The following is a 56,202-nucleotide window of genomic DNA, read 5'->3' on the forward strand; positions in this document are numbered from 1 at the left end:
CCCGGCGGGCCGGTAACCCGGTAGCCGGCGGCGGCACGGTGACCCCGCCCGGCGTCGTCGCTCCCGCCGGCGGGCCTGCCCTCCTCCGGGGCTGGTCAGGCGCGGGCCGGGCATCGGCTGGTCAGCCCGGTCGGGGCATTCGGTTGCGTCAGCCAGGCACGAGGCATGCGGTTGCGGCAGCCCGGCTGCGGCATGTGGCTGTCGGCAGCGTCGGGCGGCCCGGCACGCTGCCGCGTCAGACAACCGGCCCGGCCCCGAGGAAACCGGTGATCCGTTCCCGCAGGGAGTGCGCGTCCAGCCCGTGCGCGGTCACGTGTTCCTCGATCGTCCCGTAGCGCCGCAGCTCGCGCCGCCCCACGCCGAGCCCCAGCACCCGGTGCGGCAGGTCGGCGAGGGCGTCGTTCGCCGCGGCCGTCGAGGTGCCGGCCAGATACGGCTCGACCAGCACCACGTCCGGCCGGGCCACGTCGGCCGCCCAGCGCAGCGCCCTCGCGTCGAAGGGCCGCACGGTCGTCGCGTACAGCACGGTCAGGTCGAGACCCTCGGTCGCCTCCAGTACGGCGTCCAGCATCGGCCCCACGGCGACGACCACGCCCGCGCGCCCCACCCGCACGGTCAGGAACCGCTGCCCGTCCACCGGTCGCCCCTGGGCGTTCGCCTGCACCGACAGCCGCACGTACACCTTGTCGTCGCCCGCCGCGACGGCGTGCCGCAGCAGGGTCTCGGCCTCGTCGGGATGGCCGGGCACCTGCACGGTCCAGCCGTCCAGCGTGTCCAGCAGGGCCACGTCCCCCGGCGCCATATGGGTGAAGCCGCCCGCCGGCCAGTCGAAGGAGGCGGCCGCGCTGACCAGCACGGCACCGAGCCCCTGGTGCCCCAGATCCAGCTTGACCTGCTCGAAGGGCCGCTCGACCAGGAAGCTGGCGAAGGTGTGCACCACCGGCCGCAGCCCGGTCAGCGCGAGACCGGCGCCCGCGCCCACCAGCAGCTGCTCGCGGATGCCGACGTTGACCACCCGGTCAGGGTGGCGGCGCATCGCCTCGGCGAAGTCGGCCTTGCCGATCTCGGCGAGCACGACCGCGACCCGCGGGTCCTCGTCGAGCAGCCGGGTCATGACGGGCGCGAACCGCTCACGCATGGTTTCCATCGGATCTTCCTTCCTCGCGGGCTCAGGCGTTCTTCGGTTCGACACGGGCGACCACGACGTGCGGGCGGCCCGGGTGGGGTGTGGTGAAGGCGGCGTACAGCGCGTCGTGGTCGCGGCCGTCCACCGTCACCGCGGACCAGCCCGCCGCCTCGAACCGGGCGGCGATCCCGCCGGGCCGGGCATGGCTGGCGGAGGCGTTGTCGATCACCACGGTGTGCAGCCGGTCCAGCCCGGCCGGCCCGGCGAACGCGATCGCCTCGTGGTTGCTGCCCTCGTCCAGCTCGGCGTCCCCGATGAGCACCCACACCGCCGGATCGGGCAGCCCCTGCGCGCGCAGCCCCAGCGCGGCGCCCACGGCGATCGGCAGCCCGTGCCCGAGCGAGCCGCTGCCGATCTCGGCACCCGGCACCAGCATCCGGTCCGGGTGGTGCCCGAGCGGCGAGTCGTACGACCCGAAGGCGGGCAGCCACTCCACCGGCACGAACCCCTTCGCGGCCAGCACCGCGTAGTACGCCATCGGCCCGTGCCCCTTGGACAGCAGGAACCGGTCCCGTCCCGGGTCGTCGAGCCGCTCGGGCGTGACCCGCAGCACCCGGTCGTAGAGCACCCACAGCACGTCCAGTGTGGACGTGGCGGCGGGCCCGTGCTTCTCGTCGCCGGTCATCAGCCCCATCAGAGCGGGCAGATCGGCGTAGCCATAGGTACGGACGTCCTTCTCGGTGATCGTCATACCGATGAGCGTGCAACCTCAAGCGGACTTGGGGTCAAGGCCGGCCCCGGCCGCCCGCGGTAAAGGGGCGCGCGACCACCGGTGCGAGTGCGGTATTGTTTCCCTGTCCGTACGGCCGGGGGAAACCCCAGGTCAGAGGGCAACGGGACGTGGCGCAGCTTGGTAGCGCACTTGACTGGGGGTCAAGGGGTCGCAGGTTCAAATCCTGTCGTCCCGACGTGTGAGTCGCAGACGAGGGGCCGTTTCAGAGGGATCTGGAACGGCCCCTCGAACGTTTGACGTGTCGTCAGCAGCGGTTGGCCGTCGCCACGTGCGCGCGCCGGGAGGGACGTGAGGCGATGGGGCGGAAGGCGAAACCGCCGGCACAGTCGTCCGGAGACGCTCAGAAGATCGTGCTGCCCGTCGAACACGGCGCCCTCCCGCAGGCAGGCCGCCCGCCCGCACTGCCCGTGGAACACGGTGCCCCACCGGCGAAGCACCTCCCGCCCCCGCGCGAGACGCCGGCCGGCCCGGCGAAGAGCAAACCCCGGCCAGCGGCCCCGAAGCCGCAGCGCAAGGTGCCGGCCCACGAGACCACCCTCCCGGGCTCGGCCGCCGAACAGGCCGCCTTCCTGCGCAAGGCCATGGCGCAGGGCGACGACCAGCAGCTGCGGCGGGCGATCTCACGCCTCTTCCTGAGCGGCCCGGCGCGCACCACCAAGGTGCTGATGCAGATCCCGGGTCCCCAGGACCGCCGGCTGCTGATCCGGACCCTGTCCCAGGTGGGTGAAAACCGGCAGCGGGCCTTGGAGGTCTACGACCAGTTACGGCGCCGGGGCCGGCGGCCTTGCGCCGTGGCGGTGCTGTACGCCGCCGCGCATGCGCGCCCGCGGGACGTCCAGGGCTTGGTGGACCACCTGCGCGAGGCGGGGCAGGACGGGGACGCGCAGCTCCTCCTGGCCGCGGCCGCGTGGCTGCCGGGAGCGGGCCCGACCCCCGCCCTCACCGAGAACGTGGCGCATGTGCTGCGGTACACGTCCCACCGGGTGACGGCCGAGCGGCACCTGGCCCGGCAGAAGAAGAAGAGGAAGGCGAAGCGGCAGGCGCAGAAGCAGGCGCAGGCGCAGGTCGCGGCGAAGGCGAAGGCGAAGGCGCAACCGAAGGGACCGGGGAGGGCGCGACCGGCGGCAGGAGCGGCGGCCCCGCCTGCCGCAGCGGCCGCCGACAAGGGGCGGGCCGGCTGGTGGTCCGCCCTCGTGCGGCTCCTCGCGGCGCTGTTCCGCCGGCGCGGGTAGCAGGACCGGCCGCGCTGCTGCACCGCGTGGCCGGTCCGCGTCCGCCGGCCCGCGCCGGTCACTCCCAGCCCTGGTGCACCACACGTACCCCCGAGGGCTCAGCGGCCGCGGCCGGGGCGGCGGGTTCGGGACCGGCCGGAGCAGGCTCCGGCCGGACGGGCGGGGACACCAGCAGGTCGAGGATCTCGCCGAGCACCGCGGTGATGTTGCCGAGCAGGCCCGACTGCAGCCGCTGCCAGCCCTCGGCGTCGTCGTCGCTCAGCGCGTACTTGCCGGTGTGCTTCAGGATCACCTCCCCCACCTGCCGGTTCTGCTTCTCCTTGCGCATCTCGTGCTCCGGGTTGTGCAGGAAGAAGTTCCGCAGTCCGTGCACCTGGTACAGCCGCCCGTCCCACAGCGGGGTCGTCAGCTCGGGCACGGGGAGTGTCTGCGGGTACTTCGGGTCGTCGTTCTTGATACGGACGGAGTCGTGCATGCGCTCGTAGATCACTTGGTCGGCGGCCGCGAGCCAGGCGACGAAGTCCATGTGCGTCACGGCGATCCGCCGCAGCCGCTGCAGCAGGCCCGGCGGCGCCGCCTGGAACAGCCCGTACCCCAGACGCGGGACGGACGCCGTACAGATCTCCGAATACAGCGCGAGCAGCTTCTCCACCCGCGTCTCCCACCCCTGCTGCCGCGCCGGGTCGACGACCGTGCGCCGGGACGCGGCGGCGACCGCGGCGGGGTCGATCTGCAGCGCGGGCAGCCGGGCCGCTGCCGGACCGCCGACCGAGCGTACGACTCCGCTGCCCAGCTCGGCGAAGTACTCCTCCAGCACCTCGACCCCGCCGATGCGGTGCCGGTCGCCGCCGGCCACGTCGACGAGCTGCCCCAGCAGCTCGTGGTTGGGCACCAGATGGTGCGGAGGCTCGGCACGCATCCCCTGCTGCCGGCAGTAGTCGTCCCACCAGCGCGCGAACAGCGTCTGGTCGCTGATGCCGACGGCGTGCAGCCGGATGCCCAGCTCCGTGTGGAGTTCCTCCATGGTCGACACGGGGTCCTCCGTGCCGTGCACCGACTCCCCGCTGCGGTCCTCGCTCATCGGCGCCCAGTGCGCACCGTCGCTGACGAGGACGATCAGCTTGTCGTTGTCGGGGACGCCGTGCCGGTAGAGCAGCTCACCGGCCGTGTGCAGCGCCTTGCCGATGTCGGTGGCCTGGTCGCCGTGCTTGAGCAGCGTGACCGCCCCGCGCAACTGCTCCAGACTGCGGTCGCCGGGGGCGTTGGTCACCTCGGCCATGCCGTCCCCGGCGGGGAACAGGACGCGCGTGGTGAGGTCGAAGCGGACCAGGGCGAACCGGGTGACCAGGCCGTCCACCTGGGCGCGGGCGTCGATCATGGTGCGCAGGGCCCGCTTGAGCGCGTCCATCCGGGTCACCCGCAGATCCCGGCGGATCCGCAGCCCCTCGCGCACGTCGGGGATGTCGTTGGCCCCCATCGAGCCGCTGCAGTCCGCCAGCACCACGATGTCGACGGCGCTGCGCACCCCCGGCGCGAAGACGCTGAACCGGGTCTGCTCGGTGATCCGCAGCAGACCGCTCAGGGCCTGTCCCGAACGGTCGGTGACGGACCGCACCCGGAACGGGTGCCCGCCGACGTCGATCCACTCGTCGCCCTGACCCTGCCCGTCGCCGAACCGGAAGACATGGCCGCACAGCAGCGGAGAACTCCGTACCCGCCGGGTGGCCTCGTCCAGGGAGAGCTCGGCCGGTGACTCCAGCTCCACCGCCGCCGGCACCGCCGCCTCGGCGGGCCGCACGCTCCACGGGGCCTGCGCGAGCCCGTACTCCAGGGCCAGCGGCTCCGGAACGACCAGCACATCCTCCGGCAGATCGGGCACCGGCACGAGCCGCACCGCCGGCGACCGGTCGTCGCCCGCGCGCTGCGGCAGCAGGACGCCCGCGCTCTCCGCGGAAAGCCGCCGCGCCGACAGGGCCAGCCGGTTGCCGCCCACGAGCCCCTGCCCGGTCGCCGTGATCAGCCGCGTGTTGTCCGGCGTAAAACCGAGGAGACTCATTCCCGCTCCAATTGGATGTTGATACCGAGCCGCGTGCGCAGTTCCTTCACCACCGCTCCCTGGGTGCCGATGAACCGGCTGCGCAGCTCCGGAGGCACCCGGACGAAGAGGATGTTGCTCTTGCGCCGGTAGTCGGAGAACGTGACGGCGTCCGCCAGCTCGTGCCTGCCCGACTGCTGGAGCAGCGTCCGCAGCCGCGCGAAGTGGCCGCGCCCTTCCTCGTGGCTGTCGCGGAAGCGCTGCACGTCCTCCCGGCGCGCGGCCGCCTGTTCGTCGAGCAGCCGCAGCGCCGTCTCGACGAGGTGACCCCCGCCCTTGCCGCGCCGCCGCAGGTCCTGCTGGAGCCCGACGAAGAGGCCGTCGACGGTCCCCATGTCGAGGACCCGGTTGCAGGTGTTGATGAAGATGTGCCGGACGATGCCGAGGCGGGGCAGGAACGCCGCCCGGCGCCCGCCGGTCCGCGGGCCGCGCCGCGTCTCGGAACGGGCGGCGGTCCCGGCCACGATGAGGGCGACCAGATCCTCGGGAGCGGATCCGCGCAACACCCCCTGGTGCCGGCCGCACAGCGCGAGCCCCCTGCTGCGCGAGCCGTAGATCTGCCACCGCGTGACGTGCTCCGCGCAGACCCGGCGGCCGCAGGCGCGGCTGTCGCCCAGGAGGCGGTGCTCGCAGCGGATGTGCCCGGTGGCCTGGCAGCCCTGCCGTTCGCAGGCGGGGAAGCGGTCGGTGTGACAGTCCGCGCAGTACAGGACGGAGGAGTCACCCGGGTGGGGACGCAGGTGCTGCTCGCACCACGCCCGGCCGGACCGGCAGCGCGGGCCGCCGCACCAGGCCCGGGCCGGGCGGCCGCAGTCGCACACCGGGACGTGCCGGGCGCAGGAGGCCCGCAGACCGCCGTCCAGGAAGACGGCGTGGGCGTCGCACACCCGGCCGGGCCGCTCCTTGGTCCCGCACCCGGCGCACAGGAACGGGGCGTAGACCGTCGCCCCGGCGGCCCGGCAGGTGTCGCACGGGTAGCGGACGCGCGGCGGCTCCAGCACCCCGCGCACGGAGAAGGGGGTGTCCGCGCTGAACGGCACGGGTGCCGTGGCCGGGCTGAGGAACCAGACCCCGACCTCGCCCTCGTCACCGAAGTCGAGGCGGATCCGGGGCCCGGAACGGGGGTCCACGCCCAGCAGTACGGGTTCCAGCCGCTGCCACAGCTCGACATAGCCGTCGGCCGACGCCGGCACCCGGCGGTGGGCCCGCAGATCCAGCATGACGGGGACGGAGCCCGCGGCGTGTGCCGTGGTCATGAGAGGGCCTCCTCGGCGGCTTTCCCGTCGCTGTCCCGGGCGGGCGCGACGAGCAGAACCTCCACCGTGCCGCGGCGATCCTTCGCCTTGCCGGTGTACGTGGTGTCGGTGAGCAGGACGAACCGGACACCGCCGGGCGGCCGTCCCAGTGCGCGCAGCGCCGCGCGCACCCGCCCCCGGTCGGCTTCGGGCACGTCCCAGTGCAGCAGCGCCAGCCCCGACTCGCCGGCGCCGCGCAGCGCGCGGGCGGCGGCGGGCTCCTCCCAGGACGCCAGCGGGGCGTCGCAGCTGACCTGCTGGGCCCGCCGCGGCCGCAGCAGCCGGCGCAGCGCCTTCGCCTCCTCGCGGTCCCGCCGGCCCAGCGGCCGCACCAGGTCGGGCGGATTGGCGGAGCGGCAGTAGGCGCGCAGGGCCGCGACGATCTCCTCGGCGGCTCCGCCGCAGTCCGCCACCCTGTCGAGGAGCTGCTCGGGGGACAGGACGTCGGCGGGTGCGGTACGGCCTCCCGCACGGCTGTCGGGCCGCCCGCCGGGCCGGCTCTCGCTCCGCTTGTCCGGCCGTCCCTGCGGCCTCCGCGCCGTGCCGGCCGGCTTCTGCTTGCGGCCGGCGGCGGGGCGCGTGGGGTCGAGCTGCTCCGCGAGCCATACGAGGGCTGCCGAGGTGCTGCCGGCCGCCCGGGCCCGGTTGGCGGCGCTGATGTGGTCCGTCATGAGCCACTCGGCCGAGCCGAGCCGCTGGGCCAGCGCTTCGTCGGCCAGCAGCCCGGCGTCCTGCGCGTGCCAACGGGCGAGGAGGTCGTTCTCGTTGCGCACGAAGTCCTGCGCCCCGGCGTCCGTGGAGAGCTCCAATCCCAGGAACAGCTGGGCGAGTTCGTCGGGGTGGGCGTCGAGCTGCCGGAAGTACGGCAGGAGTTCGGAGAGCATCGCGGAGACCGCCCGCACCGCAGGGACCGTGCGGGTCGTCTTCGTGCGCGGACCGTTCGGTGAGGAGTTGCCGCCCGCCGGGGGACGCTGCTCGGTGTCGAACTCCGCCAGCAGGCCGTGCGCGACGGCCCGGGAGCGGTTGCGCTCCAGCAGCGGCTGCGGCACCGACCGCACCCGGTGGCCCGTCCGCTCCAGGTCCCGCACCCGCATCGAGAGGGCCTGCGCGAGGAGCGCGTGCGCCATGGCCGAGGAGACCGACAGCTGCGCGTCGAACAGGCGCAGGGTGACGTCGCCCTCCGCCGCCACGCCCGGTTCGCCCAGCGGGTTGACGTCCATGGCCTCCAGCCGGGCCAGCCGTTCGTCCCGCCGCAGCCCGGCCCGTACGCGGTCGACGTGCTGGGGCGAGAAGGAGGCGATGTAGCGGGTGGCGACCTGGTCGGTGGCCCGGGAGAGCCGGGCGGAACCCCGCCGTAAGGCACCGGCCGGGCCGTGCAGCTGCCGACCGGTCAGCGCGATCAGGGACGGCGAGTGCTCGCGCAGCAGGTTGCACAGGAGCTCGCGCTGGACGTCGCTGACCACTTCCAGGGAGTGCAGGTCGGCGCACATCCCGCCGGACGGATCGATGCCCTCGCCGGGTACCCAGCCGCTCGGCAGCAGCAGCCCGCCGGCCTGCCGCGCCGCGCCGGCGACGACGGCGACGGCCTCGCTCAGCGCGGCGGCAACCGCCCGGCGTGTGGGCCCGTCGTGCAGCACGACCGGTCCCGTGTCGATCCACAGCGCCGCCGGGGCACGGGGCACGGCCCGCAGCGTCAGGGGCCGGCCGGCGGGGAGGGTGGGCAGCCGGGGCGGCTTGGCCACCAGCCGTTCGGTGATCGCCGCGCGCACGTCCGGGCGGTACCGGTCCTTGTCGCGGGAGCGGCCGACCACGGTGTAGCCCTTGGCCAAACGCTGCCTGAGAGGTCCCGAGCGGTAGAGCGTCACGAGCACGGGTAATCAGTCCTCCGGCCTTCGAAGTTCGGCGGACACGAGTCCGCGTAATGCGGGGATCGCGAGGAACACCACCACGGTGGCGACGACCGCTGCCAGCGTGCAGACCACGAACGTCCGCGGACCCGGCGAGCCCCACAGGGCACCGGCCGAGTAGGTCACGGCGAACGGCACGCCGATCGTGGACAGCAGTCCGATGGCCAGGCCGCTGCGCCGGGCCCGGGCGGTCTCGACATAGCGGGCGGCGTCGGCGAGGGCCGTGCCGGCCTGGGCGAGGAGCCCGGGGAGGCGGTGCTGCTGCTGAAAGCGCTCCAGCAGCGCGTTGCCGTTGCCGTGCACGGTGATGTGCGACGACCACAGCGCCCGGCGCAGTTCGATCTGCTTGCGCTCCAGGCTGAGCAGGCGCCGGGCCTCCGCCGTCCGGGTGGGCAGCCCGGCCAGGGCGTTGGCGAGGAGGTTGACGCCCAGCACCTGCAGGCGGCCGAGCAGGAAGGCGTCGAGGTAGATGCTGTGCACGAGCACCCCGGCCGCCGGGTGGAAGCCCGCCGCACCGCCGGGGTCCGGTGAGGTGCCGACGAAGGCCGCGCCGTCCCTGAGCACCAGCGCCTGCCAGTCCGCGGAGAGCCGCACCCGCCCGGCGAACAGCTCCTCGTCCTCCGGGTCGGGAGGGAAGCGGTCCACGGGCGTGGCCGAGGCCAGCAGCCACAGCCACTGGTCGCGTGCGCCCCAGGCGGCGTACGCCTCGGGCATCACCTCGGGCGGAGTCCCGTCGTCGAAGGTGACATGCGACAGGACCCAGGCCTTGCGCTCCGACTCCAGCGGGCGCATGCCGGCGGGCAGCAGCCGCGCGTACCGCTCGCGCATCGCCGCCAGGTCGCGCACGCGCGGCAGGTCCTCCAGCGGGGCGCCGGACAACCGCAGGTGGAGGACGAGCACGGCCCGCCGGGGCGCGTCCGAGGCCAGCACGGGAGGGAGCCGCAGCAGCTCCATGGCCTCCACCGCGGGGGCATCGGGTGCGCCGTCCAGGACGGGCAGGGGAGGCGTGACGGAGCGGTGCCAGCGGGAGGGGCGGTCCGCCGAGCCGTACAGGGACTCGCCGACACGGGGTTCGAAGTAGGTCATCCGCCGTTCCCGGTCCGCCACTCCGGCCGCCAGGGGCACGGGCAGCGGTCCTTCGGTCCACTCCGCCGGTAACGGTCCCCGCGTGTCCGTCTCGACGTCGAGGACCACACACGCGGTCCCCCGCTGTACCGACATGCGTCCCCCCACCGGTGCTCGCCAGCCCTTGAGACGCATGTTACTGCCGTTCTTCACCGCTCAACGGCGCTTCGTCAACAGGGGGTTCACCGTGCGCGGCGCGGCCCCGCCGGAAGGCTCCGGCGGGGCCGCGGCACGGGGGAGCCGTCAGTAGGCGCGCGCCACGAGGGCCACGTTGCCCGGCTGGTCGTCGCTCTCGGGGACCGAGCCGTCCTCGGCGACCAGGCAGCGCACGGAGACGCCCTGCTCGGCGAGGGCCGCCTCGCCCTCCGGGCCGAGGGAGGCCCAGGGGATGCGCGCCCAGCCGGTGGCCGCGGCCTCCACGGCCTCCTCCAGGGTGCTCACGTCGACGGTCCGGTTCTCGCGGTGCTGGCGCGACTGGGCCAGCAGCAGCGCCTGGTCGTCCTCCATCACCTTGGGCAGGATCTCCGGCAGCGCCCCGATCGGCGTCGGCTCCTTGCCGCCCTCGATCCGGCGGACCAGCACCGCGGTGCCGTTCTCCAGGTCGCGCGGCCCGACCTCGACGCGCACCGGCACGCCCTTGAGCTCCCAGTCGACCGCGCGGCGCCCGAACGGCGTGTCGGTGCGGTCGTCGACGTGCACGCGCAGGCCCGCCGCCCGCAGCCGGTCACCGATCTCGCGGACGGCGTCCAGGACCGCCTCGTCGCCCTTGACCGCCAGGACGACGACCTGGATCGGGGCCAGCCGCGGCGGGACGCGCAGACCGTCGTCGTCCCCGTGGATCATCACCAGGCCGCCGACCATGCGGGTCGTGGAGCCCCAGGAGGTCTGCCACACGTACTCCTGGTGCCCGTCCTTCGACAGGTACCGGGTGTGGAAGGCCTTGGCGAAGTTCTGGCCGAGCTCGTGGCTCGTGCTCAGCTGCAGGGCCTTGCCGTCACCCATCATGCCTTCGAGGGTGAGGGTGTTGATCGCACCGGCGAACCGCTCCTTGACCGTCTTGCGCCCCGGCACGGCGTCGATCGCGAGGACGTTCTCCATGAAGTCGGCGTAGACGTCGCGGTGGATGCGTGCGGCGTAGTCCCGGGCGTCCTCGTAGGTGGCGTGCGCGGTGTGGCCCTCCTGCCAGAGGAACTCGGTGGTGCGCAGGAACACGCGCGGGCGCAGCTCCCAGCGCACCACGTTCGCCCACTGGTTGATCAGCAGGGGCAGGTCGCGGTAGCTCTGGACCCACTTGGAGAAGTAGTCGTTGATGATCGTCTCGGAGGTGGGCCGGACGACGACGGGCTCCTCCAGCTCCTTGCCGCCACCGTGCGTGACGACGGCCAGCTCGGGGGCGAAGCCCTCGACGTGCTCGGCCTCCTTCGTCAGGTACGACTGGGGGATGAAGAGCGGGAAGTAGGCGTTCTGGGCGCCCGCGCCCTTGATGCGGGCGTCCATGTCCTGCTGCATCCGCTCCCACAGGCTGTACCCGTACGGTCGGATGACCATGGTGCCGCGCACCGGCCCGTTGTCGGCCAGCTCGGCCTTGTTGACCAGGTCCTGGTACCAGCGCGGGAAGTCTTCCGCCCGGGGGGTGAGAACGGGTGCCTTTGCCATGGCCGCATGCTAGGGGCCCCGTGTGCCGGGCGCGAACGACTTCTCCGGTGTCCGCGGGGTGCCGTACCTTTCCAGCCAGCCGGCCTGCGTACCGGCCCGTGCGAGCCGGCGGACGGACCGTGGCGGCCCGCGTCAGGCGCGGTCGGAAGCACACGCGTGCGCGCCGGCCGGCCGGCCGGACGGCCGGACGCACGCCGGCCCACGAGTCGACTAGGAGGACCCGGACATGCGTGAACTCGCCGGCAGGGCGCGGCAGTGGGCCGCCGAGGGGCGGGCCGGGGTGCTCGCCCGGCCGCTCACCGAGCGGGGCTTCGGACCCAGACGGCCCGCCGACGCGCTGCTGATCGACGCGGACGGCCGCTGCCACGGCACGCTCTACCGGGGCGCCTTCGACCGGCGGCTCGCGGACGAGGCCGCCGCGCTCACCGCCTCCGGTCACGGAGCCCGGGTGTGCGCGGTCTTTGTCCACGACGACGAGGTCCGCCAGGCGCGGCTGACCTGCGGCGGCCAGGCGGAGATCCTGCTGCAGCCGCTGTCCGCCGTGCCCGCCCGCTGGTGGGAACTGCTCGCCGAGGGCGCCGACGCCGCCCTGCTCACCCGCCTCGACGCCACCCGCACCGACGCCGTCAGCACCGTGGCCGACGCCTCCTCGGAGGACCCGGCCGCCGCACAGGCGCACGCCCTGCTGCACCGGCACCGGGCCGGACGCGAGCTGCTGCCGGCCGGTGACGGCGCCGTACTGATCGAGACCTGCCCGGCCGTGCCGCACCTGGTGATCGTCGGCGCCGGCGAACTGGCCGACCTGCTCCAGGCCCAGGCCCGGCTGCTGGACTGGCACGCCACGGCCACCGAGGACCTCCCGCGCGCCCGGGAGCTGCTCGCCGCCCGCCCGGCAGCCGCCTGCCTGATCGTGCTCAGCCACGACCCCGGCGTCGACGTGCCCGTGCTGCACGACGCGCTGACCATCGGCGTCCCCTACGTGGGCGCGCTCGGCTCCCGGCACACCCAGGAACGCCGCACCTCCGCCCTGCTGGCCGCGGGCCTGGACGGCGAGCGGCTGCGGGACATCCACGGCCCGATCGGCCTCGACCTGGGCGCCCGCACCCCGGCCGAGACCGCCCTGGCGATCTGCGCCGAGGTCCTCGGCGTACTCGCCGAGAGGCAGCCCTAGTCCCCCGGCCCGGCCGCGCGGCACCCTGCCTCGTGGCCGGGCCGGTTCCGCCGCGCGGGATCAGTGCGGCAGGCCCAGATGGGCGAGGGCCTGGCGCAGGAGGAAGCCGTGGCCGCCGGGCATCTCGCTCTGCACGCCCGGTGACGCCGCCTCGTGCGGGTCGAACCAGACCAGGTCCAGCGCGTCCTGGCGCGGCCGGCAGTCGCCCGTCACGGGGACGATGTAGGCGAGGGACACCGCGTGCTGCCGGGGGTCGTGGTACGGCGTGATGCCCTGCGTGGGGAAGTACTCGGCCACCGTGAAGGGCTGCAGCGAGGCCGGGATGCGGGGCAGCGCCACCGGCCCGAGGTCCTTCTCCAGGTGCCGCAGCAGGGCGTCGCGGACCCGCTCGTGGTGCAGGACCCGGCCGGAGACCAGTGTCCGGCTGACCGTTCCGTCCGGCCCGATGCGCAGCAGCAGGCCGATGCTGGTGACTTCGCCGCTGTCGTCGACCCGGACGGGCACGGCCTCCACGTACAGGATCGGCATGTGCGCCCGCGCCTGCTCCAGCTCGTCGGAGGACAGCCAACCGGGCGTGGTTTCGGTCATGTCAGACATTGCTTGATCATACTTTCAGGAGGGACCGGAAAAGCGGTAGACCTGACGGGCGTTGTGTGCTCCCGCCCACTCCGCGACACGCACCGCGTCCGGCGCGCTCATCTCGTCGCCGGCCACCCGCTCGTCGAGCAGTTCGGCCAGGGCCCGGCGGAAGGCCAGCGCGCCGAGCGCGTAGAACTCCGCCAGACCGCAGGCGTCGGAGCTGTACAGCAGCTTGTGAAACGGGGTGATCTCCAGGGCCTCGGCCAGCACCGCCCGCGCGCGGGACGGGCCGACGTGGTGCAGGGTGAGGCCGACGTCCAGGTACACCCGTTCGAACACCGCGGCCAGATAGGCGGCCTGCCGCTGATACGGCCAGCAGTGCAGCAGCAGGACGGGGATCGTGCCCGCGGTCAGATGCAGCCAGTCCGTCAGCAGCGCCGGGTCCGAGCGGTGCAGCCGCAGGTCGTTGTCGCCGAAACCGACGTGCAGCTGGAGCGGCAGCCCCAGGTCGACGGCCGTCCACAGCAGGTGCCGTACCAGGACCGGGTCGGCCAGCCGGCCGCCGCGCGCCAGCCAGGTCCGGGCCGCGGCGGTGACCTCCGTGTCCGTGGGGCGGGCCGGGTCGAGGGCGAAACCGGTGCGGTAGGCCGCCACCGACTTCACCGCGACCACGCCCGGCCGCCGTACGGCCCGCTCGGCGGCGGCGCGGAAGGAGTCCGCGTAGGCGTCCGCCTCGACCCCGCGCGCGGCCACCTCCTCGGCCACCGACTCCAGCCGCACCACCTCGTAACCCTGCGCCTCCCCGCCCGCCTCGGCGGGGCCGACGGACCCGGGCGGCGCGAAACCGGTGTCGACGCAGAACACCTCCGTGCGGGCCGCCGCCAGGAAGCGCCGGTTCACCTCCCGCGCGCCCAGCTCGGCCCGGCGCGTCAGGTAGTCGTCGGCCGAGGCGTGCCGCTCCAGGCCGAGCAGGGGCGCGCAGTACCGGCGTACCGCGATGCCGACCGGCGTGTCGAACGACGACGTCCCGGGCCACCGGTCGCCCTCGGTGAGCAGCGCCTCGAAACCGGCCCGGTCCAGGTCGGCGGCGACCACGCCGTGGCAGTGGTGGTCGACCAGCGGCAGCGCGGCCAGCGCCTCGGCGACGGCGCCCACGGTCAGTACCGCCACCGGTAGGCCGCCGCGACCTGAGCGTCGTCCAGCCCCTCCACGGCGGCGGCCTCCCCTTCCCGTACGGCCGTCACCGCCTCCGCGAGGACCGGTCCGAGCGCCTCGCGCAGCACCCGGTTTGCCCGGAACCGCTCCACCGCCTCCGGCAGCGACACCGGCAGCCGCCGCACGCCCCGCTCGGCCGCCTCCGAGGCCGGCAGCAGCGCCGGGTCGCCGGTGACCTCGCCGGGCAGTACGGCACCCGAGCCGAGCCCGTCCAGCCCGGCGGCGAGCAGGCAGCCCAGCGCGAGATAGGGGTTGGCGGCCAGGTCGACCGGTTTGATCTCCACGTTGGCGTCACGCGCGTTGCGGCCCGCCATGCCGGTGATCACCCGCAGGGCGCACTCGCGGGTCTCCAGGCCCCACGCGGTGAACACCCCGGCCCACTGCGACGGCTTGAGCCGCAGATAGCTCGCCGGGCTGGGCGCGGTCACCGCCGTCAGGCCCGGCAGATGGGCGAGCAGCCCGGCGGTGAAGGACTCCGCCTCGGCCGTCATGCCGTAGCGGCCCGCACCGCCCGCGTGCAGGTTGACGCCGTCACGCCAGGCCGAGAGGTGGACGTGGCCGCCGTTGCCGACGCCCTCGGCGAGCACGGCCGGCGAGAACGACACCCGCAGCCCGTGCCGCCGGGCCACCGCCCGGATCGTGTGCCGCACCAGCAGGCTGCGGTCGGCCGCCGCGACCGGGTCGAGCGCGCCGACGGAGATCTCGAACTGCCCGGCCGCGTACTCCGGGTGCAGTTGGTCGACGTCCACGCCCTGCGCATGGCAGGCGGCCAGCAGATCGGCGAGGTAGTCGCCCAGCTCCACCTGCCGGATCGCGCCGTAGGCCGGCCCGGTCGCCGCGGGCACGTACTCCCCGGCCGGGGCCGCCTCCAGCCCGACGGACCACTCGATCTCGATCGCGGCCCGGAAGGACAGCCCGTGGGCGCGGGCCGCCTCGGCGGTGATCCGGCGCAGGAAGGTCCGGCCGCACCCGGGGTGCGGCTCGCCCTCCTGGGTGATCCGGTCGACGGGCACCCAGGCCCAGCCGGGCTGACCGGCCAGCACGGTGAGCCGGTCCAGGTCGGGGAAGAGCCGCAGATCGCCGTCGGGGGAGCCGAGCCGGTCCGTGGTGGCGATGCCGTCCCCGGCCAGGAAGGTGTCGAACACCGGGGACATCCCGACGCCCCAGGCCGCGCCCGACGCGAGCCGCCCGGTCGGGACCGTCTTGATCCGGGTGACGCCGGCGGTGTCGACGTAGGCCAGCACGATCCCGTGGACCCCCCGCCCGGACAGCTCGCCGGCCAGCGCGGTGGCCCGTTCCACGTCGCCGGGGCGCCCGCCGGGGACGGGATCGGCAAGGGTGGTCATCGCATCCTCCTCGTCGCGCCTGCGGCGTCGCCGCCTCATTGTGCCGTCCGGCGATCACGCTGTCCCCGGAATCGGGGCAAGGGGCACCGCGGTGCCTCCCGTAGGGTGGAAAGGACGCCCCCGACCGAAAGCAGGACATGCCGTACAGCAGCGCGCCCCTCGTCAGCACCTCCGAGCCACGCCCCGGTGACACCCCGGCCGACATCCGGCTGATCGTCACCGACATGGACGGCACGCTCCTGGACGACGACAAGCAGGCCCCGCCCGGCCTGTGGCGGGCACTGGAGCTGCTGCGCGAGCGCGGGGTGCTGTTCAGCCCGGCGAGCGGCCGTCAGTACGCCTCCCTGGCGCGGCAGTTCGCGGACGTCGCCGACGGCATGGTGTTCATCGCCGAGAACGGCACCTACGTCGTGCGCGACGGCGTGGAGCTGAGCTCCGACCCGCTGGAGCGGGACGCCGCCGTCCGTGTCGTCGGCGCGGCCCGTCGGCTCGCCGCCGGCGGCGTCGACCTCGGCGCGGTGCTGTGCGGCAAGCGGGCCGCCTACGTCGAGCGCGCGGACGAGGCGTTCCTGGCCGAGGCGCGCAAGTACTACGCCGAGCTGCGCGTCGTCGAGGACGTCACCACCGTCGACGACGACTTCATCAAGGTGGCCCTGTACGACTTCGGCTCCGCCGAGCACGGCACCGCGCCCGGCCTGGCCGGCTTCACCGCCACCCACCAGGTCGTCGTCTCCGGCGAGCACTGGGTGGACGTGATGAACCGCACCGCGAACAAGGGCACCGCCGTGCGCCGCCTCCAGCGCGAGCTGGGCATCACCCCGGCCCAGACCATGGCCTTCGGCGACTACCTCAACGACCTGGAGATGCTGGACGCGGCCGAGTGGTCCTTCGCGATGACCGGCGCCCACCCGGAGGTCGTCCGGCGGGCCCGGCACCTGGCCCCGTCCAACAACGACAACGGCGTCCTGCGCACCATCGCGCGTGTGCTGGACCTGCCGCTCGCCCCGCGGTAGGCGCCGCCGCTCAGCCGGCGACGGTGCCGACCAGCACGAACTCGTTGTACGGGAACCCCTTCCCAGTGGCCCGGGGGAACGGGAAGGAGTACGTCCGCCGCACCGTCAGGCCCGCCTTCTCGGCATGGCGGTGCAGCTCCTCGAACCCGACGAAACGCACATGCGTGGCGTCCGTCTTGTAGCCGGCCTCCTGCGGAGTGATCAGCACGACCTTCCCGCCCGGCTTCACCAGCGGCAGGTACTGCTCCAGGACGCCCTGCGCCATCTCCTCGTCCATGTGCTCCAGGACGTGGGCACACAGCAGGCTGTCGAAGGAACCGGGCCCGCAGCCGGGGGCCTCGGCCAGCTCCTCGGGCGTGTAGGCGGTCAGCCCGCGCTCGCGGCACACGGCCACCGAGTGCGCGTTGTGATCCACACCGACGCTGTCCGGCCCGCAGTTCAGCAGGTTGCGGCCCAGACCGCAGCCCACGTCGAGGACCCGCCCCAGCTGCAGCCGCCGCAGGTTCCACCGGTAGGGGGCCTGCGTGGGCAGCAGCCGCTTGAGGCCCGCCTTCTCCAGCCGAGCGAGCCGCTGGGTGTATCCCGAGGATGCTGTTGCTGAGCCAAGGCTTTCGTCCTGGACTCCGGACATCGGTGACCGCCGTCCTCTCGCATGCGGGGCAGGGAAAAGGAAGAAGCGCAGGGCGAACGAGCCGTGCCCGCACCCCCGCGTGATCAACACCACAACCCTATGACATGAATCGCACGGTAGTGCAGTGCGGGGGAAAACTGTGTCGGGCGACCGGGCGGCGCGATGCGCCGGGCGCGGCCGTCCGACGACGAGGAGGCAGCATGCGGGAACCGGCAGCCGTGGCCCGGCTGACGCGGGAGCTGACCGACGCGGTGAAGGCCGCCGAACTTCAGGAGTTCTACCGCGACCTGCACCGCCACCCCGAGCCGGCCTTCCAGGAGCACCGCACCGCCGGCAGGCTCGCGGCACGACTGCGCGCGGCCGGGTACGAGGTGACCGAGGGCGTCGCCGGCACCGGCGTGGTCGGAGTGCTGGCGAACGGCGACGGGCCGGTGGTCTGGCTGCGGGCCGACATGGACGCGCTGCCGGTGCGCGAGGCGACCGGGCTGCCGTACGCCTCGACGGTGGACGGGATGATGCACGCCTGCGGGCACGATCTGCACGTCACCTGGCTGGCCGGGGCCGCCGAGGCGCTCGCGGCGGGCCGCGCCGGCTGGTCCGGCACGCTGGTGGTGGTCGGCCAGCCCGCGGAGGAGAGCGGCGGGGGAGCGGGCGCCATGGTCGCCGACGGCCTGCACGAGCGCTTCCCGCGCCCCGACGTGCTGTTCGGCCAGCATGTCGCGCCGGGCCCCGCTGGTTTCTACCCGCACACCCCCGGCCTGACCATGTCCGCCGCCGACGACATCGACGTCGTCGTGCACGGCGTGGGCGGGCACGGTTCCCGTCCCGAGTCCACCGTCGACCCGGTCGTGACGGCGGCGTACATCGTCACCCGGCTGCAGACGGTGGTCGCCCGCGAGGTCGCCGCGAAGGAGTCGGCGGTGCTCACGGTGGGGCAGTTCCACGCCGGCACGAAGCACAACATCATCCCCGACCAGGCGCGGCTCGCGCTCAACCTGCGCACCCAGGACACGGCCGTACGCGAACGCGTCCTGACCGCCGTGCGCAGGATCGTGGAGGGCGAGTGCGCGGCGGCCGGCTGCCCGGTGCCGCCCGAGGTCACCGTGCATCCGGGCTATCCGAACACCGTCAACGACGCCGTCCTGGACGGGGAGATCGCCGCCGTGCACCGGGCGCTGTTCGGTGAGCACACCGTGTTCGACTTCGGTCCGGCCATGGGCAGCGAGGACTTCTCCCTGCTGGCGCCGCAGGGCGTGCCGTACGACTACTGGTACGTGACGTCGACGCCGGCTCCGGTGTGGGACGCGGCGCCGGGCCGGGAGCTGGGCGAGAAGTTCGGCAATGTGCCGGGCAACCACAGCCCGCTGTTCGCCCCCGACCTCTCGGTGCTGCTGCCGGGCGTGCAGACGCTGGTGTCGGCGGCGCTCAGCCGGCTGGCGGGGTGAACCGGCCGAAGCCGGCCCGCAGGGTGTGGAAGGTGACGGCGGCGCCGCCGAGCATCCGTGCCTTGGCGCGGACCGCCTCGGCGGCGGCCGGGGCGAGCGGGCCGTAGACGTCGACCGAGCGCAGGCGGATGCACTCGCCGAGCCGGCGGAAGCCCGGTCCGCCGAGGCGCAGGTGCAGTTCCATGGAGGCGGAGTCGGGGTGCACGGCCACCACTGTCATCGTCGACGCGTCGGCGTCCTCGTAGAAGCGGTAGGCGATCAGCCGCGGCTCGCGCTCCCGGACGAAGTCCACCAGCTCGGCCATCCGCTGCCGCGCCTCGGCGAGCATGCCCGGGCGGATGTCCGAGCGGTCGACGTAGAAGACCGGCTCCGTCATGGCTGCTCACCCGGCGTCCGCGTCGTCGACCCTGCGCCGGACGTCGTCCACCACGTTCTTGTCGAGTGCGGCCCGTACCAGTGCGGCGGCGAGGACGGCCGGTTCGGTGTCCCCGGCGAGCTTCAGCAGCCGGCCGGGGTCCGGGGGCAGTCCGAGCCGCTCGGCGCCCTGCAGCGCCTTGTCGTCGATCTGCGGTCCCGTCTGCGGCCACACCCGCTGCACCTCGCGCAGGAAGATCCCGGCGCCCGCCGGTCCCATCCCCGGCACCTCCTGCAGCAGCCGGCGCAGTGCGTCCGGCTCGCCCCCCGCCTCGTCGCGCAGCCGGCGCAGATCGCCGCCCCAGCGCTCGGCCACCAGCTCGGCCCCCTCGCCCAGCATGGTGGCCGTGCGCTCGTCGTAGCGCCGGTAGCCGCCGCGGCCCAGCGCGTCGACCCGCTCCTGCCAGTCGGAAGCGGCCGTGCGGCGCGCGTCCCGCAGCCCGGCCGCGTGCAGCTCGCGCGCGGCGGCGACCGCCACCGAGGCCCGGATGCGTGCGCTGAGCAGCACCGACAGCACCAGGAGCCGGTACAGCGGCTGCGGGGTGTCGCGCAGCCGGATGCCGGCCTCCTCGGCGTAGGTCCGCCCGTGCGCGCGCACCAGCTCCTCGACCACGCGGGCCGCGTGCCGGTCGTCGCTCATGGCTTGAGCGGGTCGTGCCCGATCGTCATCAGCCGGTGCCGGCGCCGGGTGTCCTCGGCCTCCGGCTCGTTCTCCAGGTCGGCCTGCTCGGTCACCGTGTCCACGACCTTGCGCATCACGCGCAGGTCGTCCTCCGTCAGGTCGGTGCGCCGCTTCTGCAGGATGGCCAGCACATGCTGCCCGGTCGGGCTGCCCGCCTCCTCCGGCAGGGGCTCGGTGTCCTCGGCGGCGTCGCGCACCTTCAGCCAGGCGGCCAGCTCCGCCGAGGTCATGTTCACCACGCGGTGGAAGTCCTCCCACAGCGCGTCGAGTTCCAGGGCGTCAGCCATGGCTGCCCCTTTCGTCGTTCGTACGTGCGTCGTGCGGCCGGACGGCGGCCGGTCAGCCGCGGGGCTGGTTCTCCGCCTCGAACATCCAGCGCTGCTTCTCCAGCTCGGCGGTGATGCCGATCAGCAGGTCCTGGGTGACCGGGTCGGGCTCGTCCGTGGCCGCGATCCGCTCCCGCAGCCGGGTGATGGCCTCCTGCAGCGACTCCACCATCAGCTCCACGACCTCCGTGTCGCGCAGCCGGCCCTCCTTGGGGCCGGGCAGGCCGTAGGCGGCGGCGACGGTCTCCGGGCGGCCGTCCGGTGTCACCCCGAGCGCCGCGGCACGCTCCGCCACCGTGTCGGCGAAGCCGCGCGCGGCCGCTACCACCTCGTCCAGCTGGAGGTGGATCGAGCGGAACCGCGGCCCCACGATGTTCCAGTGCGCCTGCTTGCCCACCAGCGACAGGCCGAGCAGGTCCACGAGGGTGTCCTGCAGTGCCTGGCCGGCGATGCGGCGGGCGTCGTCGGGCAGCGTGCTCTTCACGACGGTCATGGTGTGCTTCTCCTCCTGACCTCGTCCTTCGGCGTACGGAGCAGTTCGGCGCGCTCCTCCTCGTAGGTCCCGCCCCACACCCCCGCGGCCGGCCCGCTGCCGAGCGCGTACGTCAGGCAGGGGGCGGACACCGGGCAGCGGGCGCACACGCGCTTGGCGGCCTCGATGTCCCGCAGCGCCGGTCCGCTGGTGCCGACGGGAAAGAAGAGCTCGGGGTCCTCGCCCACGCAGGCGGCGTGCCGCAACCACTCCATGGGGGCGCGGGTGCCCTGGGGCCACAGTGACAAACCGGGGGGCCGGGCCGCGGGGCGGTGCTCACGTCTGGGACACGTCCGGGCAGGGGGACCTTCCCAGGGAGCCGTCCGGCGGTCTATAGTCCAAAACTAGCAGTGCTAATTAAGAGCTCGCTGGTCCACAGCGCCGTCGGTCAGGAGTCCTCACGTTGCGTCCCGTCCACTTCGCCGCCGCCCGCCGCACCCCCATCGGCAAGCTGCGCGGCGCGCTGTCCCCGGTGCGGCCCGACGACCTCGCCGCCACCGTGATCCGCGGCCTGGTCGCCGACGTGCCCGCGCTCGACCCCGCCCGGATCGACGACGTCTACTGGGGCGCGGCCAACCAGGCGGGCGAGGACAACCGCAACGTCGCCCGCATGGCCGCCCTGCTCGCCGGCCTGCCCGAGACCGTACCCGGCGCCACGGTGAACCGGCTGTGCGCCTCCGGCCTCGAAGCGGTCACCGCCGCCGCCCGCACGATCGCCGCGGGCGAGGCCGACATCGTGATCGCGGGCGGCTCGGAGTCGATGAGCCGCGCCCCCTTCGTGCTGCCCCGCCCCGACGAGGCCCTGCCGCACCGCATCGAGACCCACGACACCCGGCTCGGCTGGCGGCTGGTCAACCCGGCGATGAAGGACCTGCACGGTCTGCTCTCCATGGGCGAGACCGCCGAGGAGGTCGCCGCCCGCCACGGCATCACCCGCGAGCGGCAGGACGAGTTCGCGCTGCGCAGCCACCAACGGGCCGCCGAGGCACGCAAGCTGGGCCACTTCGACGACGAACTCCTGCCCGTCCGGCGCCCGGACGGCGTCGTCGTCGACACCGACGAGTGCGTCCGCGAGGACACCTCCTACGACAAGCTCGCCCGGCTCAAGCCCGTCTTCCGGGCCGGCGGCACGGTCACCGCGGGCAACGCCTCCCCGATGAACGACGGCGCGGCCGGTCTGATCCTGGTCAGCGAGGAGGCGCTGAACGAGCTGGGCCTGGAGTCCATGGGCCAGTACGTGGCCGGCGGCTCCGCCGGGGTCCACCCGGACGTGATGGGCATCGGCCCGGTCCCGGCCACCCGCAAGGTGCTCGCCCGGGCCGGCTGGAGCATCGGCGACGTGCAGGAGGCCGAGTTCAACGAGGCGTTCGCCGCCCAGGCCCTCGCCTGCGTCGACCAGCTCGGCATCGACCCCGGCCTGGTCAACGCCAGCGGCGGTGCCATCGCGCTGGGCCACCCGCTCGGCTGCTCCGGCGCCCGCATCCTGACCACCCTGCTGCACCGCATGCGCCGCACGGGCGCCGAGCGCGGCCTGGCCACCATGTGCGTGGGCGTGGGCCAGGGCAGCGCGGTCCTGGTCGAGAGGCACTGACCGCAGCGCACGGGTGCTCCGCACCGCGGAGCCCAACGGGGGGATCCGCACCGGGGGAACCGGTGACAAGAGCCGCAAGGAATCGGAGCGACACTCCATGGCAACCCTGTCCCTGGCCGTCATTCTCGCCGAGAACGCCCGGCGCCGCCCGGAAAAGACCGCCCTGATCGAGGGCGAGCGGCGGCTGACCTTCGCCGAGGTGTGGCGCCAGGCGCTGGCCCAGGCCGGCGCGCTGGCCGGGCTGGGCGTCGCGCCGGGGGACCGGGTGGCCCTGATGGCGCCCAACACGGCGGAGTTCCCGCTCGCCTACTACGCCGTCGCCGCGGCCGGCGGGGTCGTCGTCCCCGTCCACCTGCTGCTCTCCCCGCCGGAGGTCGAGCACGTCCTGCGGGACAGCGGGGCGACCCTGCTGCTGGTCCACCCGGCGCAGGCGCAGACCGGCCGCGCGGCGGCCGAGGCGACCGGGGTGCGGGTCGTCACCCTGGGCGAGGAGTTCGACAAGCTCGCGGCGAACGCCGACCCGCTCCCGTCGTACGTCACCCGCGCCGCCGACGACCCCGCGGTCGTCTTCTACACCAGCGGCACCACCGGCGTGCCCAAGGGCGCCGTGCTCAGCCACTTCAACCTGGTGATGAACGCGACCGTCAACGCCTTCGACGCCAACGACATCCGCCCCGACGACATCGCGCTCGGCGCGCTGCCGCTCTTCCACGCCTTCGGGCAGACGGTGTCGATGAACTCCACCTGGCGGGCGGGCGCCACCCTCGTCCTGCTGCCCCGCTTCGACGCCGCCCGCGCCATCGAGCTGATGGTGGCGGAGAAGGTGAACACCTTCCACGGCGTGCCGACCATGTTCGTCTCGCTCGCCGCCGCGGCCGCCGACGCGCCCGCCCTGCCCGAACTGCGGGTGTGCATCTCGGGCGGCGCCTCCCTGCCGGTCGCCGTGCTGGAGCGGTTCGAGGCCGCGTTCGGGGCGCGGATCCACGAGGGGTACGGGCTGTCGGAGACCTCACCGACGGCGACGGTCAACCAGCCCTGGTTCGGCACGAAGGCCGGCACCATCGGGCACCCGCTGTGGGGCGTCGACGTGGAGATCGCCCGCGCCGAGACCGAGGGCCGGATCGAACTGCTCCCGCCCGGCGAGCTCGGCGAGGTCGTCATCCGCGGCCACAACGTCTTCTCCGGCTATCTGGGCCGACCCGAGGCGACCGCGGAGGCCGTCGTCGACGGCTGGTTCCGCACCGGCGACCTCGGCACCAAGGACGAGGAGGGCTTCCTGCGGATCGTCGACCGCAAGAAGGACGTCATCATCCGCGGCGGCTACAACGTCTACCCGCGCGAGGTCGAGGAGGTCCTGATGCGGCACCCGGACATCGCGCAGGTCGCCGTGATCGGCCTGCCGGACGAGCTGCACGGCGAGGAGGTGTGCGCGGTCGTCGTGCCCGCGCCGGGCGCCTCCGTTGACGCCGCCGCGCTCACGGAGTGGTCCAAGGAGCACCTGGGCCGGCACAAGTACCCGCGGCGCGTGGAGTTCACCGACGCGCTGCCGCTGGGCCCCAGCATGAAGGTGCTCAAGCGGGAACTGCGCACGCGGTACGCCGGCTAGCGGGTCACCGGCGGACTGGATCACCTGCCGAGACGCGTTTCTGCGGCCGGATGTCAGGACATAGCATCGGTGGCCGCATGGACACGATGACGCTGTGGCACATATCCGGCTGGGGGTTCGCCGCGCTCGCCTTCGCGGCGCTGCTCGTCGGCTTCTCCAAGACCGCCGTGAGCGGGGCGAACACGGTCAGCCTCGCGATCTTCGCGGCGGTCCTGCCCGCCCGCGCCTCCACCGGCGTGCTGCTCCCGGTGCTGATCGCCGGGGACGTGCTCGCGGTGCTCACCTACCGGCGGCACGCCCACTGGCCCACCCTGTGGCGGCTGTTCCCGGCGGTCGCCGCGGGCGTGGTGGCCGGCACGCTGTTCCTGGTGTGGGCCGACGACGGTGTCGTCCGGGTCTCGATCGGCGCGATCCTGCTGCTGATGGCCGGCGTGACGGTCTGGCGGCGGCGTACGGCCGAACAGACGGCGCAGCCGGACGCGGTCACCACCCGGGCGGGCCGGATCAAGGCCCGCTCCTACGGCGTCCTCGGCGGCTTCACGACGATGGTCGCCAACGCCGGCGGTCCGGTGATGTCGATGTACCTGCTCTCGGCCGGCTTCCGGAAGCTGGGGTTCCTGGGCACGTCGGCGTTCTTCTTCCTCATCGTCAATGTCTCCAAGGTGCCCTTCAGCGCGGGCCTCGGACTGATCGACGGCCGCTCGCTGCTGCTGGACGCGGCGCTCGCGGTGTTCGTGGTGCCCGGCGCGCTGTTCGGCAAATGGGCCGTGAACAGGATCAACCAGCGGCTCTTCGAGCAACTCGTCATCGCGGCCACCGTGGTGGGCGGACTGCAGCTGCTACTGCGCTAGACCGAGCAGCGCGGGCACATCGGCGAACGAGCCGACGACATGGGCGGGCCTGCCGGACGCCCCGTCCAGGGTCTCCTGCTGGAACTTCCCCGTCCGCACGAGCACGCCCGTGATCCCGGCGCGCTGCGCGGCCAGCACGTCCGACTCGACGTCGTCGCCCACCATCACCGCCTCGCCCGCGGACACACCGAGCCGGTGCAGCGCCGCCGCGAAGAACGCCGGGGACGGCTTGCCGGTGACCTCCGCCTCGGTCCGCGCGGCCGCCTCCAGGCCCAGCAGGAACGCCCCGGAGTCCAGCTGGAGGCCGTCGCTCGTACGCCAGTACAGGTTGCGGTGCATGGCGATGAGCCGGGCGCCGCGCTGGAGGTGGCCGAAGGCCCGGTTCAGGGCGTCGTAGCCGAACTCGGGGCCCGCGCCGCCGACGAGGACGACGTCGGCGTCCTCGCTGACCACCCTCACACCGGTCAGGTCCTCGGCGATGTCCCCGCTGTTGAGCAGGGCGCAGCGGGCCCCGGGCAGGTGCTCGGCGAGATGGGCGGCGGTCGCGGCGGGCGCGGTGAGGATGTCGTCGGCCGTGACCGGGAACCCCGACTCGGCCAGCACGGCGGCGATCGACGCCCGCGTCCGGGACGTCGTGTTGGTCACCAGGACCACGGGCAGACCGGCCTCCCGCACCGCCCGCAGCGCCTCCACCGCCCCCGGAAGCGGGCGCCAGGAGACCGTGAGCACACCGTCGATGTCGATCAGCACACCGCGCACCGCGTCCATGCCGGGACGATAGCGGGCCGCCCCGGCAGGCGGCCGGTGACGTCGCCGGACCGGGCGCCTTCTACCCTCGACGCCATGCAGACCCCGCACATCCTGATCCTCGGCGGCACCACCGAGGCCCGCCGGCTCGCCGCCGCCCTCGCCGAGCGGCCCGGGGTGCGGGTGACGACGTCGCTGGCGGGACGGGTGAGCCGGCCCGGCGCGGTCGACGGCGAGGTGCGCGTCGGCGGGTTCGGGGGCGTGGAGGGGCTCGCCGCGTGGCTCGGCGAGCAGCGGGTGACCGCGCTCGTCGACGCCACGCACCCCTTCGCCGCCGGCATCACCGCGAACGCCGCCGAGGCGGCCGCGCTGACCGGCGTACCGCTGACGGTGCTGCGCCGGCCGGGCTGGCAGCCGGTCCCCGGCGACCGCTGGCACCCGGTCGACTCCCTCGACGCGGCCGCACGTGCCCTCCCGCCGCTCGGCCGCCGGGTGTTCCTGACCACCGGCCGCCTCGGCCTCGCCGCCTTCGCGCACCTGACGGACACCCACTTCGTCATGCGGTCCGTGGAGCCGCCCGAGCCGCCGCTGCCGCCGCGGCTCGACGTGCTGCTGGCACGGGGCCCGTTCACCGTGGCCGACGAGACGGCCCTCCTGCGGGAGCACCGCATCGACGTCCTGGTGACCAAGGACAGCGGGGGAGAGGCGACGGCGGCCAAACTGACCGCCGCCCGCGAGCTGGGCCTGCCGGTGGTGGTCGTACGACGCCCACCGCTGCCGGACTCGGTGACGCCGGTGCCGGACACCGCGGGCGTACTGGAGCGGCTCGGCCTCAGCCCACGATGAGTCAGGCCCGCATCCGGTCGAGCGCGCCCAGGATCTCGGTGCGGTGCTCGGCGGAGGCGACCCAGGAGGGCCGCCGGGCGACACAGGTCATCTTCTGATCCGCCGGTTCGTCGCCGCCGGCCTGCGTGAGCAGCCGGTTCTCAGGCGACCGCCGCCCGCGCAGGCTCGGCCGGCCGCTGTGGCAGCCCGGTGCTCAGGTCCTCCACCAGGAGCCGTTTCGCGATGGTGTCGACCGCGGCGCGCAGGTCGGCGCCGGCGGGGCGGCCGATGTCCTGCTGGACCCGGTCCTCCAGCCAGGCACCCCACGCCTCGGTGAGGACGCGGGCCTCGCGGGCGCCCGCCTCGGTGTGCGAGAACAGGTTGCCGAAGCGGCTCAGATAGCCCTCCTCGACCATCCGGTCGAAGACCGGCAGCAGGACCTCGGGCGGCAGATGGCGGCGCGCGGCGATCAGACCGAGGCTCGCATGGCCGGTCATCCGGGTGAACAGCTCCACCTGCATCACCGCCCACGCCCCGGCCACGTCCAGCCGGGTGTCGGACTCCTGGATGATCCGGCGCGCGGTGGACAGCTCCGTGGCGCCGATGATCTTCGCCACGGACGCCTCCAGCACCCGCTGCGCGTTGGCGTCGTGCGGCGAGGCGAACCCCTCGCCGAGATCGGTGGAGCCGAGGCGCGCGCTGTCGCGCAGCTGGACCTGCTTGAGGAACAGGGCGATCAGGAAGCCGAGCGCGGCGACCGGGACCGTCCACAGGAACACGGTCTGGAGGGTGTCCGCGTAGGCGTCGACGATCGGGCGGGCCGCCGCAGCGGGCAGCCCGTGCAGGCCCTCCGGGCTGGTCGCCGCGCGGGTCACGGTGGCGGGGTCCGCCGCGCCGGTGCGGGCCGCGGCCGCGATACCCTCCGACAGGTTCGGCGTGAGCGCGTTGGTGTAGATCGTGCCGAACACGGCGGTGCCGAACGAGCTGCCCAGCGTACGGAAAAAGGTGACGCCGGAGGTGGCCGTGCCCAGGTCGGCGTAGTCGACGGTGTTCTGCACGGCGATCGTCAGCACCTGCATGCACAGCCCGATGCCGACGCCCAGCACGAACATGTACAGGGACTCCAGCCCCGCCCCGGTCGACGGGCCCATCAGCGACATCAGATACAGGCCCACCCCCATCACCAGGGAGCCGGCGATCGGGAAGATCCGGTAGCGGCCCGTCTTGCTGACCACGTTGCCGCTGAAGACCGACGCGATGAGCAGGCCGGCCACCATCGGCAGGGTCCGCACCCCGGAGACCGTCGCCGAGTCGCCGTCCACGTACTGCAGATACGTCGGCAGGTACGTCATCGCCCCGAGCATGGCGAAGCCGACGATGAAGCTGAGGATCGAGCACACCGTGAACACCGGGTTGGCGAACAGCCGCATCGGCAGCATCGGTTCGGCCGCCCGGGTCTCCACCAGGCAGAACAGGGCGAGCGCGAGGGCGCCGCCGGTGAACAGGCCGATGATGACGCCGGAACCCCAGGCGTACTCGTTGCCGCCCCAGCTGGTCGCCAGGATCAGCGCGCTCGCGCCGACCGCGACGAGCGCGATGCCCAGGTAGTCGATGACCGGCCGGGACGCCGACTTCACGACCGGGATGGTGCGCGCGGCCGCGGCGACGACCAGCACGGCGATCGGCACGTTGACGTAGAACGCCCACCGCCACGACAGATGGTCGGTGAACAGCCCGCCCAGCAGCGGCCCGATCACCGTGGACACGCCGAACACGGCACCGATCGCGCCCTGGTACTTGCCGCGTTCCCTGAGCGGGATGACGTCCGCGATCAGCGCCATCGACGTCACCATCAGCCCGCCCGCGCCGACGCCCTGCATCGCCCGCCAGGCGATCAGCAGCGACATGTTCGTCGCCAGGCCGCACAGGAACGAGCCGGTGATGAACACGATCGCCGAGACCTGGAAGACGACCTTTCGGCCGAACAGGTCGCCGAACTTGCCCACCAGCACCGTCGCGACGGTCTCCGCCAGCAGGTACGACGTGACCACCCAGGACATGTGCTCCGCGCCGCCCAGGTCCGACACGATCGTCGGCAGCGCCGTGCCCACGATGGTCTGGTCGAGGGCCGCAAGCAGCATCCCCAGCATGATCGTCACGAAGACGATGTTCCGGCGGCGCACGTCCAGCACCGGTGGCTGCGCGGCCGGCGGTGCGCTCTCCTCGGCGACTGTCACGAGGTCACGATCACACCGGCGGTCCGCCGCCGCATGCCCGGTGGTCCGGGCGGGTGCGTCAGGAGTTTTCCGGGTTGCGGCGCAGCAGATACGTGTCCATGATCCACCCCTTGCGCTCCCGCGCCTCGGCCCGCAGCCGCTCGATGCGCGGCGCGGCCTCGGCGATGGGTCCGGAGGCGAGGATCTCGTCCGGGGTGCCGATGTAGGCGCCCCAGTAGATGTGCATGTCCTGGTCGGCGTAGTTCCGGAAGGCCTGGTGGGCGTCCAGCATCACCACCACGTCGTCCACGCCCTCCGGGAAGCCCTCCGCCAGGCGCCGCCCGGTGGTGATCTGCACCGGCCGCGCCACCCGGTTCAGCCCCGTGCGATGCCGGGCCACGAGGGCCGAGACGCTGCTGACCCCGGGGATGACGTCGTAGTCGAACGCGACCGCGCCCCGCCCGAGCACCTCGTCCAGGATCGCGATCGTGCTGTCGTACAGCGCGGGGTCGCCCCACACCAGGAACGCGCCGGTCTGCTCCTCGCCGAGCTCCTCGGCGATCAGCCGCTCGTAGATGCCGGCGCGGGCGCTGCGCCAGTCCCCGACGGCCGGCGAGTACGCGGCGCCTCCCGCGCGGCGGTCCCGCTCGGGGTCACGGGCCTCGACCACCCGGTAGCCGCCCTCGGGTATGTGCGCCTGCAGCATGTCCCGGCGCAGCTGGACGAGGTCGGACTTCACCTCGCCCTTGTCGAGGACGAAGAACACGTCCGTGCCGCGCAGCGCCTTGACCGCCTGCAGGGTCAGCTGGTCGGGATCGCCGGCACCGATCCCGATGACATGAATCTTTCGCACGCCCCGAGTCTGCCCTACGCCACTGACCGTGACGGCACCGCATGCCTCTCAGCGCAGCCGGGGCGCCCGCTCCCGGGCGTCCACCGGGCCGGCGCCCGCCTCGACCGCCCCCGCCAGCTCCCGCGCCCAGGTGACCAGACGGCCGAGCTCCAGGCCGTACGGCCGTCGCTCACCCGTGTCCGCGGCCCACTCCTCCACGGCCCCCGCACCGCGCCGCAGCAGCCGCGCCCCGCCGGTGACGTTGCCGCGCGCCGCGTGCGTGAGACCCACCGCGAGCTGGGCGAGCCCGCGCCACAGCGTCCGCTCCCGCGGCGGCCCCGACTTCCAGGCGTCCTCGAACACCTCGTGCGCGTGGAACGGCCGGCCCGCGTCCAGCAGCGCCTGCGCCTCGGCCACGGTCTCCCGCGGGGTGCGCACCACCCCCTCCGGCTGCCGTGCCACGCCCGGGGTGCCGTAGGGCAGGGGCCGGCCCAGCCCGTCCCGGGGCCGCGCGTTGCGTGCGCGTCCCTCGCTGTCCCGGTCGCGGGCGCCGCCCGGCCGCGGGGAGGGGACGCCGTCGTCGGATGCCGTGCCCGTGTCTGCCATGCCTCGATTGTCCCGTGCGACCGTGCCCCCTTCGGCGCAGCCCCCGGCGTGGGGTAAAGTGCTGTTCGCGCGATCACGCGGGACACCCCGCGCGACGGCGCGGCCGGGACGTGGCGCAGCTTGGTAGCGCACTTGACTGGGGGTCAAGGGGTCGCAGGTTCAAATCCTGTCGTCCCGACAGTGATGTCGGATGTCTCCGCAGCTCAGGGGCTCTCTTCGGAGGGCCCCTGACGCATGTCCGCCGCATTCGAGGCGGCCACGGCCGAGCGGAAGGAGCACGGTGATCCCCGTCCCCGCACAAGCGACGGTCCTGACCTGTCCCGAGGAGGACGTGCCGGCCGTGCTGCGGCGGCAGATGCGGGCCCTGCAGGAGGAGGCCTGGCCGTCCTCGGACCCGGCGTGCGCCGCGTCCGACGCGCCGGTCCACGACCCCGCGCTGCGGCCGGTGTCGATGCTGCTGGTCGCCGACGGCACGGTGCTGGCGGCGCTGGACGTGCTGACCAAGGAGATCACGCACGCCGGGCGGCGCTGGGCGGCCGGCGGGCTGAGCACGGTGGTGACCCGGCGGGCGGCGCGCGGCCAGGGGCACGGCCGGCGGCTGGTGTCCGCGGCGCGCGAGGCGATGGCCCGGGCGGGCCTGGAGGTCGGCCTGTTCACCTGCGACCGTCCGCTCCAGGGCTTCTACGAGAGCGCGGGCTGGCGGCACCTGCCCGGCGCCGTCCTGGTCGGCGGGACGCCCGAGGAGCCGTTCCCGAGCGACTGGTCCGCCTTCGACAAGGTCACGATGGCCTGCTTCTTCACCCCCGGCAGCCGCGCGGCCGAGCCGTCGTTCCGGGACAGCCGTATCGCGCTGTTCCCGGGGGCCATCGACAAGCTGTGGTGAGCGGCGGACCGGCGCGGGGCCACTCCGCCGCTCCCGTCAGCGCGAGGCCGGTCTGGTGAAGCGGTCGAGGAGCGCGTCGAGTCCGGCCGCCAGCCCCTGTGGCCCGCCCCGCTCGGCGAGCGCGGGCGCGATGCGGCGCAGGGTGGGCAGGTCCTGCTGCGGCAGGCGGTGCAGCCCGAGGCGGAAGGCCGGGTCGGGCTCGTCGGGGTTGTCCACCATGGGGCGCAGCTCGACCGAGACATAGCCGAGCACCCAGGCGAGGAAGGCCTGGAAGGCGGCGGCGGACGTCTTCTCGTCCAGGCCGGCCCGCGCCAGCAGGGCGAGCACCCGCTCATGGCTGCGCAGCACCGGCAGCGGCCTGCGGGCCATCGGCACGGCCAGCAGCCGGGTGGTCAGCAGCGGCACCGCGTGCGGGTGGGCCAGGCACACGTCGTACATCGTCCGGGCGAAGGTGTGCAGTTCGGAGCGCCAGTCCGGCGCCTCGCCGGTGTCGGGCTGCGCGGCCGCCAGACGTCCGTGCAGCTCCAGGTGCATCGCCTCGACCAGGCCCTCCAGCAGGGCGTCCTTGCCCTCCGCGTACCGGTACAGGGCCATCGCCTCGACGCCCAGCTCGGAGCCCAGGCGCCGCATGCTCAGGGCGCCGAGCCCCTCGCGGTCGACCAGCTCCAGGGCGGTGGCCAGCACCCGCTCGCGGCTCAGCCTGCCGTAACGGCCCCGGTCGCTCGCGCGTCGCGCCGGGGATGTGCCCGGGTTCTTCGCCATACACCGGCCTCCTTGTGACTTGACCCTACGCGCACTTGAGGTCATCCTGTCTCTATACGCCGTAAACGTACACGATACGGATACGGTTCCGCCCGTGATTTTGCCCGGCCGAGGGGCGGCGAGGTGACCGACATGGGGCTGCTTCCCTTCGTGTACGGACTGGGCGAACGACACGGGCCCGACCTCCCCGCGCCGGGGATCCCGCCCCGGCAGCGCGGTTTCGCGCTGCCCACGTACGTGCGCGACGGGTACGACGATCCGCGCGCCGGCGACCACCTGCGGAGCATCGCGCGCTCGGGCGCCAACTGGATCCAGCTCACCCCGACCTGGTACCAGCCGGCCGCGGGCGCGGACGTGATCCGCCCCTCGCTCACCACACCCACCGACGAGGGCGTCGCGCGGATGATCCGCCTGGCCCATGGCTACGGACTGAACGTCCTGCTCAAACCACACCTCGATCTCGACGACGCCGGCGACCGGGGCTCGATCCGGCCCGCCCGGCCCGGCCACTGGTTCGCCGCCTACGGCGAGTTCATCGCCCACTACGCCCGGCTCGGCGCCCGCTACGGCGTCGACGCGCTCGCCGTGGGCACCGAACTCGCGGGCACGGTGCACGAACGCGCACGCTGGCTGGCCCTGGTCGACCGCACCCGCGTGGTCTACGGCGGCTCGCTGCTCTACGCCGCGCACCACGACGAGTACGAGTACGTCGCCTTCTGGGACGCGGTCGACCTGATCGGCGTGGACGTCTACTGGCCGCTGCCCCGGGGGCGGCACCACGACCCGCAGGTCCTCGCCCGTGGCTGGTGCCCCCTCCGCGACGCGCTGGGGGACTTCGCCGCCCGCACCGGCCGTTGCGTCCTCTTCGCCGAGGCCGGCTGCAGCAGCGGCGTGCCGGCCACCCCCGGCCCGTCGGCCGGCCCGGTCACGCCCGACACCGTGGCACAGGCGGCCGGCTACGAGGCGCTGTTGCGCACCTTCACCGGTCTGCCCTGGTGGGCGGGCGTCCACTGGTGGGCGTGGGCACAGCTCCCGGCCCCGACGGACCGCGTCCGGCCGCTGGACAACTCCGCCCAGGGCAAGCGGGCCGAGCACGTGGTGGCCCGGTGGTGGGCGGGCCGCAACCAGGGTCCGCACTCCGCCCCCGACGGCCCGGTGGTAGGCGGGACACCATGACCCCCATCGAGGACTACGCCCTGCTGGGCGACATGGGCACCGCGGCCATGGTCGGCCGCGACGGCTCCGTCGACTGGCTCTGTCTGCCCCGCTTCGACTCGCCGGCCTGCCTGGCCGCCCTGGTGGGGACGCCGGACAACGGCTTCTGGCGCATCGCCCCGGCCAACGGCGCCGGAACCTGCGCCGGGCGGGCCTACCGGCCCGACACGCTGGTCCTGGACACCTGGTGGCGCACCCCGACCGGCGTCGCCCGGGTCACCGACTTCATGGCGCCCATGTCCCCGCTGCCCTGCCTCGTCCGGATCGTCGAGGGCGTCGTGGGCGAGGTGTCCCTGCGCAGCGAACTGCGGCTGCGCTTCCACCAGGGCCGCGTCGTGCCGTGGGTGCGCGGCGTCGACGGCTGCACCGTCGCCGTCGCCGGGCCGGACGCCGTGTGGCTGAGCGTCGACGGCGAGGCGCGGCTCACCGGTGACGAGCACGCCACCGTCGCCGAGCTCACCGTCGCCGCCGGCCGGCGGATCGCCCTCGTCCTGGCCTGGGCGCCCTCACACCACACCTGGCCACCGCGGACGCTCGGCGTCCCGGTGGAGACCCTGCTGAAGGAGACCGTCGAGCACTGGCGCGGCTGGGCGGGACGCTGCAACTACCAGGGCCCCTGGCGCGATGCCGTGGTGCGTTCCCTGATCACCCTCAAGGCCCTCACCTACGCCCCCACCGGTGGCATCGTCGCCGCCCCCACCACCTCACTGCCCGGCTGCATCGGCGGCGAGCGCAACTGGGACGAGCGCTACTGCTGGCTGCGCGACTCCACCCTCACCCTGTCCTGCCTGCTGGGCAGCGGCTACCGCGAGGAGGCGACGGCCTGGCTGGACTGGCTGGTGCGCGCCCTCGCCGGCGACCCCGCCGACCTGCAGTGCGTCTACGGCGTCGGCGGCCAGCGGCTGCTGCGCGAGACCGAGGCGCACTGGCTGGCCGGCTACCAGGGCTCCCAGCCCGTCCGGCTGGGCAACTCCGCCGTCGGCAGGTTCCACCTCGACGTCTACGGCGAGGTTCTCGACACCCTGTACCACTCGCTGCTGGCGGGCATCCCGATGCCCGCCCACGTGTGGGAGCTGGTGGAAGCGCTGATGGGCTTCCTGCAGCGGCACTGGCGCGAGCCCGACCAGGGCCTGTGGCAGGTGCGCGGCCCGCGCCGCCACTTCGTGCACTCCAAGGTCATGGTGTGGGTGGCCGCCGACCGCGCCCTGCGCATGGGAAAGCTCCTGGGCCGCAACGGATCATCCGCGCAGTGGTGGGCCATGCGGCAGGAGGTGCACCGGCAGGTCTGCCGGGAGGGCTGGGACCCCGGCCAGGGCTCCTTCGTGCAGTCCTACGGCTCCCCGGCCCTGGACGCCACCGCCCTGCTGATGCCCCGGCTCGGCTTCCTGCCCGCGCAGGACGTGCGGGTACGCGGCACCCTGCGGGCCCTGCACGGCCTTCAGGAGGGCGGATTCCTGCACCGCTACGCACCCGGCGACGAAGGGGTGCACACCGTGGACGGCATGGCCGGTCGTGAAGGAGCGTTCGTCTCCTGCTCCTTGTGGCATGCGGATACCCTCGCCGCGACCGGCCATGTCCTCAAGGCCCAGGAGGAGTTCGAGCGGGTCCTCGCCGTCCGCAACGACGTCGGGCTCCTCGCCGAGCAGTGGGACCCGCGCACCGGCCGGCAGCTCGGCAACTTCCCCAAGGCGGTCAGCCATCTCGCCCTGGTCGAGACCGCGTTCGCGCTGTCAGCAGCACCATCCCCGTATCCCCGTAGTCCGGCAGCGTCGGATCGGCGTCGATCCGGGTGACCGCAAGCTCCTCGGTCAGCGGGGCGAACACCCGGCTGACGCGCTCGGGGTCCACCGGGCAGGCCGGCCAGTGCGAGTCCGCCCCGATGCGGTAGCTGGGCAGGTTCTCCATGAACGCCGCCACCAGGTGCCCGCCGGGCACCACACAGCGCGCGAAGTGCCCGCAGAACGCGGCGAACTCGTCGAAGTCCTCGCTCGCCCCCTCCGCCACGAAGTGCATGGACGCCAGGTCGTAGCGCCCGGACGGCAGCGCCCGTACGTCGCCGTGCACCACCCGCACCCGGGCCAGCGCGCCCCGTGGCGTCGCCGGGACCCGCGGGTCCAGCCGCCGGCACAGCGCGTGGAAGGGACGCCAGCTGTCGTCCGCGCCGGCCGTCGACTGGCGCCGCAGATAGGCGACGTTGGCGGCTCCCGCCTCCACCGCGTCGATCCGGTCGCTGACCGCGGCGGCCAGCAGCAGCGGATACACGTTGGGGCCGGCACCGAACTCCACCGCGCGCTCCAGGCCGCCCTCCGGCAGGGTGCGGTAGTACGCGGCGTGGTGGGCGATGACCGCCGCGTCGCAGGGGTGCAGCTGCCGGTAGTTCTCGGTCAGATAGTCCTCGACCGGCCAGCCGTCCCAGTCCACGTCGTCGTTGCGGATCGTCATCAGCACCGCCTCAGCCACGGTGCCGCAGCGCGCCGCGCGCGGCCAGCCCGGACAGCGCCTCGCCGAGGCGGTCGATGTCCTCGTCGGAGTTCAGCGCCGTGATCTGCACCCGGAAGCCGACCTGCCGGTGCGGCACCAGCGGATAGGCCGCGAGCGTCACATAGACGCCGCGCTGCCACAGGTAGGCGGCGACCGACTCCAGCTCGGCGGCGTCCGCCAGCGGGAACTCCACGATGGGCAGCTCGCCCGCGCACGGCGTGTCCAGGCGCAGCGCGCGCACCACGTCCAGCAGCCGGACCGTCTTGCGGTGCAGATCGGTGCGGATCGCGTCGCCCCGGCGCTCGTTGACCTCCAGACCGGCCAGCGCGGTCGCCAGCGAGGCGGTGGGGGAGGGGCCGGAGTACAGATAGGGGCCGGCCGCGGTCTTCAGGTGGTCCTTCAGCGCGCTCGGCAGCGCCAGGAACGCCAGCAGCGACGAGTAGGCCTTGGAGAAGCCGCCCACCAGCACGACCCCGTCGTAGGAGGTGCCGGTGTGCCGGATCACGCCGTTGCCGCGCGATCCGTACGGGCACGGCTCGTCGGGCGAGCGCTCGCCGATGACGCCGAAGCCGTGCGTGTCGTCGACGTACAGCGTGGCCCCGCGCCGCCGGCAGATCGCGGTGAGCGCCGGCAGGTCGGGCACGTTGCCGCTCATGCTGTTCACGCCGTCCAGGCACACCAGGCGGGGCCCGCCCGCGTCCCGCAGCAGCGCGTCCAACTGGTCCGGCCGCTCGGCCCGGAACCGGTGCAGGGTCGCGCCCTGGCCCCGGGCGGCCACGCACCCCTCGTACACCGTGCGGTGGGCGGTGGCCTCCACGAACACCTCGCCCTGCCCCGCCAGCACCGGGATCACCGCGTGGTGGATGAGGGTCGCCGTCGGCAGCAGCAGGGTGTCCTCGGCGCCGAGCAGTGCGGTGAGCCGCTCCTCGATCTCGGGGTACAGCCGGGGGCTGCCCAGCAGCCGCGACCAGCTCGGGTGGGTGCCCCAGTCGCGCACGGTCGGACCGATCGCCTCGATGATCTCCGGGTCGTGGTCGAAACCCAGGTAGTTGCAGGAGGCGAAGTCGACCAGCCAGTGCTCGCCGCAGCGGATGTGCCGCCCGCGCACCTCGTCCAGTACCGCGTCGCTCATGGGGCTCGTCCGGCGCAGACGGTCGAGCTCGGTCCAGCGTGGATCGCGCCGGACCGGCGCCAGGGGGAGGTGCGTGGCGTGGTGCATGGCGGTGGGTCCCCTCTCCAGGGTGGTCCCGCTGCGCGGGGACGGGGAAGCGTGGGACGGGGGGAAGCCCGTGCCCGGGTCCCTCCTGAGCTGTGTCACCCCGGCGCCCGGGGCCGTGCCCGGGTGCGAGGCCCCCGCGCCCGACGCCCCGCCTGTGCGCGAGGTCCCCGTGTCGGCCGCCGGCCGGCCGCGCGGGGACTCGGTGCCGGATGCCGGGCGTCCGTGCAGGACTTCCCTGTGTCCGCCCTCGGCCTGTGCGTCGGTCGTCGTACGACGGCCCCGCACGTCCTCCGCGTCCGCCGCCGTGTGCGCCGCCGGGCCGGCCCGCGACGCCGCGGGCGGCGGGGCCGTGCCGCGCAGCACCGCCTCGCCCTCGTCCAGCGACATGGGCGGCGCGAACAGGTAGCCCTGCCCGAACCGGCAGCCCATGCCGACCAGCAGATCGCGTTGCGCCGGCTGCTCGATGCCCTCCGCGATCACCGTCAGACCCAGCGTGTCGGCGATCCGGACGATCCCCTCGACGAGCGCGACCTGCTGCGGATCGTGCGGCAGGTCGTCGATGAACGTCTTGTCGATCTTCAGGGCGTCGAGCGGGAACTCCCGCAGATAGCGCAGCGAGGAGAACCCGGTGCCGAAGTCGTCCACCGCGATGCGCACCCCGAGCTCCCTGACCTGACCGATCACGGAGTCGATCTGCTCGTCGCGCTGCATGAGCACGGACTCGGTCAGCTCCAGCTGCAGCGAGCGCGGTTCGAGCGCCGCCATGTCCAGCGCCCGGCACACCGCGGTCAGGAACCCGGGATCGCGCCACTGCCGCCCGGAGACGTTGACGCTGACGTACGGCGGCTGCGGGCGCCGGCAGTGGCGCTGCATCCGGGCGATGCCGGCGGCGGCGCTGCGCAGCACCCAGGCGCCCAGCGGGGCGATCTGGCCGGTCTCCTCGGCGAGCGGGATGAACTGGTCGGGCGGCACCAGACCGCCCGGCGCCTGCGGCCACCGGGCCAGCGCCTCGAAGCCGACCACCTGCGCCGTCGGCTCGGCGAGGTCCACCACCGGCTGGTAGCTCAGCGCGAACCGCTCCTGCGTGATCGCGTCGTCGAGATGGGCCAGCAGGTCGTGCCGCTGTGCCACCCGCACCCGCAGCTGGGGCAGGAAACGGCGCCACTGGCGTTTGCCGGCCGCCTTCGCCGCGTACAGCGCCATGTCGGCCAGTGCCAGCAGCTCCTCGGCGTCGCCGCTGTCGCGCGCGGTGGCCACGCCCACGCTCGCGGAGACGCTGACGGCCTCGTCGGCGAGGTGGAAGGGGCGGCCGAAGGTCTGGATCAGCTGGGCGGCGAGCAGCTCGGCGTCCAGCGGCTGCCGGGCGTCCTCCATCAGCACCGCGAACTCGTCCCCGCCCAGGCGGGCCGCGGTGTCGGTGCGGCGCAGCGTCTGCGCCAGCCGCTCGGCGACCGCCTTCAGCAGCCGGTCGCCCACCGAGTGCCCCAGGGTGTCGTTGACGGTCTTGAAGTCGTCCAGGTCGATGAAGAGCAGGCAGGTCAGCGTGGACTCGCGGCGGCCGCGCAGCAGGGCACGCGCGGTCCGCTCCAGCAGCAGCGTCCGGTTGGGCAGGCCGGTGAGGGGGTCGTGGAAGGCGCGCTGGGTGAGTTCGTGCTCCAGCTGCCGCTGCTCGGTCACGTCCCGCAGGGTGACGACCAGTCCGCCGACGGTGGTGTCGTTGCGCAGGTCGCGGCAGCGCACCTCCACCTCGACCCGGCCGTCGCCGCGCAGCACCCACCAGTGGTCGTGCGCCTCCTGCGGCCCGCGCCCGCCGAGGGCGCCCAGCGTGCGGTCCACGCGTTCGCGGTCGCCCGCGGCGACCAGGTCCCGCAGCTCGGTCCCGACCAGGTCGCCGCGGCCGAACACGGCTCGCGCGGACGGACTGGCGTAGCGCACCGTGGTGTCGTCGTCGACGATGAGGATGACGTCCGAGGCGTTGCGCACCAGCGTCCGGAAGTACGCCTCGCTCTCCTTGCGCACGACCTCCTGCCGCAGCGCGATGCGGTCCAGCGCGAGCCCCGCGTGCGAGGCGAGGATCTCCAGCGAGCCGCGCACCTCGGTCAGCCGCCGTTCCGGGCCGGCCGCCACCAGCGCGCCCGCCGGCTCGGTCTGCGCGGAGGTACCGGGGGCCGCCATGGGACACACCAGGGCGCGGGGCAGCCCGCTGAGCCGGGTGGCGTACCGGGGGCCGAGCCGCTCCACGGGCACGGCCAGGGAGCGGGGCCGCGCGTCCGCGCCCGGGCCGGACGGATGGCCGACGGTGACGTACAGCTCCTGCGCCTGGCGCGCGTTGAGCAGCAGGGAGCGATGCGGTACGTCCGGACCGAACAGGCCGACGACCGCACGGGCGCAGGCCCCCGCGACCTCGTGCGGGGTCATGGCCGACACCAGTGCGACGGTCGCCTTGCGCAGCGCCTGCTCCCGGGCCATGGCCTTGCGGTGCGCCACGACCATCACCGTGAGCCGCAGGATCACCAGCAGGAACAGCAGCGAGGAGAAGACGGCCAGGACGGTCGCGTCGTGCACCCGGCCCATCCGCTCCTCGACGAGCAGCAGCGCCGGGGCGATGAGCGTGGCGAGGGTGAGCAGGACCAGCCGGTGCCACTGCGGGAGCGTCGACTGCGGCCGGGCCTCGGCGGCGGTCAGGTCCGCCATGTCGGGGTGCAGCCCGGCCAGGCCCCAGGCCGTGTAGAAGACGACCCAGCCGGAGTCCAGCAGCGTGCCGACCTCCCAGGAGCCGTTGAGCTGCAGGAAGCCGTAGGCGATGTCGAAGCAGAGCAGGGTCACCGTGCCCAGCACCAGCAACTGCACCGAGCGGTTGGGACGGGAGCCCGGACTCGGGGCGAGCAGCCGGGCCAGCATGGCCAGGACCAGGACGTCACCGAGCGGGTAGGCGACGCTGATCACGCGCTGCTGCCAGGTCAGCGTGCCCTCGGTGGCCAGCGGCTGGACCAGGTACACCCACACCGGCAGCGCGACCCCGGCGGTGACGATCAGCGAGTCCAGCAGGCTGGGCAGGTCGCGGCCCACCCAGCGGTGCCGCACGAGCCCGAACAGGCCGGCCGCGAACAGCGGGTAGACCGCGAGGTAGCAGGCGTCGGCGGGCGAAGGGAACGGGTTGGAGGCGTTGAAGTACTGCTCCTGGGCGTTGTAGTACGTGTCGCCCGCGGCGAAGGCCAGCAGTCCGGCCGCGAGGCAGAACCACGGCCAGCGGACGGCGGGCCGGTTGCGCCGGACCCCCACGAGGACGGCCAGGCCGCCGGCCAGCCCGATGAACGCCCACAGCGGGGTGCACAATCCGGGGACCAGCAGATAGACACAGGTGACGACCAGGACCGTCGCGAGATAGGCGGCCGGCAGCCGGCGGGCCTGCAGCACGGGCATGCGCCTCCCAAGACCGGAGGACACGGGCTGCGTTGAAGCGTCAACCTGGATGAGCCTTCTGGCTTCTGATCCTAGGCACGGCCCGCACCCGGCCGCATCTTCGACCGGCGCCCGGCCTCACCCGGGGTGACGGCGGCGGTGCCGCCGGTGAGGGGCTCAGTCCTCGACCGGTGGACCGTTCGGGGCCGAGTTGCGGTAGCCGAGGGGGTGGAGGCGTTGGAAGCCCCAGGTGTCGCGGCACATGTCGTCCAGGTCGCGGCGTGGCCGCCAGCCCCAGTCCTGGCCGATGGCCCGGACGTCGGCGACCCGCTCGGCGGTGTCCCCGAGGCGGCGCGGCGCGATCTCGTACGGCACCAGCCGGCCGCAGGCCCGGGAGAACGCGGCGACGACCTCCAGCACCGAGACGCCCTGGCCGCGGCCCAGGTTGTACACGTGCATCCCCGGTGCGTCGGCGAGGTGGTCGAGCGCCAGCCGGTGCGCCTCGACGGTGTCCAGGATGTGCACGTAGTCGCGGATGCCGGTGCCGTCCGGCGTGGGGTAGTCGCCGCCGTACACCCGAAGCCGCCGGCGGCGGCCGACGGCGACCTGCGCCAGCGACGGCAGCAGGGTGTCCTGCGGGCCGGGCCGGTCCTCGCCGAGCAGTCCGCTGGGATGGGCGCCCGCCGGTGTGAAGTGGCGCAGGCACAGCACGGTGTACTCGGGCCGGTGCCGGCAGATGTCGGCCAGCAGCTGTTCGCACGCCCACTTGGAGGCCGCGTAGGGGTCCTCGGGGCGGGCCGGGTCCGTCTCGGCCAGCGGCCCGGTCGCGGCCGCCGCGTAGAGGGAGCCGGTGGAGGAGAACACCAGCTGGTGGACCCCGTGTTCGTGCATGGCGTTCAGCAGCGCGGTGGTGCCTCCGACATTGGCGTCGTAGTACTCCACCGGCATGCGCAGCGAGGCCTGGGCCGACGTCAGCGCGGCGAAGTGCATGACCGCGTCCACGGCGTGCCGTGCGAACACCCCCGACAGCGCCCGGCGGTCGCGGATGTCCAGCTCGTACACGGCGCCCACGAACCGGCCGGCGAGCCGCTCGACCCGGGCGAGGACCTGCCGTACGCCGGCGGACCAGTTGTCGACCACGATCACCTCGTAGCCGTGGTCCAGCAGATCCACGCACGTGTGGCTGCCTATGAAGCCGGCCCCACCGGTGACCAGGATCGTTGACGGTGCGCTCATGGACCGGGCTCCTCGCGCACGTGCAGCTGTATGTTTACGACGTATACCTGCTGCCTACCGACTGTCCTCCCCCGCCCCGCGTCCGTCAAGTCCGCGCCGCCTCTCAGTTCCGCATCAGCAGCTGGAAGTCGAACGAGTAGCGCGACGCCCGGTAGACGTGGGTGCCGTGCTCGACCGCGCGGCCGGTGGCGTCGTAGGCCGTGCGCTGCATGGTGAGCAGGGCGGCGCCCTCCCGCTCGTCCAGGCGGACCGCCTCCTCGGCCGTGGCGGAGCGGGCGCCGACGCGCTGCCGGGCGCTGTGCAGGCTGACGCCCGCCGCGCGCAGCAGCCGGTACAGGCCCGTCGCCTCCAGCCGGGCGGTGTCCAGGTCGAGCAGGTCCCCGGGCAGGTGGTTGCACAGCAGCGCCACCGGCCGGCCGTGGGTGAGGCGCAGCCGCTCCAGCAGGACCACCTCCGCGCCCTCGGCGATCCCCAGCGCGGCGGCCACCTCCGGGCCCGCCGGCACCCGCTCGTTGCGCACGACGCGCGTCGAGGGACCCTGCCCGGCGGCCTGGAGGTCGTCGTACAGGCTGCTCAGCTCCAGTGGGCGGCGGACCTGGCTGTGCACCACCTGGGTGCCCACCCCGCGGCGCCGCACCAGCAGGCCCTTGTCGACGAGGGACTGGATCGCCTGGCGGACGGTGGGGCGGGACAGGCCGAGCCGGGTGGACAGATCGACCTCGTTGCCGAGCAGGCTGCCCGGGACCAGCACCCCGCGCCCGATGGCCGCCTCCAGCTGCTGCGCCAGCTGGTGGTAGAGCGGGACGGGACTGGTCCGGTCCAGCGCGAAGTCCACCGCGTCCGTGCCGGGCGAGGTGCGTTCCTGCGCCATGGCGTCCCCCTAGACGTGCCGGCGGCGGTCGGCCACCCGCCGCTCGTAGCGCGCCCGTGCGGCCACCGCCGCCTCGCGCCCCGCCACCTCGGCGACCGGCACGTCCCACCAGGCCTCGGCCCCCGGCGCGGTCGGCGACGGGTCCGTCTCGACGTACACGCACGTCGGCCGGTCGGCGCCGCGTGCGGCGGTGAGCGCCTCGCGCAGCTCGGCCACCGTCTTGGCGCGCAGCACGTCCATGCCGAGGCTGGCCGCGTTGGCCGCCAGGTCGACGGGCAGCGGCGGCCCGGTGAAGGTGCCGTCGGCGGCCCGGTGCCGGTAGGCCGTGCCGAAGCGTTCGCCGCCGGTCTCCTCCGACAGCCCGCCGATGGAGGCGTAGCCGTGGTTCTGGATCAGCACCAGCTTGATCGGCAGCCCCTCCTGGACCGCCGTGACGATCTCCGTCGGCATCATCAGGTATGTCCCGTCGCCGACCAGCGCCCACACCACGGTGTCCGGCGCGGCCTGCCGCACCCCGATCGCGGCCGGGATCTCGTAGCCCATGCAGGAGTAGCCGTACTCCAGGTGGTACTGGCGCGGGCTGCGCGCCCGCCACAGCTTGTGCAGGTCGCCGGGGAGCGAACCGGCCGCGTTGATCACCACGTCCGTGTCGCCGACGACCCCGTCCAGCGCGCCGATCACCTGTGTCTGCGTCGGCACCGCGCTGTCGTCCTTCGCGCGGAACGCGGCCTCCACGACCCGCTCCCAGCGCTCCTTGCCGGCCCGGTACTCCGCCTCGTACGCGGCGTCCACACGGTGCCCGGCGAGCGCCGCCGTCAGCTTCTCCAGGCCGGTGCGCGCGTCGCAGACCAGCGTGCGCGCGGCCAGCTTGTGCGCGTCGAAGGCGGTGATGTTGAGGTTCACGAACCGCACGTCCGGGTTCTGGAAGAGGGTCCCGGAGGCGGTCGTGAAGTCCGAGTAGCGGGTGCCGACGCCGATCACCAGGTCGGCCGTGCGCGCGAGGTCGTCGCAGACCGCCGTGCCGGTGTGCCCGATGCCGCCGACGTCGGCGGGGTGGTCGTACCGCAGGGAGCCCTTGCCGGCCTGCGTGGAGGCGACCGGGATGCCGGTGGTCTCCACGAGGACCCGCAGCGCCTCCTCGGCCTCGCTGTGGTGGACGCCGCCGCCCGCGACGATCAGCGGACGGGAGGCGCCCTGGATCGCCCGGACGGCCTCGGCGAGTTCCATGGGGTCCGGCGCCGGGCGTCGTACGAACCACACGCGCTCGTCGAAGAACCCCTCCGGCCAGTCGTACGCCTCGGCCTGCACGTCCTGCGGCAGGGCCAGCGTCACCGCGCCGGTCTCGGCCGGGTCGGTGAGCACCCGCACGGCCTGCAGCGCGCTCGCGATCAGCGCCTCGGGCCGGGTGATCCGGTCGAAGTAGCGCGAGACCGGGCGCAGCGTGTCGTTCACCGACACGTCCGCCTCCACGGGGTGCTCCAGCTGCTGCAGCAGCGGGTCGGCGGGGTGGGCGGCGAAGTAGTCGCCGGGCAGCAGCAGGACCGGCAGGCGGTTGATGGTGGCGAGGGCGGCGCCGGTGACCAGGTTGGTGGCGCCCGGGCCGATCGACGTGGTCACCGCCATCGCGGACAGCCGGTTGAGGTGGCGGGCGTGGCCGACGGCCGCGTGCACCATGGCCTGCTCGTTGCGGCCCTGGTGGTAGGGCATGCGGTCCGCGTACTCGACGAGTGCCTGGCCGATGCCGGCGACGTTGCCGTGGCCGAAGATGCCCCAGGTGCCGGCGATCAGCCGGTGGCGCACCCCGTCGCGTTCGGTGTACTGGGCGGCGAGGAACCGCACCAGGGCCTGGGCGGTGGTCAGTCGGACGGTAGGGGCGCTCATCGGGACGTCTCCGGGGCGGTGTAGAGGGGCAGGCGGGGGTCGACGGGCTGCTCGGCCCAGGTGTCGCGGATCCAGGCGTGGCCGGGGTGGTCGCAGATCAGCCAGGCCCGCTCGGCCTCGGGGCCCGCCATGACGTTCAGGTAGTACATGTGGTGGCCCGGCACCGCCATGGACGGCCCGTGCCAGCCGTCCGGGATGAGGACCACGTCGCCGTCGCGGACCTCGGCCAGCACGTCGGTCTCCCGGCCCCGCCCGGACGGCGAGACCCGCTGGTAGCCGAGGCCGGGCGTGGCGTCGTGCGCGGCGAACTCGAAGTAGTAGATCTCCTCCAGCACCGACTCCTCGCCCGGGCGGTGCTCGTCGTGCTTGTGCGGCGGGAAGGAGGACCAGTTGCCGCCGGGGGTGAGCACCTCCACCGCGATCAGCTTGTCGCACTCGAAGACGCCGGCCGCCCCGAAGTTGTTGACCTGCCGGGAGCAGTTCCCGGTGCCGCGCAGCTCGACCGGGACCGAGGAGGCGGGCCCGTACCGGGCGGGCAGCCGGCGGGTGCAGCGGGCTCCGGTGAGCGCGAAGCGGCCGCCGGCGGGGGAGGTCACGGTGGCGCGGGCGTCGCGCGGGGCGTAGGCGAAGTCGCTCACCGCGCTGAAGACGTCCGCCCGGCCCGTCAGCTCGAAGGTGTCGTGGCCGAAGTCGTCGGCCACGGAGACCGTGCAGGAGCCGCTGAGCGGCAGCACGATCCACTCGCTGTCGCCGGTGTCGAAGGTGTGCGAGCCGCCGGCGGGCAGCTGGAGCACGCGCAGGGCGGAGTAGCCCCAGCCGGCCGTCTCGGGGGTGATGTCGACGGCGTAGGGCCCGGCGGCCGCCTTGCCCGCGGGCAGGTGGTGCGTCATGAACTCCTCCGTTTCACAGCACGCTTCGTCGGTCGGACCTCTGACGGGACGCTCGTACAGCAGACCTTCCCCGGCGGGCCTTTCACAGCAGCCCGACGGCCGTGTCGACCGCCTCCTCCACGCTTCCCCGGGCCGGATAGAGCAGCGAGCGGCCCACGACCATGCCGTGCACGGTGGGCAGCCTCAGCGCCTTGCGCCAGCGCTCGTAGACGGCGTCCTGGTCGGCGCCCACGTCACCGCCGAGCAGTACGGCGGGCAGCGTGGACGTCTGCAGCACCTCGCCCATGTCGTCGGGGTCCTCGGTGACGGGCAGCTTGAGCCAGGTGTAGGCGGAGGTGCCGCCGAGGCCGGAGGCGATGGCGATGGAGCGGGTGACGGCCGCGGCGGACAGGTCGTTCTCGACCCGGCCGTCCACCCGGCGTGAGAGGAAGGGCTCCACGAACACCGGCAGGCGCGAGGCGGCCATCTCGTCGATGGCGCGGGCGGTGGCCTCCAGCGTGGTGAGCGAGCCGGGGTCGGTGTAGTCGATGCGCAGCAGCAGCTTGCCGGCGTCGAAGCGCAGCCGGGCGAGGTCGGCGGCTCGGTGCCCGGTGAACCGGTCGTCCATCTCGAAGGCGGACCCGGCCAGGCCGCCGCGGTTCATCGAGCCCATCACGACCTTGCCGTCCAGCGCGCCGAGCAGCAGCAGATCCTCCAGGACGTCGGCGGTGGCGAGCACCCCGTCGACCCCGGGCCGGGCGAGCGCCGTGCACAGCCGCTGCAGCAGATCGGCCCGGTTGGCCATGGCCAGGCGCCGGTCGCCCACGCCGAGCGCGCCACGGGCCGGGTGGTCGGCGGCGACGATCATCAGCCGGCCGGAGTCGTTCAGCAGCGGCCGCCGCACGCGGCGGGCCGCGGCCTCGGCGACGGCCTCGGGGTGCCGGGCGCGGACCGCGACGAGGTCCGGGATGCCGGGGGTGCTGAGGGTCAACACGTCGCTCCGTTTCCGCGTCAGGGCTACGCCCGCGCGCCTGGGGTAGGGATCGACCACGTACCAGCGGGTCTGCCGCCTCCCAGGTGTAGGGCCCGGGAGCCGACGCTGTCAATACTTTGTACTTACATTCGGACCTGCTTGTGAAATGATGTCTTAACAAAGTATTGACAGCGGGCGCCGCAGCGACTTGTATCCCGTCCCAGCGCAACAGCCGTGCGAGACGGCTTCTCGATCCCCTCCCTTTCCCCTGGCGCACAGTGAGGTGCAGGAAAGATGGACCGCTCTTCCCACTCCCGCAGACTCGCCCCGGTCGTGGCCCTGGCCGCGGCGGCGGCCCTGACCCTCGCGGGCTGCTCCAGCAGTTCCGGCGGCAAGAAGGCCGAGGAAGGAGGGGGCGCGGCCTCCGCGGGCAAGGCCACCACCCCTCGCATGACGGTCGCACTGGTCACCCACCAGTCGCCCGGCGACACCTTCTGGGACATCGTCCGCAAGGGCGCCGAGGCCGCGGCCGCCAAGGACAACATCAAGCTCGTCTACTCCGCCGACCCGAACGCCGGCGGCCAGGCCAACCTGGTGCAGAACGGCATCGACCAGAAGGTCGACGGCATCGCCATCACGCTGGCCAAACCGGACGCCATGAAGAGCGTCGTGGCCAAGGCCAAGAGCGCCGGCATACCCGTGGTCGGCCTCAACTCCGGTGTCAGCGACTGGAAGAAGCTCGGCCTGCTGGAGTTCTTCGGGCAGGACGAGACCGTCGCCGGCGAGGCCTTCGGCAAGAAGCTGAACGAGGTCGGCGCCAAGAAGGCCGTGTGCGTCATCCAGGAGCAGGGCAACATCGGCCTGACCCAGCGCTGCGACGGCGTGAAGAAGACCTTCTCGGGCTCGGTGGAGAACCTCTACGTCAACGGCACCGACATGCCGTCCGTGAAGTCGACGATCACCGCCAAGCTCAAGCAGGACAGCGGCATCGACTACGTCGTCACGCTCGGCGCCCCGTTCGCGCTGACCGCGGTGCAGTCGGTGGGCGACGCCGGCAGCAAGGCCAAGGTCGCCACCTTCGACCTGAACAAGGACCTCACCAAGGCCATCAAGAACGGCACCATCCAGTTCGCCGTCGACCAGCAGCCCTACCTCCAGGGCTACCTGGCGATCGACTCCCTGTGGCTCTACAAGAACAACGGCAACTACAGCGGTGGCGGCGAGCAGCCGGTGCTCACCGGCCCGGCCTTCGTCGACAAGTCCAACGTCGACCAGGTCGCGAACTTCGCCGCGAAGGGCACCCGGTGATCAGCATGACCCAGCAGGCTGCGCCGGCGGTGGGGACACCGCCGGCCCCCGGCCCGGGGGAGTCCGACGGCCGCACCCGGCAGCGGTCCCTGGTGCTCCGGCTGCTCGCACGGCCCGAGGTCGGCGTCTTCCTCGGCGCCGTGGCCGTCCTCGTCTTCTTCCTGATCGCGGCCCCGACCGTCCGCCAGGGCAGCTCGATGGCCACGGTCCTCTACCAGTCGTCGACCATCGGGATCATGGCGCTGCCGGTGGCGCTGCTGATGATCGGCGGCGAGTTCGACCTGTCGTCCGGCGTCGCGGTGATCACCTCGGCGCTCACCGCGAGCATGCTGAGCTTCCAGCTGAGCATGAACGTGTGGACCGGTGTCTTCGTCGCGCTGATCGTCTCCCTCGCCATCGGCGCCTTCAACGGCTGGATGGTGATGAAGACCGGGCTGCCCAGCTTCCTGGTCACCCTCGGCACCTTCCTGATCCTCCAGGGCGTCAACCTCGCGGTGACCAAGCTGGTCACCGGCAACGTCGCCACCGACGACATCAGCGACATGGACGGCTTCGGCCAGGCGCGCAAGGTCTTCGCCTCCTCCTTCGACGTCGGCGGGGTCCAGGTGAAGATCACGGTGGTCTGGTGGCTGGTCTTCGCGGCCCTGGCCACCTGGGTGCTGCTGCGCACCCGGTACGGCAACTGGATCTTCGCGGTCGGCGGCAACAAGGACAGCGCCCGGGCCGTGGGTGTGCCGGTGAAGTTCACCAAGATCACGCTGTTCATGACCGTGGGCTTCGGCGCCTGGTTCGTCGGCATGCACAATCTGTTCTCCTTCAACACCGTGCAGTCCGGCGAGGGCGTCGGCCAGGAGCTGATCTACATCGCCGCGGCCGTCATCGGCGGCTGCCTGCTCACCGGCGGTTACGGCTCCGCGATCGGCCCGGTCTTCGGCGCGTTCATGTTCGGCATGGTCAACCAGGGCATCGTCTACGCCGGCTGGAACCCCGACTGGTTCAAGGCCTTCCTCGGAGTGATGCTCCTCGGCGCCGTTCTGATCAACTTGTACGTGCAGCGCACGGCGACCCGGAGGTGAGGGGGAGATGACCACCAGCAAGGCCCACGGGGCGATCCTCAAGGACACCGCGCCCGAGCAGGACGCCCCCCTGGTCGAACTGCGCTCGGCCGGCAAGTCCTACGGCAACATCCGCGCCCTGCACGGCGTGGACCTGAGGGTCTTCCCCGGCGAGGTGACCTGCGTCCTCGGCGACAACGGCGCCGGCAAGTCCACCCTGATCAAGATCGTCTCGGGGCTGCACCAGCACACCGAGGGCGAGTTCCTCGTCGACGGGCAGCCGGTGCGCTTCAGCACCCCGCGCGAGGCACTCGACCGCGGCATCGCCACCGTCTACCAGGACCTCGCGACCGTCCCGCTGATGCCCGTGTGGCGCAACTTCTTCCTCGGCTCGGAGATGACCAAGGGGCCCTGGCCGATCCGCCGCCTCGACATCGCCGCCATGAAGAAGACGGCCGACCAGGAACTGCGCAACATGGGCATCGTCCTGGACGACCTGGAACAGCCCATCGGCACCCTCTCCGGCGGCCAGCGCCAGTGCGTGGCCATCGCCCGCGCCGTCTACTTCGGCGCCCGGGTGCTGATCCTGGACGAGCCGACCGCCGCCCTCGGCGTCAAGCAGTCCGGCGTCGTGCTGAAGTACATCGCCGCCGCCCGCGACCGCGGCCTCGGCGTCATCTTCATCACCCACAACCCCCACCACGCCTACATGGTCGGCGACCACTTCAACGTGCTGCGCCTGGGCACCCTGGAGCTGTCCGCCGCGCGCAGCGACGTCGGCCTGGAGGAGCTGACCAACCACATGGCCGGCGGCGCCGAACTCGCCGCCCTCAAGCACGAACTGGCCCAGGTCCGCGGCGTCGACGTGGAGGAGCTCCCCGAGGCGCAGGACCTGTCCGCACCCCTGGCGACCCCCACCTCGGAAGGAACCCCCTGACATGCCCGCTGCCCTGAGCCGCATCCGGGTCGGCTCCGCCCCCGACTCCTGGGGCGTGTGGTTCCCCGACGACCCCGCCCAGGTGCCCTGGCGGCGCTTCCTCGACGAGGTCGCCGAGGCCGGCTACGAGTGGATCGAGCTCGGCCCGTACGGCTATCTGCCCACCGACCCGGCCCGGCTCACCGACGAGGTGGAGGCCCGCGGACTGAAGGTGTCCGCCGGCACCGTCTTCACCGGCCTGCACCGCGGCCCGGCGGTGTGGGAGTCCACCTGGGAGCACGTGGGCCAGGTCGCCGCCCTCACCCAGGCCATGGGCGCACGGCACCTCGTCGTCATCCCGTCCTTCTGGCGCGACGACAAGACCGCCGAGATCCTCGAACCGCCGGAGCTGACGGCCGAGCAGTGGGCGCACCTCACCAAGGGCATGGAACGGCTCGGCCACGAGGTCAAGGAGACCTACGGCCTGGACATCGTCGTCCACCCCCACGCCGACACCCACATCGACACCGAGGCCCACGTCGAGCGCTTCCTCGACTCCACCGACTCCGACCTGGTCAACCTCTGCCTGGACACCGGGCACTACGCCTACTGCGGCGGCGACAGCGTCAAGCTGATCGAGACCTTCGGCGAGCGCATCGGCTATCTGCACCTCAAGCAGGTCGACCCGGAGATCCTCGCCGAGGTCGTGGCGGACGGGGTCCCGTTCGGGCCCGCCGTGCAGCGCGGAGTGATGTGCGAACCGCCCTCCGGCGTCCCGGAGCTGGAGCCGGTGCTGGTCGCGGCGCAGAAGCTGGGCGTGGACCTGTTCGCCATCGTCGAGCAGGACATGTACCCCTGCGAGCCGGACAAGCCGCTGCCGATCGCGGTGCGCACGCGCCGCTTCCTGCGCTCCTGCGGGGCGTGAGCGGTTCGGCGGCACGTGAGTGGCGCGGCGGCGGGTGAGCGGTTCGGCGGCGCGTGCGTGGCCCGGCGGCGGGTGATCGGTTCGGCGGCGCGTGCGTGGCCCGGCGGTGCCGCGGCGGTCCCACGGGGCGTGTGGTTTTCGGGGGCGCGAGCGGTCTGCGGGGCGTGAGCGGTCCGTGGTGGCGTGGCGGTTCGGCGAGCGGTCATGCGATGGCATGGCGGTCCTGCCCGGGGGTGAGCGGTCAGCCGGTCGTGCGCGGTCCTGCGGTGCCGTGGCGGGCGGCGCGAGGGGCGCCCGGGGCCCGACAGGACGTGACGGGCGTGCGCTCCTATGCTGGTGATAGCCGGTGTGACTCTTGGGACCACTGGTGCACCAGGGCCGTCGGCCTGGCGCTGCGGCCGCTGTCCCGCCGCCTTCCACGACGTTCGCGGGGCGTTCCTCCTGCCGTTCTCCCGGGAGCAGGCCCATGTCGTTCGCTTCCCCCCGACTGCGCAGGTCAGCCGTCGCCGCCGCCGCGCTGGGCATCCTCGCGGGCCCGGCCGCCGGCGGTGCGGCCGTCGCGCTGCCGAGCGCGGCCCCCGCGCCGCCGTCCCCTCCGGGATCCTCCTCCGCGTCCGCCACCTCGCCGTCCGTCACCTCGCCGTCCGCGACCTCGCCGTCCGCGACCTCGCCGTCCGCGACCTCGCCGTCCGTCACCGAGCCGACGTCGCCGTCCGGCTCCGGCTCCACCTCGCCGTCGTCGACCGGACCGACGACGCCGTCCGCCCCGTCCGCCGGCTTGCCGCCTCCGTCCGCCGGCGGGGTGCGTCCGCTCACCCCCGCCGTGCAGCAGCAACTCGACGCCGCCGTGCAGCGCGTGATGCAGCAGGCGAACATCCCCGGCGTGACCGTCGGCGTGTGGACACCCGACCAGGGGCAGTACGTCAAGTCCTTCGGCGTCGCCGACAAGTCCACCGGCGCGAAGATGTCCCCCGGCCTGTACCTGCGGATCGGCAGCGAGACGAAGACCTTCACGGTCACGGCCGTGCTGCAACTCGTCGACCAGGGCAAGGTCGGCCTGGACGACACCATCGACAAGTACGTCGGCGGAGTGCCCAACGGCGACAAGATCACCATCCGGCAGCTGGCCGGCATGCGCAGCGGGCTGTTCAACTACTCCGCGGACGAGGACTTCTACAAGGCGCTGACCTCCGACCCGCAGCGCCCCTTCACCCCCCAGCAGCTCCTGGACTACTCCTTCAAGCACCCCGTGCTCTTCCCGCCCGGCCAGCAGTTCTACTACTGCAACACCAACCTGATCCTGCTCGGCCTGGTCGTGGAGAAGGAGAGCGGGCAGAAGCTGAACGACTACATCCAGCAGAAGGTCCTCGATCCGGTCGGCCTCAAGCACACCCTCTTCCCGACCGGCAACGAGTTCCCGACGCCGCACTCGCAGGGCTACACCAACCAGACGGCGACCGGGAAGGTCGAGGACTCGGCCGACTGGAACCCCTCCTGGGGCTGGGCGGCCGGCGCGATGATCTCCCAGCTGGACGACCTGCGGGTGTGGGCCCGCACGGTGGCCACCGGCAAGCTGCCCGACGGCGGCGACATGATCAGCCCCGCGACCCAGCGGCAGCGGCTGATCACCCCGCCGACCCCCATCGCGGGCGCCGGCTACGGCCTCGGCATCTTCAATGTGCAGGGCTGGATCGGGCACAACGGCTCCCTGCCCGGCTATGAGTCGCTCACCATCTACCTGCCGTCCGCGCAGGCGACGCTCGTGGTGATGCTCAACACGGACATCAACTACAAGAACCAGGAGCCCAGCACCCTGTTCGGCCAGGCCGTGACCCGGATCATCTCCCCGGACCACGTTTTCGACCTGCCGGCGGAACCGGCGGCGCGGTGAGTTCGTTGGGAGAGTGAAGGGGCGAACAGACGGACGGGGGAGGACCGATGACGGACGGACAGCAGACGGAGGAGCGCGAGGAGGCGGCACCCGCCGCCGCGGAGGCGGCCTCGCGCCGGGCCCGCTTCGGGACCCTGCCGGAGCGGGTGCGCCCGGAGCAGACGGTGGAGACGAAACCGGCCACCGCGCCGGACCCGGCCCGCGACCGCTACGACGTGCACGAGTGGCTCATACGCTACTGCGGCTGAACCCCGCCCGAACCACCGGACGGGGCCCCGCCGTACGGCGTTTCCGCGCACGCACCGGCGAGGCCACGGCTCAGGCGCCGCGCACCTCCGCCGGCGTCACCGGCCGGTGCTCGCGCAGGGACAGCGTGCACGCCTCCGCGATCCAGCCCGCCTCCAGCGCGTCCGCGACCGTGCAGGGCGAGGGCCGGGTGCCGGCCACCACCTCGGTGAACGCGGCGAGTTCGGCGCGGTAGGCGGCGGCGAAGCGGTCCATGAAGAAGACGTGCGGGGTGCCGGAGGGGAAGGTGACACCGGGCTCGGCCGAGCGCAGCGGCAGCTTGTCGTCCAGGCCGACGGCGAGGGAGTCGGCGAAGCCGTGCAGCTCCATGCGGACATCGTGGCCGCGGCCGTTGTGCCGGGAGTTGGACACCACCGCGATGGTGCCGTCGTCGAGGGTGAGCAGCGCGCCGGTGGTGTCGGCGTCGCCGGCCTGCCGGATATAGTCCGCGCCCCGGTTGCCGCCGACGGCGTACACCTCGCTCACCTCCCGGCCGGTCACCCAGCGGATGATGTCGAAGTCGTGCACCGAGCAGTCCCGGAAGATGCCCCCGGAGGCGGCGACGTACGCGGCGGGAGGCGGCGCCGGGTCCAGGGTCGTCGACCGCACGGTGTGCAGCTTGCCCAGCTCACCGGCCTGAACGGCGGCACGGGCGGCGGCGAACCCGGCGTCGAAGCGACGGTTGAACCCGATCTGGACCGGCACGTCGCCGCCCTCGACGGCCTGCAGGACGGCCACGCCCTCGGCCATGGTGCGGGCGACCGGCTTCTCGCAGAAGACGGGCACGCCGGCCGCGACACCCGCCCGGATCAGCGCGGGGTGGGCGTCGGTGGCCGCCGCGACGACGACACCGTCCACACCGGACGCAAGCAGGGCCTCGGGGGAGTCCGCGACCTCCGCGCCGAACCGCTCGGCGGCGGCCTTGGCGGCGTCCGCGACCGGGTCGCTGACGACGAGCGACTCGACGGCGTCGAGCCCGGACAGGGTCTCGGCGTGGAAGGCGCCGATACGGCCGAGGCCGAGGATTCCGATACGCATGGTGCTCCTAGAGGAAGGGAAGCGGAGTATGCCGGTCAGTCCAGTCCGCCGAGGACGTTCTGGTCCCAGTCGATCACCGAGCCGGTGACCACCCCGGACCGGTCGGACAGCAGGAAGACCACGAAGTCGGCGATCTCGTCCGGTCGGCCGAGCCGCCCCATCGGCAGCCGCGCCGCCGCCCGCTCCTGCCAGTCGTCGCCCGCCCCGTGGAAGGCGCGCTGGGTGGCGTCCTCGCCCTCGGTCGCGGTCCAGCCGATGTTCAGTCCGTTGATCCGGATGCGGTCGAAGCGGTGGGCGTGCGCGGCGTTGCGGGTCAGCCCCACGAGCCCGGCCTTCGCGGCCACGTAGGGCGCGAGGAAGGGCTGTCCGCCGTGCGCGGAGGAGGTGATGACGTTGACGACGGTGCCGGGCGCCTTGCGGGCGAGCATGTCGGCGACGGCCGCCTGCATCGCGAAGAACGGCCCCCGCAGATTGACCGCGATGTGCTGGTCGAACAACTCGGGCGTGGTGTCCAGCAGGGTGCCGCGCGAGGTGAGCCCGGCGGAGTTCACCAGGCAGTCGACGCGGCCCCAGGCGTCCACCACCGCGGCCACGGACGCCCTGGCCTGCTCGGCGTCGGCGAGGTCGGCCCGTACGTACATCGCCTTGCCGCCGCCTGCCGTGAGCTCGGCGACCAGCGCCTCGCCGGGCTCCGGGCGGCGCCCGGTGACGGCCACCACGGCGCCCTCACGCACCGCCGCCCGGGCGACGGCCGCGCCGACGCCCTGGCTGCCGCCGTTGACCAGCACGACCTTGTCGTCGAGAAGTCCCATGTCTCTCCTAGCTCCTGCGCCGCCCGGCGGCGGCGCGCAGCTCCTCGGCCAGCGCCTGCGGGGTCCACTCCTCGGCGAGCGCGCGCCGCACCAGATCGGCCTGCGCGGGCGGCGCCAGTCCGTCGACCGGCGGGTCGCGGTCCAGATCGGTCGGGAAGGGATAGCCCTCGGCGCTGGCGGCGATCACCTGCTCCAGCCACGCCGCGCTCGCCCCCTCCGCCCTGCGCTTGAGCAGCACCGGGTAGACGGCGTTCACGACCGCCTCGCGGTCCACGCTCTCCATGGCCCGCCCGAACGCCGAGGAGATCTGGAGCAGATTGGCGGTGCGCCGGATGTCCGCCGAGCGGTTCTCCCCGGCGGCGTGGAACAGGGCGGGGTTGAAGAACACCGCGTCCCCCTTGGCGAGCGGCAGCTGCACGTGGCGCTCGGCGAAGCAGTCCCGGAACTGCGGCAGCCGCCAGGCCAGATACCCCGGCTCGTACAGCTGGGACCAGGGCAGATACAGCGTCGGGCCGGACTCGACCGGCATGTCGCAGTGGGCGACGGCGCCCTGCAGGGTGAGCACGGGGGAGAGGCGGTGCACGTGCGCGGGGTAGGCCGCGGCGGTCTCGCTCGCGAGGAACCCCAGGTGGTAGTCGCGGTGCGGCTGCTGCGCCGCGCCGCCCGGGTTGACCACGTTGACCTGGGAGGTGACCTGGTAGCCGGGGCCCAGCCAGGCCCGCGAGACCAGCGCGACGACGTCGTTGGCGTAGTAGTCGGCGAACGCCTCCGCGTCGTACAGCGCGGCCTTCTCCAGCGCGTTCCACACCCGGTCGTTGGCACCGGGCGGGGCGAAGTGGTCGCCGGCCGTCCGGCCCGAGGCGCGCTGCTCTGCGATCAGCGCGTCGAAGACGGCGGTGAGCCGGTCGACGACGGCCGGGTCCGGGAAGGCGCCCCGGAAGACGGCGATGCCCGGGCCGTCGGCGAGGACGCGGACGATCTCGGCCTGGATCTCGCGGCCCGTGCCGAGCCGGGCGGCGTCGTAGACCGGCACGTTCCGCTCGACGGCGGCGGCGTGCGGCAAGTCGGCGGGGTCGGTGGTGCGCTCGATCAGACGGCGGAAGGCGGCCAGGTCGCAGTCCTGCTCGGACAGCCAGGCGCGGTCGGGTGCGGTGGAGGACATCGCCGTCCCTTCGTTCAGGGCGCGACCCGTGGGTCACGGAGCCGTGCGGCTCTGTCATTCTTGTCAGGACAAAGGCAGCGAACAACCGGCAGGCGGCCATCAAAAACCCCTCAAGGAGCCGACCGTGGGCCATCCCTTCCCGATCCGGGAGATCGCACGTCAGGCGGGCCTGAGCGAGGCCACGGTGGACCGGGTGCTCAACGCCCGCGGCGGGGTCCGCGCCTCCACCGCGCAGGAGGTGCACCGGGCCATCGCCGACCTGGACCGGCAGCGCACCCAGGTGCGGCTCGTCGGCCGCACCTTCATGATCGACATCGTGATGCAGGCGCCGGAGCGGTTCTCCACCGCCGTACGGGCCGCCCTGGAGGCGGAACTGCCGTCCCTGCACCCGGCCGTGCTGCGCTCACGCTTCCACTTCCGCGAGACGGGCCCGGTCGAGGAGCAGGTGCGTGTGCTGGACCGGATCGCCCGCCGCGGCTCCCAGGGCGTGCTCCTGAAGGCGCCGGACGTCCCCGAGGTCACCGCGGCCGTCGGCCGGCTGACCGCGGCCGGCATCCCCGTGGTCACCCTCGCCACCGACCTGCCCGCGAGCACCCGGCTGGGCTACGTCGGCATCGACAACCGGGCAGCGGGCGCCACGGCCGCCTATCTGATGGGCCAGTGGCTGGGCGAGCGGCCCGGCAACGTCCTCACCAGCCTCAGCAGCGGCTTCTTCCGCAACGAGGAGGAGCGCGAGATGGGCTTCCGCAGCGCCATGCGCGCCCGGCACCCCGGGCGCGTCCTCGTCGAGATCGCCGAGGGGCAGGGCCTGGACGCCACCCAGTACGACCTCGTGCGCGCCGCCCTCGCCCGCGACCCGGACATCCGCGCCGTGTACTCGATCGGCGGCGGCAACATCGCCACCCTCCAGGCCTTCGCCGACCTGGGCCGCGAGTGCGCCGTGTTCGTCGCCCACGACCTCGACCACGACAACACCCGGCTGCTGCGCGAGCACCGCCTGTCCGCCGTCCTCCACCACGATCTGCGCCAGGACCTGCGGGAGGCCTGCCATCTGGTGATGCGGGCCCACGGCGCGCTCCCACCGGCCGGGCCGACCCTGCCGTCGGCGATCCAGGTCGTCACGCCGTACAACATGCCGCCGCAGGCCGCGCGATGAGCGGC

Annotated in this window: 50 protein-coding genes and 2 tRNA genes (1 of these 52 only partly in view); 21 read left to right on the top strand and 31 right to left on the bottom strand. The window is 73.5% G+C overall.

Translation table 11 applies throughout. The annotated features are described in order from the left end of the window. Positions 1-235 precede the first annotated feature (235 nt). Together C3489_RS22965 and C3489_RS22970 are read right to left on the bottom strand one after the other, a co-directional pair. Complete coding sequence (locus C3489_RS22965) at positions 236-1,147, bottom strand: transketolase family protein (protein ID WP_103783932.1); 912 nt, start codon at positions 1,145-1,147, stop codon at positions 236-238. A 22-nt stretch (positions 1,148-1,169) separates the two neighbouring features. Next, positions 1,170-1,877: a transketolase gene (locus C3489_RS22970; RefSeq protein WP_103783933.1), complete on the bottom strand. Its 708-nt coding sequence runs from the start codon at positions 1,875-1,877 to the stop codon at positions 1,170-1,172. A gap of 143 nt (positions 1,878-2,020) precedes the next feature. Here C3489_RS22970 and C3489_RS22975 point away from each other — a divergent pair. Both C3489_RS22975 and C3489_RS22980 read left to right on the top strand, forming a co-directional pair. Continuing rightward, positions 2,021-2,094 (top strand) — tRNA-Pro (locus C3489_RS22975). A gap of 175 nt (positions 2,095-2,269) precedes the next feature. Continuing rightward, positions 2,270-3,151 carry a hypothetical protein gene (locus tag C3489_RS22980; RefSeq protein ID WP_146075345.1) on the top strand — a complete coding sequence of 294 codons (882 nt, stop codon included), beginning with the start codon at positions 2,270-2,272 and terminating at the stop codon, positions 3,149-3,151. Between the two features lie 58 nt (positions 3,152-3,209). On the opposite strand, the gene C3489_RS22985 is transcribed toward C3489_RS22980, so the two are convergent. The 5 genes from C3489_RS22985 to proS all read right to left on the bottom strand — a co-directional run bounded on the left by C3489_RS22985 (position 3,210) and on the right by proS (position 11,229). Then, positions 3,210-5,207, bottom strand: a complete 1,998-nt coding sequence (locus C3489_RS22985; protein WP_103783935.1) for a vWA domain-containing protein — start codon at positions 5,205-5,207, stop codon at positions 3,210-3,212. Beyond that, positions 5,204-6,502 carry a hypothetical protein gene (locus C3489_RS22990; protein ID WP_103783936.1) on the bottom strand — a complete coding sequence of 433 codons (1,299 nt, stop codon included), beginning with the start codon at positions 6,500-6,502 and terminating at the stop codon, positions 5,204-5,206. Before C3489_RS22990 ends, C3489_RS22985 begins: the two co-directional genes overlap by 4 nt. Further along, complete coding sequence (locus tag C3489_RS22995) at positions 6,499-8,412, bottom strand: hypothetical protein (RefSeq protein ID WP_103783937.1); 1,914 nt, start codon at positions 8,410-8,412, stop codon at positions 6,499-6,501. Before C3489_RS22995 ends, C3489_RS22990 begins: the two co-directional genes overlap by 4 nt. A 6-nt stretch (positions 8,413-8,418) precedes the next feature. After that, positions 8,419-9,573: a hypothetical protein gene (locus tag C3489_RS23000; protein WP_258054912.1), complete on the bottom strand. Its 1,155-nt coding sequence runs from the start codon at positions 9,571-9,573 to the stop codon at positions 8,419-8,421. A gap of 243 nt (positions 9,574-9,816) precedes the next feature. Continuing rightward, on the bottom strand, positions 9,817-11,229 hold the full coding sequence (proS, locus tag C3489_RS23005; protein ID WP_103783939.1) for a proline--tRNA ligase: 1,413 nt from the start codon (positions 11,227-11,229) through the stop codon (positions 9,817-9,819). A gap of 226 nt (positions 11,230-11,455) precedes the next feature. On the opposite strand from proS, the gene C3489_RS23010 reads away from it, so the two are divergent. After that, on the top strand, positions 11,456-12,400 hold the full coding sequence (locus C3489_RS23010) for an XdhC family protein (protein ID WP_103783940.1): 945 nt from the start codon (positions 11,456-11,458) through the stop codon (positions 12,398-12,400). 60 nt (positions 12,401-12,460) lie between these two features. Here C3489_RS23010 and C3489_RS23015 read toward each other — a convergent pair whose 3' ends face one another. From C3489_RS23015 to C3489_RS23025, 3 genes are read right to left on the bottom strand one after another with little or no spacing between them, the layout of a single operon-like run. Continuing rightward, positions 12,461-12,988, bottom strand: coding sequence for an NUDIX hydrolase family protein (locus tag C3489_RS23015; protein ID WP_181139805.1), 528 nt, complete (start codon positions 12,986-12,988; stop codon positions 12,461-12,463). 24 nt (positions 12,989-13,012) lie between these two features. Further along, on the bottom strand, positions 13,013-14,140 hold the full coding sequence (locus C3489_RS23020; RefSeq protein WP_103783983.1) for an amidohydrolase family protein: 1,128 nt from the start codon (positions 14,138-14,140) through the stop codon (positions 13,013-13,015). Further along, positions 14,137-15,540: a glutamine synthetase family protein gene (locus C3489_RS23025; RefSeq protein WP_103783942.1), complete on the bottom strand. Its 1,404-nt coding sequence runs from the start codon at positions 15,538-15,540 to the stop codon at positions 14,137-14,139. Before C3489_RS23025 ends, C3489_RS23020 begins: the two co-directional genes overlap by 4 nt. Before the next feature lie 137 nt (positions 15,541-15,677). Between C3489_RS23025 and C3489_RS23030 the strand changes: the two genes are divergently transcribed. After that, on the top strand, positions 15,678-16,553 hold the full coding sequence (locus C3489_RS23030; protein ID WP_103783943.1) for a Cof-type HAD-IIB family hydrolase: 876 nt from the start codon (positions 15,678-15,680) through the stop codon (positions 16,551-16,553). A 10-nt stretch (positions 16,554-16,563) separates the two neighbouring features. On the opposite strand, the gene C3489_RS23035 is transcribed toward C3489_RS23030, so the two are convergent. Then, positions 16,564-17,184, bottom strand: a complete 621-nt coding sequence (locus C3489_RS23035; RefSeq protein WP_103783944.1) for a bifunctional 2-polyprenyl-6-hydroxyphenol methylase/3-demethylubiquinol 3-O-methyltransferase UbiG — start codon at positions 17,182-17,184, stop codon at positions 16,564-16,566. 200 nt (positions 17,185-17,384) lie between these two features. Here C3489_RS23035 and C3489_RS23040 point away from each other — a divergent pair, with 200 nt between their 5' ends. After that, on the top strand, positions 17,385-18,629 hold the full coding sequence (locus tag C3489_RS23040; protein ID WP_103783945.1) for an amidohydrolase: 1,245 nt from the start codon (positions 17,385-17,387) through the stop codon (positions 18,627-18,629). On the opposite strand, the gene C3489_RS23045 is transcribed toward C3489_RS23040, so the two are convergent. The 5 genes from C3489_RS23045 to C3489_RS23065 are packed head-to-tail and all read right to left on the bottom strand — an operon-like array spanning position 18,610 to position 20,798. Beyond that, positions 18,610-19,005: a hypothetical protein gene (locus C3489_RS23045; RefSeq protein WP_103783946.1), complete on the bottom strand. Its 396-nt coding sequence runs from the start codon at positions 19,003-19,005 to the stop codon at positions 18,610-18,612. The genes C3489_RS23040 and C3489_RS23045 overlap by 20 nt on opposite strands. 6 nt (positions 19,006-19,011) lie before the next feature. Continuing rightward, positions 19,012-19,683: an endonuclease gene (locus tag C3489_RS23050; RefSeq protein ID WP_103783947.1), complete on the bottom strand. Its 672-nt coding sequence runs from the start codon at positions 19,681-19,683 to the stop codon at positions 19,012-19,014. Continuing rightward, on the bottom strand, positions 19,680-20,012 hold the full coding sequence (locus tag C3489_RS23055; protein WP_103783948.1) for a DUF3140 domain-containing protein: 333 nt from the start codon (positions 20,010-20,012) through the stop codon (positions 19,680-19,682). Before C3489_RS23055 ends, C3489_RS23050 begins: the two co-directional genes overlap by 4 nt. A 52-nt stretch (positions 20,013-20,064) precedes the next feature. Next, positions 20,065-20,544 (bottom strand): Dps family protein, encoded by a 480-nt coding sequence (locus C3489_RS23060; protein WP_103783949.1) that lies wholly within the window; start codon positions 20,542-20,544, stop codon positions 20,065-20,067. Further along, positions 20,541-20,798 carry a WhiB family transcriptional regulator gene (locus C3489_RS23065; RefSeq protein ID WP_181139802.1) on the bottom strand — a complete coding sequence of 86 codons (258 nt, stop codon included), beginning with the start codon at positions 20,796-20,798 and terminating at the stop codon, positions 20,541-20,543. Before C3489_RS23065 ends, C3489_RS23060 begins: the two co-directional genes overlap by 4 nt. Positions 20,799-20,986: 188 nt before the next feature. Here C3489_RS23065 and C3489_RS23070 point away from each other — a divergent pair, with 188 nt between their 5' ends. The 3 genes from C3489_RS23070 to C3489_RS23080 all read left to right on the top strand — a co-directional run bounded on the left by C3489_RS23070 (position 20,987) and on the right by C3489_RS23080 (position 24,631). Next, a complete protein-coding gene (locus C3489_RS23070) occupies positions 20,987-22,174 on the top strand; it encodes a thiolase family protein (protein WP_103783950.1) in 1,188 nt (395 codons plus the stop codon). 97 nt (positions 22,175-22,271) lie between these two features. Next, a complete protein-coding gene (locus C3489_RS23075) occupies positions 22,272-23,780 on the top strand; it encodes a long-chain fatty acid--CoA ligase (protein WP_103783951.1) in 1,509 nt (502 codons plus the stop codon). A gap of 77 nt (positions 23,781-23,857) precedes the next feature. Further along, on the top strand, positions 23,858-24,631 hold the full coding sequence (locus C3489_RS23080; RefSeq protein WP_103783952.1) for a sulfite exporter TauE/SafE family protein: 774 nt from the start codon (positions 23,858-23,860) through the stop codon (positions 24,629-24,631). On the opposite strand, the gene C3489_RS23085 is transcribed toward C3489_RS23080, so the two are convergent. Beyond that, positions 24,620-25,399, bottom strand: coding sequence for an HAD-IIA family hydrolase (locus tag C3489_RS23085; RefSeq protein ID WP_103783953.1), 780 nt, complete (start codon positions 25,397-25,399; stop codon positions 24,620-24,622). The genes C3489_RS23080 and C3489_RS23085 overlap by 12 nt on opposite strands. A gap of 75 nt (positions 25,400-25,474) precedes the next feature. On the opposite strand from C3489_RS23085, the gene C3489_RS23090 reads away from it, so the two are divergent. Next, complete coding sequence (locus C3489_RS23090) at positions 25,475-26,224, top strand: cobalt-precorrin-6A reductase (protein ID WP_103783954.1); 750 nt, start codon at positions 25,475-25,477, stop codon at positions 26,222-26,224. A gap of 140 nt (positions 26,225-26,364) precedes the next feature. Here the strand turns inward: C3489_RS23090 and C3489_RS23095 are convergent, their stop codons facing one another. The 3 genes from C3489_RS23095 to C3489_RS23105 are packed head-to-tail and all read right to left on the bottom strand — an operon-like array spanning position 26,365 to position 29,857. After that, positions 26,365-28,440 carry an MDR family MFS transporter gene (locus tag C3489_RS23095; protein ID WP_103783955.1) on the bottom strand — a complete coding sequence of 692 codons (2,076 nt, stop codon included), beginning with the start codon at positions 28,438-28,440 and terminating at the stop codon, positions 26,365-26,367. 58 nt (positions 28,441-28,498) lie between these two features. After that, entirely contained in the window at positions 28,499-29,272 is a 774-nt protein-coding gene (gene cobF / locus C3489_RS23100) for a precorrin-6A synthase (deacetylating) (RefSeq protein ID WP_103783956.1), read from the bottom strand. 48 nt (positions 29,273-29,320) lie between these two features. After that, entirely contained in the window at positions 29,321-29,857 is a 537-nt protein-coding gene (locus tag C3489_RS23105) for a DUF309 domain-containing protein (RefSeq protein WP_103783957.1), read from the bottom strand. 104 nt (positions 29,858-29,961) lie between these two features. On the opposite strand from C3489_RS23105, the gene C3489_RS23110 reads away from it, so the two are divergent. Together C3489_RS23110 and C3489_RS23115 are read left to right on the top strand one after the other, a co-directional pair. Continuing rightward, positions 29,962-30,035, top strand: a tRNA-Pro gene (locus C3489_RS23110). Positions 30,036-30,137: 102 nt separating this feature from the next. After that, positions 30,138-30,740, top strand: a complete 603-nt coding sequence (locus tag C3489_RS23115) for a GNAT family N-acetyltransferase (protein ID WP_258054914.1) — start codon at positions 30,138-30,140, stop codon at positions 30,738-30,740. A gap of 36 nt (positions 30,741-30,776) precedes the next feature. Here C3489_RS23115 and C3489_RS23120 read toward each other — a convergent pair whose 3' ends face one another. Then, a complete protein-coding gene (locus C3489_RS23120) occupies positions 30,777-31,502 on the bottom strand; it encodes a TetR/AcrR family transcriptional regulator (protein WP_103783959.1) in 726 nt (241 codons plus the stop codon). A gap of 132 nt (positions 31,503-31,634) precedes the next feature. On the opposite strand from C3489_RS23120, the gene C3489_RS23125 reads away from it, so the two are divergent. Both C3489_RS23125 and C3489_RS23130 read left to right on the top strand, forming a co-directional pair. Continuing rightward, positions 31,635-32,678: a hypothetical protein gene (locus C3489_RS23125; protein WP_103783960.1), complete on the top strand. Its 1,044-nt coding sequence runs from the start codon at positions 31,635-31,637 to the stop codon at positions 32,676-32,678. Beyond that, positions 32,675-34,510 carry a glycoside hydrolase family 15 protein gene (locus tag C3489_RS23130; RefSeq protein ID WP_103783961.1) on the top strand — a complete coding sequence of 612 codons (1,836 nt, stop codon included), beginning with the start codon at positions 32,675-32,677 and terminating at the stop codon, positions 34,508-34,510. The genes C3489_RS23125 and C3489_RS23130 overlap by 4 nt, the downstream gene beginning before the upstream one ends. On the opposite strand, the gene C3489_RS23135 is transcribed toward C3489_RS23130, so the two are convergent. The 7 genes from C3489_RS23135 to C3489_RS23170 form a co-directional block, all read right to left on the bottom strand. Beyond that, on the bottom strand, positions 34,410-35,159 hold the full coding sequence (locus C3489_RS23135; RefSeq protein ID WP_103783985.1) for a methyltransferase: 750 nt from the start codon (positions 35,157-35,159) through the stop codon (positions 34,410-34,412). The genes C3489_RS23130 and C3489_RS23135 overlap by 101 nt on opposite strands. A gap of 10 nt (positions 35,160-35,169) precedes the next feature. Continuing rightward, a complete protein-coding gene (locus C3489_RS23145; protein WP_258054915.1) occupies positions 35,170-39,840 on the bottom strand; it encodes an aminotransferase class I/II-fold pyridoxal phosphate-dependent enzyme in 4,671 nt (1,556 codons plus the stop codon). 156 nt (positions 39,841-39,996) lie between these two features. After that, positions 39,997-41,055 (bottom strand): UDP-glucose 4-epimerase GalE, encoded by a 1,059-nt coding sequence (gene galE, locus C3489_RS23150; RefSeq protein WP_181139803.1) that lies wholly within the window; start codon positions 41,053-41,055, stop codon positions 39,997-39,999. A gap of 103 nt (positions 41,056-41,158) precedes the next feature. Beyond that, positions 41,159-41,926 carry a GntR family transcriptional regulator gene (locus tag C3489_RS23155; RefSeq protein ID WP_103783962.1) on the bottom strand — a complete coding sequence of 256 codons (768 nt, stop codon included), beginning with the start codon at positions 41,924-41,926 and terminating at the stop codon, positions 41,159-41,161. 9 nt (positions 41,927-41,935) lie between these two features. After that, positions 41,936-43,807 (bottom strand): 3D-(3,5/4)-trihydroxycyclohexane-1,2-dione acylhydrolase (decyclizing), encoded by a 1,872-nt coding sequence (iolD, locus tag C3489_RS23160; protein ID WP_103783963.1) that lies wholly within the window; start codon positions 43,805-43,807, stop codon positions 41,936-41,938. After that, positions 43,804-44,697 (bottom strand): 5-deoxy-glucuronate isomerase, encoded by an 894-nt coding sequence (iolB, locus tag C3489_RS23165; protein ID WP_103783964.1) that lies wholly within the window; start codon positions 44,695-44,697, stop codon positions 43,804-43,806. Before iolB ends, iolD begins: the two co-directional genes overlap by 4 nt. Before the next feature lie 82 nt (positions 44,698-44,779). After that, positions 44,780-45,667: a deoxyribose-phosphate aldolase gene (locus C3489_RS23170; protein WP_103783965.1), complete on the bottom strand. Its 888-nt coding sequence runs from the start codon at positions 45,665-45,667 to the stop codon at positions 44,780-44,782. Positions 45,668-45,943: 276 nt separating this feature from the next. Here C3489_RS23170 and C3489_RS23175 point away from each other — a divergent pair, with 276 nt between their 5' ends. The 6 genes from C3489_RS23175 (at position 45,944) to C3489_RS23200 (ending at position 51,992) form a co-directional block, all read left to right on the top strand. Next, the gene (locus C3489_RS23175; RefSeq protein WP_103783966.1) at positions 45,944-46,957 is read left to right on the top strand and encodes a sugar ABC transporter substrate-binding protein; all 1,014 of its coding nucleotides are present in this window, start codon (positions 45,944-45,946) and stop codon (positions 46,955-46,957) included. Then, entirely contained in the window at positions 46,957-48,033 is a 1,077-nt protein-coding gene (locus C3489_RS23180) for an ABC transporter permease (protein ID WP_181139806.1), read from the top strand. The genes C3489_RS23175 and C3489_RS23180 overlap by 1 nt, the downstream gene beginning before the upstream one ends. A 7-nt stretch (positions 48,034-48,040) precedes the next feature. Continuing rightward, entirely contained in the window at positions 48,041-48,949 is a 909-nt protein-coding gene (locus C3489_RS23185) for an ATP-binding cassette domain-containing protein (RefSeq protein ID WP_103783968.1), read from the top strand. Position 48,950: 1 nt separating this feature from the next. Next, positions 48,951-49,853: a sugar phosphate isomerase/epimerase gene (locus C3489_RS23190; RefSeq protein ID WP_103783969.1), complete on the top strand. Its 903-nt coding sequence runs from the start codon at positions 48,951-48,953 to the stop codon at positions 49,851-49,853. 466 nt (positions 49,854-50,319) lie between these two features. Beyond that, a complete protein-coding gene (locus tag C3489_RS23195; RefSeq protein ID WP_258054916.1) occupies positions 50,320-51,744 on the top strand; it encodes a serine hydrolase in 1,425 nt (474 codons plus the stop codon). Between the two features lie 47 nt (positions 51,745-51,791). Beyond that, positions 51,792-51,992 (top strand): hypothetical protein, encoded by a 201-nt coding sequence (locus C3489_RS23200; RefSeq protein ID WP_103783970.1) that lies wholly within the window; start codon positions 51,792-51,794, stop codon positions 51,990-51,992. A gap of 70 nt (positions 51,993-52,062) precedes the next feature. Here C3489_RS23200 and C3489_RS23205 read toward each other — a convergent pair whose 3' ends face one another. Genes C3489_RS23205 through C3489_RS23215 form a run of 3 tightly spaced genes read right to left on the bottom strand, consistent with a single transcriptional unit; the run spans position 52,063 to position 55,041 of the window. After that, positions 52,063-53,067, bottom strand: a complete 1,005-nt coding sequence (locus C3489_RS23205) for a Gfo/Idh/MocA family oxidoreductase (RefSeq protein WP_103783971.1) — start codon at positions 53,065-53,067, stop codon at positions 52,063-52,065. Positions 53,068-53,102: 35 nt separating this feature from the next. Further along, a complete protein-coding gene (locus C3489_RS23210; protein ID WP_103783972.1) occupies positions 53,103-53,879 on the bottom strand; it encodes an SDR family oxidoreductase in 777 nt (258 codons plus the stop codon). Between the two features lie 7 nt (positions 53,880-53,886). Beyond that, entirely contained in the window at positions 53,887-55,041 is a 1,155-nt protein-coding gene (locus tag C3489_RS23215) for a phytanoyl-CoA dioxygenase family protein (RefSeq protein WP_103783973.1), read from the bottom strand. A 124-nt stretch (positions 55,042-55,165) separates the two neighbouring features. On the opposite strand from C3489_RS23215, the gene C3489_RS23220 reads away from it, so the two are divergent. Both C3489_RS23220 and C3489_RS23225 read left to right on the top strand, forming a co-directional pair. After that, entirely contained in the window at positions 55,166-56,197 is a 1,032-nt protein-coding gene (locus C3489_RS23220) for a LacI family DNA-binding transcriptional regulator (protein ID WP_103783974.1), read from the top strand. Next, a protein-coding gene (locus C3489_RS23225; protein WP_103783975.1) for a poly-gamma-glutamate hydrolase family protein crosses the window boundary here: on the top strand, positions 56,194-56,202 show its beginning. Its footprint extends 603 nt past the window's final position; the window shows 9 of its 612 coding nt (coding positions 1-9); the start codon lies at positions 56,194-56,196; its stop codon lies off the right edge, out of view. The genes C3489_RS23220 and C3489_RS23225 overlap by 4 nt, the downstream gene beginning before the upstream one ends.

This window comes from Streptomyces sp. Ru71 (genome assembly GCF_002920535.1).
In the GTDB taxonomy this organism is placed as follows: Bacteria; Actinomycetota; Actinomycetes; order Streptomycetales; family Streptomycetaceae; genus Streptomyces.

Coding starts and splice junctions, on each gene's coding strand:
- C3489_RS22965 (WP_103783932.1), bottom strand. CDS start 1,147: ATGGAAACCATGCGTGAGCGGTTCGCGCCCGTCATGACCCGGCTGCTC.
- C3489_RS22970 (WP_103783933.1), bottom strand. CDS start 1,877: ATGACGATCACCGAGAAGGACGTCCGTACCTATGGCTACGCCGATCTG.
- C3489_RS22985 (WP_103783935.1), bottom strand. CDS start 5,207: ATGAGTCTCCTCGGTTTTACGCCGGACAACACGCGGCTGATCACGGCG.
- C3489_RS22990 (WP_103783936.1), bottom strand. CDS start 6,502: ATGACCACGGCACACGCCGCGGGCTCCGTCCCCGTCATGCTGGATCTG.
- proS (WP_103783939.1), bottom strand. CDS start 11,229: ATGGCAAAGGCACCCGTTCTCACCCCCCGGGCGGAAGACTTCCCGCGC.
- C3489_RS23010 (WP_103783940.1), top strand. CDS start 11,456: ATGCGTGAACTCGCCGGCAGGGCGCGGCAGTGGGCCGCCGAGGGGCGG.
- C3489_RS23015 (WP_181139805.1), bottom strand. CDS start 12,988: ATGACCGAAACCACGCCCGGTTGGCTGTCCTCCGACGAGCTGGAGCAG.
- C3489_RS23025 (WP_103783942.1), bottom strand. CDS start 15,540: ATGACCACCCTTGCCGATCCCGTCCCCGGCGGGCGCCCCGGCGACGTG.
- C3489_RS23030 (WP_103783943.1), top strand. CDS start 15,678: ATGCCGTACAGCAGCGCGCCCCTCGTCAGCACCTCCGAGCCACGCCCC.
- C3489_RS23035 (WP_103783944.1), bottom strand. CDS start 17,184: ATGTCCGGAGTCCAGGACGAAAGCCTTGGCTCAGCAACAGCATCCTCG.
- C3489_RS23040 (WP_103783945.1), top strand. CDS start 17,385: ATGCGGGAACCGGCAGCCGTGGCCCGGCTGACGCGGGAGCTGACCGAC.
- C3489_RS23045 (WP_103783946.1), bottom strand. CDS start 19,005: ATGACGGAGCCGGTCTTCTACGTCGACCGCTCGGACATCCGCCCGGGC.
- C3489_RS23050 (WP_103783947.1), bottom strand. CDS start 19,683: ATGAGCGACGACCGGCACGCGGCCCGCGTGGTCGAGGAGCTGGTGCGC.
- C3489_RS23055 (WP_103783948.1), bottom strand. CDS start 20,012: ATGGCTGACGCCCTGGAACTCGACGCGCTGTGGGAGGACTTCCACCGC.
- C3489_RS23060 (WP_103783949.1), bottom strand. CDS start 20,544: ATGACCGTCGTGAAGAGCACGCTGCCCGACGACGCCCGCCGCATCGCC.
- C3489_RS23065 (WP_181139802.1), bottom strand. CDS start 20,798: ATGGAGTGGTTGCGGCACGCCGCCTGCGTGGGCGAGGACCCCGAGCTC.
- C3489_RS23075 (WP_103783951.1), top strand. CDS start 22,272: ATGGCAACCCTGTCCCTGGCCGTCATTCTCGCCGAGAACGCCCGGCGC.
- C3489_RS23080 (WP_103783952.1), top strand. CDS start 23,858: ATGGACACGATGACGCTGTGGCACATATCCGGCTGGGGGTTCGCCGCG.
- C3489_RS23085 (WP_103783953.1), bottom strand. CDS start 25,399: ATGGACGCGGTGCGCGGTGTGCTGATCGACATCGACGGTGTGCTCACG.
- C3489_RS23090 (WP_103783954.1), top strand. CDS start 25,475: ATGCAGACCCCGCACATCCTGATCCTCGGCGGCACCACCGAGGCCCGC.
- C3489_RS23105 (WP_103783957.1), bottom strand. CDS start 29,857: ATGGCAGACACGGGCACGGCATCCGACGACGGCGTCCCCTCCCCGCGG.
- C3489_RS23120 (WP_103783959.1), bottom strand. CDS start 31,502: ATGGCGAAGAACCCGGGCACATCCCCGGCGCGACGCGCGAGCGACCGG.
- C3489_RS23125 (WP_103783960.1), top strand. CDS start 31,635: ATGGGGCTGCTTCCCTTCGTGTACGGACTGGGCGAACGACACGGGCCC.
- C3489_RS23130 (WP_103783961.1), top strand. CDS start 32,675: ATGACCCCCATCGAGGACTACGCCCTGCTGGGCGACATGGGCACCGCG.
- C3489_RS23135 (WP_103783985.1), bottom strand. CDS start 35,159: ATGACGATCCGCAACGACGACGTGGACTGGGACGGCTGGCCGGTCGAG.
- C3489_RS23145 (WP_258054915.1), bottom strand. CDS start 39,840: ATGCCCGTGCTGCAGGCCCGCCGGCTGCCGGCCGCCTATCTCGCGACG.
- galE (WP_181139803.1), bottom strand. CDS start 41,055: ATGAGCGCACCGTCAACGATCCTGGTCACCGGTGGGGCCGGCTTCATA.
- C3489_RS23155 (WP_103783962.1), bottom strand. CDS start 41,926: ATGGCGCAGGAACGCACCTCGCCCGGCACGGACGCGGTGGACTTCGCG.
- iolD (WP_103783963.1), bottom strand. CDS start 43,807: ATGAGCGCCCCTACCGTCCGACTGACCACCGCCCAGGCCCTGGTGCGG.
- iolB (WP_103783964.1), bottom strand. CDS start 44,697: ATGACGCACCACCTGCCCGCGGGCAAGGCGGCCGCCGGGCCCTACGCC.
- C3489_RS23175 (WP_103783966.1), top strand. CDS start 45,944: ATGGACCGCTCTTCCCACTCCCGCAGACTCGCCCCGGTCGTGGCCCTG.
- C3489_RS23185 (WP_103783968.1), top strand. CDS start 48,041: ATGACCACCAGCAAGGCCCACGGGGCGATCCTCAAGGACACCGCGCCC.
- C3489_RS23190 (WP_103783969.1), top strand. CDS start 48,951: ATGCCCGCTGCCCTGAGCCGCATCCGGGTCGGCTCCGCCCCCGACTCC.
- C3489_RS23195 (WP_258054916.1), top strand. CDS start 50,320: ATGTCGTTCGCTTCCCCCCGACTGCGCAGGTCAGCCGTCGCCGCCGCC.
- C3489_RS23200 (WP_103783970.1), top strand. CDS start 51,792: ATGACGGACGGACAGCAGACGGAGGAGCGCGAGGAGGCGGCACCCGCC.
- C3489_RS23205 (WP_103783971.1), bottom strand. CDS start 53,067: ATGCGTATCGGAATCCTCGGCCTCGGCCGTATCGGCGCCTTCCACGCC.
- C3489_RS23210 (WP_103783972.1), bottom strand. CDS start 53,879: ATGGGACTTCTCGACGACAAGGTCGTGCTGGTCAACGGCGGCAGCCAG.
- C3489_RS23215 (WP_103783973.1), bottom strand. CDS start 55,041: ATGTCCTCCACCGCACCCGACCGCGCCTGGCTGTCCGAGCAGGACTGC.